At 56.8% G+C, this 57,671-nt stretch carries 43 protein-coding genes and 1 pseudogene (2 of these 44 only partly in view); 19 read left to right on the plus strand and 25 right to left on the minus strand.

Annotated features, from left to right (window positions below; all coding sequences use genetic code 11):
* Both GSQ91_RS08470 and GSQ91_RS08475 read right to left on the minus strand, forming a co-directional pair.
* A protein-coding gene (locus tag GSQ91_RS08470; protein ID WP_158821071.1) for an ABC transporter permease crosses the window boundary here: on the minus strand, positions 1-288 show its 5' portion. Its footprint begins 2,460 nt before the window's first position; 288 of the gene's 2,748 nt are visible here — the first part of the coding sequence; its start codon is at positions 286-288; its stop codon lies beyond the left edge, outside the window.
* Complete coding sequence (locus GSQ91_RS08475; protein WP_158821073.1) at positions 285-626, minus strand: PadR family transcriptional regulator; 342 nt, start codon at positions 624-626, stop codon at positions 285-287. The genes GSQ91_RS08470 and GSQ91_RS08475 overlap by 4 nt, the downstream gene beginning before the upstream one ends.
* A 749-nt stretch (positions 627-1,375) precedes the next feature.
* Between GSQ91_RS08475 and GSQ91_RS08480 the strand changes: the two genes are divergently transcribed.
* Positions 1,376-1,735, plus strand: a complete 360-nt coding sequence (locus GSQ91_RS08480) for a PadR family transcriptional regulator (RefSeq protein ID WP_158821075.1) — start codon at positions 1,376-1,378, stop codon at positions 1,733-1,735.
* 10 nt (positions 1,736-1,745) lie between these two features.
* Positions 1,746-4,418: an ABC transporter permease gene (locus GSQ91_RS08485; protein ID WP_158821077.1), complete on the plus strand. Its 2,673-nt coding sequence runs from the start codon at positions 1,746-1,748 to the stop codon at positions 4,416-4,418.
* 33 nt (positions 4,419-4,451) lie between these two features.
* On the opposite strand, the gene GSQ91_RS08490 is transcribed toward GSQ91_RS08485, so the two are convergent.
* Both GSQ91_RS08490 and ftrA read right to left on the minus strand, forming a co-directional pair.
* Entirely contained in the window at positions 4,452-5,333 is an 882-nt protein-coding gene (locus GSQ91_RS08490; protein ID WP_158821079.1) for a haloalkane dehalogenase, read from the minus strand.
* An 88-nt stretch (positions 5,334-5,421) separates the two neighbouring features.
* The gene (ftrA, locus tag GSQ91_RS08495) at positions 5,422-6,423 is read right to left on the minus strand and encodes a transcriptional regulator FtrA (protein ID WP_216845142.1); all 1,002 of its coding nucleotides are present in this window, start codon (positions 6,421-6,423) and stop codon (positions 5,422-5,424) included.
* Between the two features lie 106 nt (positions 6,424-6,529).
* On the opposite strand from ftrA, the gene GSQ91_RS08500 reads away from it, so the two are divergent.
* Positions 6,530-6,985, plus strand: a complete 456-nt coding sequence (locus GSQ91_RS08500; protein WP_158821083.1) for a rhodanese-like domain-containing protein — start codon at positions 6,530-6,532, stop codon at positions 6,983-6,985.
* Between the two features lie 11 nt (positions 6,986-6,996).
* Entirely contained in the window at positions 6,997-7,455 is a 459-nt protein-coding gene (locus tag GSQ91_RS08505; RefSeq protein WP_158821085.1) for a GNAT family N-acetyltransferase, read from the plus strand.
* A gap of 103 nt (positions 7,456-7,558) precedes the next feature.
* Here GSQ91_RS08505 and GSQ91_RS08510 read toward each other — a convergent pair whose 3' ends face one another.
* Positions 7,559-8,998, minus strand: coding sequence for an ATP-binding protein (locus tag GSQ91_RS08510; protein WP_158821087.1), 1,440 nt, complete (start codon positions 8,996-8,998; stop codon positions 7,559-7,561).
* Positions 8,995-9,729 (minus strand): response regulator transcription factor, encoded by a 735-nt coding sequence (locus GSQ91_RS08515; RefSeq protein ID WP_216845144.1) that lies wholly within the window; start codon positions 9,727-9,729, stop codon positions 8,995-8,997. The genes GSQ91_RS08510 and GSQ91_RS08515 overlap by 4 nt, the downstream gene beginning before the upstream one ends.
* A gap of 229 nt (positions 9,730-9,958) precedes the next feature.
* Here GSQ91_RS08515 and GSQ91_RS08520 point away from each other — a divergent pair, with 229 nt between their 5' ends.
* Together GSQ91_RS08520 and GSQ91_RS08525 are read left to right on the plus strand one after the other, a co-directional pair.
* On the plus strand, positions 9,959-13,003 hold the full coding sequence (locus tag GSQ91_RS08520; protein ID WP_158821091.1) for a TonB-dependent receptor: 3,045 nt from the start codon (positions 9,959-9,961) through the stop codon (positions 13,001-13,003).
* A 56-nt stretch (positions 13,004-13,059) separates the two neighbouring features.
* Positions 13,060-14,373, plus strand: a complete 1,314-nt coding sequence (locus GSQ91_RS08525; RefSeq protein ID WP_158821093.1) for a histidine-type phosphatase — start codon at positions 13,060-13,062, stop codon at positions 14,371-14,373.
* A 200-nt stretch (positions 14,374-14,573) separates the two neighbouring features.
* Here the strand turns inward: GSQ91_RS08525 and GSQ91_RS08530 are convergent, their stop codons facing one another.
* From GSQ91_RS08530 to GSQ91_RS08550, 5 genes are all read right to left on the minus strand, one after another.
* Complete coding sequence (locus GSQ91_RS08530) at positions 14,574-16,427, minus strand: right-handed parallel beta-helix repeat-containing protein (protein ID WP_158821095.1); 1,854 nt, start codon at positions 16,425-16,427, stop codon at positions 14,574-14,576.
* A 136-nt stretch (positions 16,428-16,563) separates the two neighbouring features.
* Positions 16,564-17,535 (minus strand): S9 family peptidase, encoded by a 972-nt coding sequence (locus GSQ91_RS08535; RefSeq protein ID WP_158821097.1) that lies wholly within the window; start codon positions 17,533-17,535, stop codon positions 16,564-16,566.
* Between the two features lie 182 nt (positions 17,536-17,717).
* Positions 17,718-19,010, minus strand: a complete 1,293-nt coding sequence (locus GSQ91_RS08540; RefSeq protein WP_254064426.1) for an MFS transporter — start codon at positions 19,008-19,010, stop codon at positions 17,718-17,720.
* A 157-nt stretch (positions 19,011-19,167) separates the two neighbouring features.
* Positions 19,168-20,517, minus strand: coding sequence for an alkaline phosphatase family protein (locus GSQ91_RS08545; protein WP_254064428.1), 1,350 nt, complete (start codon positions 20,515-20,517; stop codon positions 19,168-19,170).
* Between the two features lie 164 nt (positions 20,518-20,681).
* Positions 20,682-24,113: a TonB-dependent receptor gene (locus tag GSQ91_RS08550; RefSeq protein ID WP_254064430.1), complete on the minus strand. Its 3,432-nt coding sequence runs from the start codon at positions 24,111-24,113 to the stop codon at positions 20,682-20,684.
* A 279-nt stretch (positions 24,114-24,392) separates the two neighbouring features.
* On the opposite strand from GSQ91_RS08550, the gene GSQ91_RS08555 reads away from it, so the two are divergent.
* The 3 genes from GSQ91_RS08555 to GSQ91_RS08565 are packed head-to-tail and all read left to right on the plus strand — an operon-like array spanning position 24,393 to position 26,786.
* Complete coding sequence (locus tag GSQ91_RS08555; protein ID WP_158821101.1) at positions 24,393-25,796, plus strand: hypothetical protein; 1,404 nt, start codon at positions 24,393-24,395, stop codon at positions 25,794-25,796.
* Positions 25,797-25,824: 28 nt separating this feature from the next.
* The gene (locus GSQ91_RS08560) at positions 25,825-26,172 is read left to right on the plus strand and encodes a DUF488 domain-containing protein (protein ID WP_158821103.1); all 348 of its coding nucleotides are present in this window, start codon (positions 25,825-25,827) and stop codon (positions 26,170-26,172) included.
* Entirely contained in the window at positions 26,169-26,786 is a 618-nt protein-coding gene (locus tag GSQ91_RS08565) for a DNA-3-methyladenine glycosylase (RefSeq protein ID WP_158821105.1), read from the plus strand. The genes GSQ91_RS08560 and GSQ91_RS08565 overlap by 4 nt, the downstream gene beginning before the upstream one ends.
* Before the next feature lie 47 nt (positions 26,787-26,833).
* Here the strand turns inward: GSQ91_RS08565 and GSQ91_RS08570 are convergent, their stop codons facing one another.
* Positions 26,834-27,295: a MarR family winged helix-turn-helix transcriptional regulator gene (locus tag GSQ91_RS08570; protein ID WP_158821107.1), complete on the minus strand. Its 462-nt coding sequence runs from the start codon at positions 27,293-27,295 to the stop codon at positions 26,834-26,836.
* Positions 27,296-27,360: 65 nt separating this feature from the next.
* Here GSQ91_RS08570 and GSQ91_RS08575 point away from each other — a divergent pair, with 65 nt between their 5' ends.
* Entirely contained in the window at positions 27,361-28,506 is a 1,146-nt protein-coding gene (locus GSQ91_RS08575) for an NAD(P)/FAD-dependent oxidoreductase (RefSeq protein ID WP_158821109.1), read from the plus strand.
* A gap of 50 nt (positions 28,507-28,556) precedes the next feature.
* On the opposite strand, the gene GSQ91_RS08580 is transcribed toward GSQ91_RS08575, so the two are convergent.
* Positions 28,557-30,257 (minus strand): 30S ribosomal protein S1, encoded by a 1,701-nt coding sequence (locus GSQ91_RS08580; RefSeq protein ID WP_158821111.1) that lies wholly within the window; start codon positions 30,255-30,257, stop codon positions 28,557-28,559.
* Between the two features lie 192 nt (positions 30,258-30,449).
* On the opposite strand from GSQ91_RS08580, the gene GSQ91_RS08585 reads away from it, so the two are divergent.
* Both GSQ91_RS08585 and GSQ91_RS08590 read left to right on the plus strand, forming a co-directional pair.
* A complete protein-coding gene (locus GSQ91_RS08585; protein ID WP_158821113.1) occupies positions 30,450-31,244 on the plus strand; it encodes a TIGR03435 family protein in 795 nt (264 codons plus the stop codon).
* A 610-nt stretch (positions 31,245-31,854) separates the two neighbouring features.
* The gene (locus tag GSQ91_RS08590; protein WP_158821115.1) at positions 31,855-33,207 is read left to right on the plus strand and encodes a hypothetical protein; all 1,353 of its coding nucleotides are present in this window, start codon (positions 31,855-31,857) and stop codon (positions 33,205-33,207) included.
* A 76-nt stretch (positions 33,208-33,283) separates the two neighbouring features.
* Here GSQ91_RS08590 and GSQ91_RS08595 read toward each other — a convergent pair whose 3' ends face one another.
* From GSQ91_RS08595 to GSQ91_RS08610, 4 genes are read right to left on the minus strand one after another with little or no spacing between them, the layout of a single operon-like run.
* Complete coding sequence (locus tag GSQ91_RS08595; RefSeq protein WP_158821117.1) at positions 33,284-33,838, minus strand: cysteine hydrolase family protein; 555 nt, start codon at positions 33,836-33,838, stop codon at positions 33,284-33,286.
* Between the two features lie 37 nt (positions 33,839-33,875).
* Complete coding sequence (locus GSQ91_RS08600) at positions 33,876-34,184, minus strand: hypothetical protein (protein ID WP_158821119.1); 309 nt, start codon at positions 34,182-34,184, stop codon at positions 33,876-33,878.
* Positions 34,185-34,219: 35 nt separating this feature from the next.
* A complete protein-coding gene (locus GSQ91_RS08605) occupies positions 34,220-35,566 on the minus strand; it encodes an MFS transporter (protein ID WP_254064432.1) in 1,347 nt (448 codons plus the stop codon).
* A gap of 16 nt (positions 35,567-35,582) precedes the next feature.
* Positions 35,583-36,020 carry a MarR family winged helix-turn-helix transcriptional regulator gene (locus GSQ91_RS08610; RefSeq protein WP_158821121.1) on the minus strand — a complete coding sequence of 146 codons (438 nt, stop codon included), beginning with the start codon at positions 36,018-36,020 and terminating at the stop codon, positions 35,583-35,585.
* A 231-nt stretch (positions 36,021-36,251) separates the two neighbouring features.
* Between GSQ91_RS08610 and GSQ91_RS08615 the strand changes: the two genes are divergently transcribed.
* Together GSQ91_RS08615 and GSQ91_RS08620 are read left to right on the plus strand one after the other, a co-directional pair.
* A complete protein-coding gene (locus GSQ91_RS08615) occupies positions 36,252-36,578 on the plus strand; it encodes a PadR family transcriptional regulator (protein WP_158821123.1) in 327 nt (108 codons plus the stop codon).
* A gap of 9 nt (positions 36,579-36,587) precedes the next feature.
* Positions 36,588-39,236, plus strand: coding sequence for an ABC transporter permease (locus GSQ91_RS08620; RefSeq protein ID WP_158821125.1), 2,649 nt, complete (start codon positions 36,588-36,590; stop codon positions 39,234-39,236).
* 78 nt (positions 39,237-39,314) lie between these two features.
* Here GSQ91_RS08620 and GSQ91_RS08625 read toward each other — a convergent pair whose 3' ends face one another.
* On the minus strand, positions 39,315-42,206 hold the full coding sequence (locus GSQ91_RS08625; RefSeq protein ID WP_158821127.1) for a glycoside hydrolase family 38 C-terminal domain-containing protein: 2,892 nt from the start codon (positions 42,204-42,206) through the stop codon (positions 39,315-39,317).
* Positions 42,207-42,421: 215 nt separating this feature from the next.
* Positions 42,422-43,072 (minus strand): response regulator transcription factor, encoded by a 651-nt coding sequence (locus GSQ91_RS08630; RefSeq protein ID WP_254064434.1) that lies wholly within the window; start codon positions 43,070-43,072, stop codon positions 42,422-42,424.
* 222 nt (positions 43,073-43,294) lie between these two features.
* On the opposite strand from GSQ91_RS08630, the gene GSQ91_RS08635 reads away from it, so the two are divergent.
* Positions 43,295-43,762, plus strand: a complete 468-nt coding sequence (locus GSQ91_RS08635; RefSeq protein ID WP_158821129.1) for a hypothetical protein — start codon at positions 43,295-43,297, stop codon at positions 43,760-43,762.
* Positions 43,763-43,835: 73 nt separating this feature from the next.
* Here GSQ91_RS08635 and GSQ91_RS08640 read toward each other — a convergent pair.
* Positions 43,836-44,020: pseudogene (locus GSQ91_RS08640) on the minus strand (Tn3 family transposase); the annotation flags it as partial.
* Between the two features lie 109 nt (positions 44,021-44,129).
* On the opposite strand from GSQ91_RS08640, the gene GSQ91_RS08645 reads away from it, so the two are divergent.
* Together GSQ91_RS08645 and GSQ91_RS08650 are read left to right on the plus strand one after the other, a co-directional pair.
* A complete protein-coding gene (locus GSQ91_RS08645) occupies positions 44,130-47,750 on the plus strand; it encodes a carboxypeptidase regulatory-like domain-containing protein (RefSeq protein ID WP_158821131.1) in 3,621 nt (1,206 codons plus the stop codon).
* A gap of 153 nt (positions 47,751-47,903) precedes the next feature.
* Complete coding sequence (locus GSQ91_RS08650; protein ID WP_158821133.1) at positions 47,904-49,028, plus strand: sialidase family protein; 1,125 nt, start codon at positions 47,904-47,906, stop codon at positions 49,026-49,028.
* Between the two features lie 25 nt (positions 49,029-49,053).
* Here the strand turns inward: GSQ91_RS08650 and GSQ91_RS08655 are convergent, their stop codons facing one another.
* Together GSQ91_RS08655 and GSQ91_RS08660 are read right to left on the minus strand one after the other, a co-directional pair.
* Positions 49,054-51,102: an ATP-binding protein gene (locus GSQ91_RS08655; RefSeq protein WP_158821135.1), complete on the minus strand. Its 2,049-nt coding sequence runs from the start codon at positions 51,100-51,102 to the stop codon at positions 49,054-49,056.
* 116 nt (positions 51,103-51,218) lie between these two features.
* Entirely contained in the window at positions 51,219-52,199 is a 981-nt protein-coding gene (locus GSQ91_RS08660; protein WP_158821137.1) for a substrate-binding domain-containing protein, read from the minus strand.
* 253 nt (positions 52,200-52,452) lie between these two features.
* Between GSQ91_RS08660 and GSQ91_RS08665 the strand changes: the two genes are divergently transcribed.
* Positions 52,453-53,556 carry a cellulase family glycosylhydrolase gene (locus GSQ91_RS08665; RefSeq protein WP_254064435.1) on the plus strand — a complete coding sequence of 368 codons (1,104 nt, stop codon included), beginning with the start codon at positions 52,453-52,455 and terminating at the stop codon, positions 53,554-53,556.
* Positions 53,557-53,636: 80 nt separating this feature from the next.
* Here the strand turns inward: GSQ91_RS08665 and GSQ91_RS08670 are convergent, their stop codons facing one another.
* From GSQ91_RS08670 to GSQ91_RS08680, 3 genes are all read right to left on the minus strand, one after another.
* Positions 53,637-54,545, minus strand: coding sequence for a sugar phosphate isomerase/epimerase (locus tag GSQ91_RS08670; RefSeq protein ID WP_158821140.1), 909 nt, complete (start codon positions 54,543-54,545; stop codon positions 53,637-53,639).
* 42 nt (positions 54,546-54,587) lie between these two features.
* Complete coding sequence (locus tag GSQ91_RS08675) at positions 54,588-56,159, minus strand: GMC oxidoreductase (protein WP_158821142.1); 1,572 nt, start codon at positions 56,157-56,159, stop codon at positions 54,588-54,590.
* Between the two features lie 65 nt (positions 56,160-56,224).
* Complete coding sequence (locus GSQ91_RS08680; RefSeq protein WP_158821144.1) at positions 56,225-56,905, minus strand: gluconate 2-dehydrogenase subunit 3 family protein; 681 nt, start codon at positions 56,903-56,905, stop codon at positions 56,225-56,227.
* A 395-nt stretch (positions 56,906-57,300) separates the two neighbouring features.
* Here GSQ91_RS08680 and GSQ91_RS08685 point away from each other — a divergent pair, with 395 nt between their 5' ends.
* On the plus strand, positions 57,301-57,671 hold the 5' portion of the coding sequence (locus tag GSQ91_RS08685; protein ID WP_254064436.1) for a carbohydrate-binding family 9-like protein. Its footprint extends 301 nt past the window's final position; the window shows 371 of its 672 coding nt (coding positions 1-371); the start codon lies at positions 57,301-57,303; its stop codon lies beyond the right edge, outside the window.

Raw genomic sequence — 57,671 nt, forward strand, 5'->3', positions numbered from 1 at the left:
AAAGCCGGGGTTTTTGATCAGCATGCGGCAGCCATAGCGAAGATCGGAACGCAGTTCGTCCCATGCGCGTGTTCCCCAGGCAGAGCGGCAATTCTCTTTTTGCGCAGAGAGGCCCCCCAGCTCAACGCGTGCCTGCCGGAGAGCCTCTTTCCGCGATAGTCCATTGCGTGTCAGGTCTTCGACGCGGCTCTCAATGTGAAAGGCACGCTCATCCTCGATTTCACTGTCGAGTTGACTCGCGCGTGTGACGGCCTTCCACCATGTCGAGAAACGGCTGGATAGACTCATATCTCCTCCGGAGTGGCGCGGAGAATCGCTCCAATGGCGTCCGACATGTGATTCCATTTCTCGGTTTCGGCATGGAGGCGCCGCCGGCCGGATGCGGAGAGACGATAGTATTTCGCTTTGCGATTGTTCTCGCTCTGGCCCCACTCACCCGTAATCCAGCCTTCATGTTCAAGCCTATAGAGCGCGGGATAGAGCGACCCTTGCTGAATCTCGAGCCGGTCCCCGGAGATCTGCTGAATACGTTGTAGTACGCCGTAGCCGTGCAGCGGTCCGAGCGAGACAGCTTTCAGTACCATCATGTCCAGCGTTCCCTGTAAGAGATCGTTTTGCCTTCCCATCTATCTCCTCCTAGTATGACTAGGAGAGTAATCACCTTCTCCTAGAATGTCAAAGGGGCGCAGCATAATCCATGTACGGATTGGTCTATGGTCAGCTTGCGATGTGAGGTCGCCAATGCGCCTATCTTGATCGTTGTTCTCAAGATAGATGGTGCCACTCGTACCTCGAATCCTTTGGGTGGCGTATGAGTTGCTGCGCGTTCATGCGCAAAGAACGCGCATGAATGAGGCACGCGGCAGGGTGCAACGAGGGAATTGCCTTCATTGATCGCGGTGAGACGGATGGCCGTGTCCGCGAATATATCCTCAGTATTCCCTGAGAGACCTGGGCTACACGAAGGAAAGCAATTCAGTCGTTGCGGCTGCGCCTTCACTCCGGCCTTCGGCAGAGCGGTACGGGCCTTCGGCCTGACATTTTCCTGGGGCTTAGACGCAAAGCGCGCCACAAACATTCGCATCGCGCTCTGCGGCAGGGGCTTGCGCCCCAGGCTGGGATATGACGCGCCTTCAGCGCTTTAAAGGCATGTTCTCAGGGAGAGTTGAGTTTTTTCGCAGACTGTGAAGCCATGCCCGTCCGGTTTTTGCCACAGCGCAGTGTTTGCACGCTGCCAGCCTATGTTTGATGACGTCTTCCAGGTTGTCGGGGGGGGGCCCTTTTGCGTATCGAACCCTCTGAAAACATTTTTTTCTTTCCCATAGAACGTCTACTGGTGTATTGTCGTCTCCAATAGACGTTCTATGGGGGATGGATGGTCAAGTCGAAAAAGGAGCAGGAGTTGCTGCTCGGAACACTGGACATGCTTGTGCTGCAAACGCTGGTGCTGGGACCGGCGCACGGGCACACGATCGCGCATGTGATTGAGCAGAGGTCGGATGAGGTACTGCAGATCGAGCAGGGGTCGCTTTATCCGGCGCTTCATCGCCTGGAGGATCGGGGATGGGTCTCCTCCTATTGGGGAGTCAGCGAGAACAATCGGAAGGCGCGCTTTTACCGGCTCACAGCAGCCGGCCGCAAACAGCTTACGGTAGAGGCCAACCGGTGGCAGTCCATGGTGAAGGCCATTGGAAGCGTGATGCAAAACGTTACCCGGACTGCTGAACAGAAATGAGGAGGTACCGATGAGCTTGCGCCGCTTTCTGCACCGCCGCTACTGGGATGAGGAACGCGTGCGCGAAGTCGAGGCGCATCTGGCGGAAGAGATCGATCACAACAGCGCGCGTGGCATGACACCGCAGGAGGCGCGGCGGCAAGCCTACATCAAATTCGGCAATCCAACGGTAGTTCGCGAGGAGATTAGGCAGATGAACAGCTTTGTTCTGATGGAGAATCTGGGCCGGGACCTTCGTTATGGCGTGCGGCAACTGTTCCGCAGTCGTGGTTTTGCCGCCATTGCTATTCTCACCCTCGCGTTGGGGATAGGGGTCAACACAGCCATCTTCAGTATTACCAACGGCCTCTTCTTCAGTTCTCTACACATACGGGACGAAGGTAGAGTTGTCGAAATGGGATTCGAGCAGAAGGGCGATTCCTGGCAACCGAGCCTGTCGATGCCCGAGTATCGAGAGGTGCGGGATGGGACGTTGAATGTCTTCTCCGAAGTCATCGCCGAACGCATTTATTTAGATGGCTTGAGTGCACAGGGGAACAAGCCCGACCGGGTGCTTAGCAGTTATGTGACGGGCAACTACTTTCAGATGCTTGGCGTAGAGCCATTTCTGGGACGACTCTTTCGTCCTTCGGAGGGTGCTACCCCCGGCTCCGATCCGGTGATGGTGTTGAGCTACCAGTATTGGAAGGAGCATTTCGCGGGAGATCCGAATATCATCGGGCGGCAGGTTGCAGTGAACAGTTATCCGGTGACGGTCATTGGTGTAGCGCCGCGCAACTTTCGCGGGCTCGTGACTGCTCCCCAGGTGCAGGTCTATCTGCCGGCGGCGATGATTATGCCCATCGACCATGAACCGCTTGCCACCTTCAACAAAGAAGACAGCCGTAGCAAGCATCTCTTTGGCCGCTTGCGACCTGGTGTCACGCGACAGCAGGCGGACGCAGCGCTTGCGCTCGTTGCGCGACGGCTGGCGGTCGAGCACCCCGACAGCGAAAAGGACGCGGCGTTACGATCATTTCCACTCTATGCGGGAAGACTCGGCGACCTGGATTCGCAGAGCATCTATATGACGGTGTCCGCATTTTTCCTAGGGCTTGCCGGTCTGGTTCTGCTACTGGCCTGCGTGAATGTTGCCAATCTCCTGCTGGTGCGTGCGAGCGTGCGCGAACGCGAGATGGTGATTCGTTCTGCGCTGGGCGCACAACGCTCTCGGCTGATTCGCCAGATGATGACAGAGAGCCTTCTACTGGCACTGCTGGGCGGCATAGCCGGCGTTGGCCTGGGTGCATGGGGTAGTTCGATGCTGAGCTCTATGAACCTGAACATCGATCTGCCGGTGCACTTCGATTTCGGTTTCGACTCGCACGTCCTCCTCTTCTCGGTGACGATTGCTCTGCTGGCCGGCACCGTGGTCGGGATTGTTCCGGCAATTCGACTGGGGCACGCCAACCTGAATCTGATCCTGCGGGAAGGCGGCCGTGGCGTTGCCGGAGGCAGGAGCAGATTCCGCGACGCGCTGGTTGTTTTGCAGGTGGGCAGCGCGCTGATGCTCTTAATCATCGCCGCCCTTTTTACACGCAGCCTGGCGGAGAGCGCACACGCGAATCTGGGTTTCAATTCTGCGAATGTGCTGCTGCTCACCATGGACCCCAGCGAGATCGGCTATAAGGATGTGCAGACTCGCGACTTCTATCAGGGACTCCTCGAGCACGTTCGCGCGCTCCCGGGCGTTGACTCTGCGACCATAGCCGGTTCGACACCGATGGGGTATGTCAACAGTGGTTTCGATACGGTCACCGTCAGTGGCGATCAGCCTTCGGCTGGGCATGCCGCACCCAGTCTGAACTACAACGTGATCGGTCCGGATTATTTCCGCACCATGCAGATCTCGTTGGACGAGGGGCGTGGGTTCACGGATGTGGACAAGGAGAGCAGCCCCAATGTGGGCATCGTCAGCGCGGCTATGGCAAAGAAGTATTGGCCGAATCAGGATCCGATCGGGAGACAATTCTCCATGAGCAGGGATCCGACGCATCCGATAGAGGTGATCGGTGTGGCGCACGATGTCCGTTACCAGGGATTTTCCGGGCCCATAGACCCCTATTTCTACCTGCCTTTCCAGCAGCACTATGCCACGAATTCTTTGAACACGCTCGAGATACGCACCGCAGGAGATCCTGTAGAGCTCATCTCCGAGGTCGAACGTTCCATCCACAATATCGCGCCGATGCTGCCTGTGTTTGAGGTAAAGACTCTGCATGAATCTCTCTATTCTCCTAACGGCCTGCTTATCTTTCAGGTGGCAGCTGGCCTGGCTGGGATCATGGGAACACTGGGGCTTATCCTCGCCGTTGTAGGTGTTTACGGTGTGCTTTCGTATGTTGTTAGCCGGAGAACTGCCGAGATCGGTATCCGGATGGCGCTGGGAGCGCGGCGTGGGGATATCCTGAGGAGCGTTTACAGGCAGGGTCTCTGGATCGTCGGGATTGGACTGGTGTTTGGTCTGGCGGGAGCGTTCGCTATCGCTCATCTTCTGGGCAGCATGATCGTAGTCAGTGCGACTGATCCAGCGACGTATTTGAGTGTCTCCGCCATCCTCGCAGCGATTGCGATGCTGGCCTGCTACATCCCGGCGCGCCGCGCTATGCATGTCGATCCTATGAAGGCGTTGCGAACTGAGTAGAAGGTGGCGGGTCGGTGCCTATAGCCTTGACGATTACGATATCTGCCCTGCGAGCACCTTTGCTACAAAACGGGCTATAGCTTCACCGACTTCACGGGGAGAGTCTTCCTGCAAGAAGTGCGCGCCCTTCACTGTGACTTCATATTGATTGGGCCACGCCCGACAGAATTCCCGCTGGGCCCCGATCAGAAAACCGGCTGGGTCTGCATCGATGAATAACTTCGGGATGGGGCTGCTGGCGAGCCAGCGCGAGTAGGAATCGACGATACGAGTGACATCTTCAGGCTGGCCCTCGATCGGCAGCTCTCTCGTCCATGTCAGCATAGGCTGGCGTGAAGGACCGGGATTTCTATAGTAGCGGCGATAGACTTCAATCGCTTCTTCGGATATGCCTCGAAGGGGTAACAGGTATTCGATGAAGAGATTTTTCTCAAGGATCAACTCTTCCCCGGCTTGTGTGCGCTGCGCTTTGAAGAATTCACGCGTCGAAGCTGGCCATTCGTCCCAGGAAAGAAACGGCCGGACAATCGATTCCATGTAAACGATCGCCTTGATGCGCTCGGGATAGCGCTGTGCCCATGCAAATCCAAGTGCCGATCCCCAGTCGTGGACCACCAGAATGATCTGGTCTTTCAGCGCCATCGTCTCGAACCAGGCGTCGAGATAGCGTTGATGGTCTACAAACCGATAATTCCCGTCAGGCGCAGCGCCAGAGTTGCCCATTCCGACAAAGTCGGGGGCGAGGCAACGTCCCAAGGGAAGGAGGTAGGGAATGATGTTTCGCCAAAGGTAAGAAGGGGTTGGGTTGCCATGCAGAAAGACAATCGGGAGCCCCTCTCCCACATCGACGTAGGCCATATTGGTATCGAGTACGGAGACGTGCTTTCGATAGGAAGCATCTTCCGTCGAAATCATAGGATGTGTGATGTTAGGGACCCCTCAGCAAACTTCGCTGCTTGTGAGATGCCTACTTCTCGTTCCATGACGGGATGTCGCGAAAGTGTTATCTATCTACTCGGTCTGGACCTCTCTGAAAGCGGGCACGATAGCCGTTTGGAGTAAGCCTGACTCGAGTGCGAAAGTGATGGCGAAGCGTAGGCGCAGATCCAAATCCGCAACGATCCGCAACCTCCTCTACCGAAAGCGCTGTTGTCTCGAGCAGATCCTTCGCTCGTCTTATACGCAAGGACGTGACCCACTCGAGTGGGCTGCTCCCTGTTGAGGCAGCGAAGCGGCGAGTCAATGTCCGCTTGCTCATTCGAGCGTGGTCGGCAAGTTCCTCGACGGTGATGTTGTCGTGCAGCCTCTTCTGAATCCACTCCAGCAGGTTCGAAAGCCAGGGGCTCGATGGTTCGCCGACTGGTGTATCGATAAACTGCGCTTGCCCGCCCTCGCGATGGGGAGAGACGACCAACCTTCGGGCGACCTTATTGGCTATCAGCGTGCCAAAGTCTTTACGGATGATGTGCAGGCAAAGATCGATTCCGGCTGCGCTGCCTGCAGAGGTGAGGATGTCTCCTTCATCCACATACAGTACGTCGGGTTGAAGCTGAATGGAGGGGAAAGCTGATGACAACTTTTCGACATACTTCCAATGGGTTGTTGCGCGCCTGCCGTCCAGAAGCCCCGTGGCGGCCAACACAAAGATGCCTGAACAAATGGAGACAAGCCGCGCTCCCCGTTTATGCGCTGCGAGAAGCGTGCGGATAAGGCGAGGTGGCGGTGGCTCATCCGGGTTGCGCCATCCGGGGATCAGGATGGTGTCGGCACGGAGCAGGCCGCTGAGACCTATCCGCGGCATGACACTGACGCCTCCCGTGGCACGCAAGGGGCCTTTTTCCAACCCACAGACCTCAAAGGCATACCAGCGTTCGAGTTCAGGACGCGGCAGTCCGAAGAGCTCAACGGCGATGCCGAATTCAAAGGTGCAAAGACCTTTGTACGCGAGCACCGCTATTTTGTGGGGCGCGGGAGTGGACTTTTTAGCATTTCGGAGCTTTGTCACATTTTTTACGGTAATTGGCATTTGAGCCACTGGCAAGATTTTCGTGCGCACCGCATTCTCGAGATGTAACAACTCTTCACCACTCCATGCAGAGAGGAAACATAGAATGCCTGTTACCCATGATGCGCCAGCAGAAGTTGTCGTAACCACGAAGCCAATAGCAAGGCAGATCAGTCGTGTGCTGGAAGTTGCTCCCGCACCGGCGGAGGCGGCTTTCGATCATTTTGCAAGAAGGCTCACCTTCGAGACAGATTGCTCGGACGTGTACTCTTCCTTCGCCACCGATAGGGTCGACTTCGCCCTTCTCGATGTGCGCGGACGGCAGGCTTACAGCAAAGGACACGTTCCTGGAGCGATCAATATTCCACTGCTCACCATTACCGAAGACAGCCTCAGGGGTTATTCGCCTGAGACGGTTTTTGTCGTCTACTGTGCAGGCCCGCATTGCAACGGGGCAAATAAAGCTGCCATTCGTCTCTCGCGGCTAGGCCGGCCGGTAAAGGAGATGATTGGAGGCGTCACAGGTTGGGTGGATGAAGGGTTCAGCCTGGTTGAGGGATGAGAGAAAAACCTATGATTCTCATTCGCGATGCTCGTCCCAGCGATGGGCCGGCGATCATGGCAATGCTTGCAGAGCTGGCTGCCTTTGAAGGTGCGAACCACGCTCCGCGCCTGAACGGCGTCACGCTGGCAAGGGATGTCTTCGGTCCCGCACCGCGATTGAATATCGCGGTGGCAGAGATTGCAAACCATCCACGAGCGCAACTGGCCGGCTTCATCTCCTGGTTCGAGAACTATTCGAGCTGGGAGGGCCGAGTTGGTGTTCACATCGGCGATCTCTGGGTCTGCCCTGAGTTTCGTGGACAGGGCGTAGCCGCAGAACTACTTCGGCAGGTTCTCTCCCGGAACAGGGGAAGGCGTATCGATGTATTCGTGATTCGAGACAATGCAGGGGCGCGTGGCTTCTATGAACATCTCGGGTTCAGAGAGAAGAGAGAGTGGTGTCTGTATAGGATCGAAGCCGAGGAATAGTTCGGTGGTGGCGTGGGCGAAATGCGGGGGTCCTTCGTTCGCTACGCTCTCTCAAGGATGACGACGAGAAACAAGCAACGGCAAAAGAGTATCGGGGAGCTGCTTATACAGCTTCTCTTTGCACTATCTTCTTCACGTTATGGATCGCTGCATATCTTGGCAGACTGAAAGAAAAGCAGCTCCCTTGCAGCTGGGTGCTCTGTACCTGAATGGTCGTGCCATGCCGTTCCGCCAGGGCTTCGGCGAGTGCGAGTCCAAGCCCCGCTCCGCCTGGAGCGATCGGCGAAGAGTTGGTGGCGCGATAAAACCTCTTGAAGACGGAAGGCAGTGCCTCTGCGGCGATGCCAATGCCGGTGTCGCTGACAGAGAAGACGACCGCATCGTCTTTGAGGTGGGTTCGCAGAACGACGTGACCACCTGCTGGTGTGTATTTGCAGGCGTTGTCCAGCAGGATCGTCAGCAGGCGCCGCAGGCTGGGCAGATCGCCGAAGACAGAGACTCCGGCTGCATCGGGCTCTCCCTCGAATGAGATTCCGTGCTGCTCCATCAGCATGGTCCACTTGCCGCCGAGTTCTTTCACCAGCTTGTTGGGATCGAGTGCTTCAAACTGCAGCACGTCGGCCTTTGCATCCGCACGTGCGAGCGAGAGCAGGTTGTCGATCAGCGTGCTCATGCGGACGGACTCGGCCTGTATGCGCTCGCAGACCTCTTTGTACTGGTCGGCAGTGCGTGGAAAGGCGAGGGCGACCTCGGCCTCGGCGCGGACGAGCGAGATGGGCGAGCGCAGTTCGTGTGCGGCGTTGGCGGTAAACTCACGCACGCTCTTATAGCCGGCTTCGATGCGGTCGAGCATCTGGTTAAGTGTCTGGGTGAGGTTGGCGAGTTCGTCGCGCGTCTCTAATACAGGGAGACGCCAGTTCAGGCTCTTGTCGTTGATATGCCGCGCTTCTAACTCAATCGCCGCGACGGGATTCAAGGCCTGGCGGCTCATCCACCATCCTCCGAGCAGAGCGATCAGCAGAACGGTAGGTGTGAGGATCATCAGCTGGCGGCGAAAGTCGTTGTAGACGATGAGCTTGCTGTTCAGCGAGGTGCCGGTCTGTACGGTATAGCTGCGCCCTTTAACGGTGATCGGCTTGATCAGTGCCCAGACGGGAACCGACTCGGCGCTGAACTCGAAGTATGTGCCGTCTGCTGGGACAGCACTGGGCAAGGCAAGATGAGGATAGAGTTCTGTGATGGCTTTGGAACGATAGATCCAATCGCCGTCCTGCCCGATGACCTGCAGCCACTTGCTGCCATGCGTAACGTCGTAGGTAGAGACCATGTTCTCGCGCAGTGTGCCGATCGGTTCGTCTGGTGGCTGAGCTTCGAGAAAGCGCTGGATGCTGCGGACGCGCTGTTGCAGTTCGGTGGTCTCGATGGTCAGGATGCAGCGATGCACCATCCACAGGCACGTTGCAGAGAGCGTGAACATGGCGACAGCGAAGATAAGGAAGAACCAGAGCGAGAGGCGCAGCCGGATGGAGAGAGGACGTATCACGCGCCGGCGCCTTTTTGCAGCGGAGTCGAAGGCTCGATGGAGAGGAAGTAGCCTGTGCCGCGAACCGTGCCTATCAGACTGCGCTGTTCCGCATGGCCGAGTTTGCCGCGCAGCGAGTTAATGAAGGTGTCCAGCGCTCCTGGGCTTACTTCCGCATTGGGTCCCCAGACTTTTTCGAGGAGCTGTTTTCTGGTAACGACGCTGCCGGACTCTTCCATGAGCCGCTCCAGCAGGAGGAACTCTGTGCGGGTAAGAGATAAGGGAGTGCCGGCGAGCGAGATGGTGTGCTTTAGCTTGTCGAGAACGAGGTCGCCAATCTGCAGCAGGCCACTGGGAGCGGAAGGGCGGCGGCGGGTGATGGCGCCGATGCGGGCCAGCAGCTCTGGGAAAGAGAACGGCTTGGTCATGTAGTCGTCGGCTCCGAGGTCGAGCCCGCGAATGATGTCGTCCTCCAGATCGTAGGCTGTCAGCATCAATATGACTGCATGATTTTGCTGCGTGCGCAGGCTCGCTGCCACCTCATATCCATTGCGTGTGGGCAGACCGATATCGAGCAGCACGATGTCGTACTCGTAGCTTTGCGCGAGGGCCAGCCCTTCAGCTCCATCGGATGCCGTCATCACAGTGTGCCCGTGTTCCCACAGGCCCCGGCGCAGCACATCCAGCATGCGCGGGTCGTCCTCGACAATCAGAATTCGAAAGGTGCCAGCGGCTTCCATGGCGTGATGCATCCCTGCTGGGTATAAGACTTCAACGTTATCGCTCGTGTGTTACGGCTGCGTGAATCGGGATCTGCTCGTTCACCTCTACGATAGGTGTACCCCCAACCTCAGGACTTTTTTACAGGATGGTGAAACCTCATTCACTGCCGCTCGTCATCATCGGCCTATACGAATTTGAATTTCGATGCTCTGTCGCGAGTCAAACGCTGACGGATGCGTCATTTTTTCGAGGATTGTGATGCGGCTGCCGAAAGTGATCGACATAAGAAATTGGAAGAGTGTAGGCGTGGTCTGTCTGCTGGGGTTGACGTTCTTCTCTTCAACAAGCTTTGCCGCGCGAGGCACGGACCCTGCTGTTGAATCCTCCGTTCAGCCGGGCAAAGGCGCCATCTCCGGCACTGTTACAGATAGCTCTGGCGGAGTTGTGCCTGGGGCGCAGGTTAAATTGGCTCCCCTCAACCTCACCGTAGTCACCAATGAGCAGGGTGCGTTCATTCTGCCCGAGGTGCCGTCCGGCAAGTACGTCTTGAGGGTCTCCTATATAGGCTTTAAGCAGCAGGACACCGACGTTGATCTGGCATCGGGGCAGGTGCTCAGCCTGAACCTCAAGCTTGCCGTTGCCTCCAACAGCGAGGAGATCCTCGTCACCGCGCCGCGTCCGCACGGGGAAGCCGAAGCCATCAACGAGACACGCACCGCCGACAATATCTTGCAGGTGCTGCCCGCCGAGGTCATTACCAGCCTGCCAAATGCCAACGTAGCCGATGCCATCGGACGTCTGCCCTCTGTGTCGCTCTATCGCATCGAAGGCGAGGGCGTTTATATCCAGGTGCGTGGCACAGAGCCTCGACTGACCAATGTCACGGTCGACGGTATCACCATCCCCGCACCCGAGCCGACAGTCCGTCAGGTGCGCCTCGATGTTATCCCCTCGGACATGGTCGAAGCCGTTGAGCTGAATAAGACGCTCTCTGCGAATCAGGATGCGGACGGTATCGGCGGCTCGGTGAACCTGCGCACCAAAGAGGCTACCGAGCAGCCGACGATCAACTTCTACGGCAACGGAGGCTACACCAACATCCTCAATGGCCGCAGTTCTGCCGCGACGGGTGGCACGATTGGAAAGCGCTTCGGAACGACGAAGCGCTTCGGGCTGCTTGGCAATGCGGCCTATGACTATAACGGCCGCGGCATCGACAACATTCAGCCTGCACTCGATCCACTCTCCACTTTCGCAGAGCCTTTCTACGACAACAATACGATTCGTGAATACCGTTACTACCGTTACCGCTACGGCTTTGCGGGCAGCGCCGACTATCGGCTCAGCGAGAACGCAAGCATCTATGCCCACGGTTTCTACTCCGACCTGAAGGACTGGGGCGATAAGTGGTACTACGAGCCTGTTTCGACCGCGATCAGTTCTTCAGGAGCACTGCCTAGTCCTACGGCTGCCTCTCCGTCGCCGAAGTTCTACACCTCCAGCAAGCGCCCCAATGCCTCTGTAGGAACTGTGATTCTGGGGGGAAGAGATGTCCAGGCGAAACAATGGATGTCCTGGCAGGTATCGGCTTCGCGTTCGTACGAGGTGGATTCTGCAGGAAACCCCAAGGCTGATTTTTCATGGGTAGGCCCGGCTGTGTACTGCAACTATGCGCCCACGGGTACTACGAACCTGTACCATCCGCACTTCGGCACCTGCGATACTACGCCGACCTCTCCGTTGTTGAACTCTGCGAACTGGATCTTCAAAGACATCACCATATCGAAGGGCTTGAACGCACAGCTCGACCTCACGGCCCAGGCTTCCTATGCCCGGAACTACACCTCGCATGGGCACTTTGGAAACTTCGAGATGGGCTTCAAGTTCAACAATGGACACCAGTCCCAGGATTCTACGGAGACTGTCTACGACGGCTGGTCTACCAAGGCTGGTTCGTCGACTCCACTGATGAGCGGGCTGCAAAGCAACTTTCATAACTCCGACTACTTCAATGGCACGTACTTCGGTGGAAACTTCGGGCCGGTCTCGGACTTCAATCAGGTGGCGGCTTACACGCTCACGAACTTCTCCGGGTATGTAGACAACTATAAGACGGTCGCCGATATCTATCCGAACCTCTTCCACACTATCGAGCGCATCACCGCCGGCTATGCGATGAACACCATCGACTTCGGCAAGCTGCACCTCCAGACCGGCCTGCGCTTCGAGGCCACGCAGATGGATACGTTCGGCTATAACCTGACGTTCTACGCTCCCAGTTCAGCTACGATGATGCCGTGCGCTACACCGCTCCCTGCGACGCCTACCGGTTGCTATGTGGTCGCAGGTGTCAACAACAACCCCGCATACCTGGACGTACTTCCCAGCATCCAGATGCGCTATGCCCTCACGTCCAACTCCGCCTTGCGCGCGGTCTATGCGCGCGGCGTCGCGCGGCCCGACCCCTATCAGCTTGTGCCCTATGCTACGGAAGACTCGACGGCCAGCCCAACAACTGTCGCCATCGGCAATCCCGCGCTTCGTCCTGAGCACGCCAACAACTACGACCTGCTATACGAGGACTACCTCAACCCACTCGGCCTTATCCAGGCGGGCTTCTTCTTCAAGCAGCTTACCGCCCCGCAGATCGAAACCGTCCTTCCGGGTGGCCTCAGCCTCTCCAACTTCCCCGCAGGGTATTTTCCGCCGGCGCTGCAAACCGTACTCGCGGAGTATCCCGGCGACTCGATTACGCAGTATGTGAACGGCCAGAACGCATGGCTCTATGGCCTGGAACTGAGCTATCAGCAGCACCTGAATTTTCTTCCGGGCGTGCTCAGTGGTCTGGGGATCTCCGCGAACTATAGCTATACCGCTTCACGAGAAAAAGGTGTTCCGCTGCGCACCGATCATCCAACGCTGATCGACCAGTCTCCCAACACCTGGAACCTCAGCCCGACGTACGACACGAAGCGTCTTTCGGTGCGTGCTGGTCTGGCTTATAACCAGGCGAGTCTCTTCTCCTATAACTACACCTCTCCTGCGTTGGTCAGCGGCTCCGATCCGAGCGGCCTCGGATCCAAGGGACCATCCGGCGATATCTTCACCCTGACTCACTATCAAGTCGACGCGCAGGCCAGCTACCGGTTCTATAAGGGCTTCAGCGCAGTGGTCTCGGGTTTGAACCTCAACAACGAGGTCTTTGGCTACTACCAGGGCAGCACACAGTTTGTGAACCAGCGAGAGTTTTACAAGCCAACGTATACCGGTGGTATCCGCTACAACTTCGTGCGCCACGAATAGGCAGGCATCGATAGATCTCCGCTCGAAGGAAAGTAGCAAAGATTTTGGAGAAGTACATGAAGTTGGTTCCCCTCAATATCGCCTTGTTGTCTGTTTTGCTCCTCGGCCCTGTTCGAATGCCGGCACAGTCTGAAAAGCCCTCTGCCGGTTCAGGCGATACCTTGAAACTCGTCGTCATCCTCAGCAGGCATGGCGTACGCTCGCCGACGCAGGCGAACACACAGCTTGATCGGCTCTCCGTAAAACCATGGCCTCAGTGGACTGTCGCACCTGGAGAGCTCACGCCGCGCGGTGCGTTGCTGCTGAGGCAGTTTGCAGGCTGGCAGCGAACCCGACTCGCTGCACAAGGCTTGCTGCAGCCGCAGGGGTGCGCCGATGCTGCACAGGTTACCGTCTACGCTGACTCCGATCAGCGCACCGTCGCTAGTGGGCACGCGCTGGCCGAGGGTCTGATGTCGGGCTGCAAGATTCGCATCGACTCATTGCCTCAAGGTACCGAGGATGCACTCTTTCATCCGCTGGCTGCGAAGGCGATCGAAGCCGATCGCCAGCTCGCGGCGGACGCTCTCCGTGAGCGCGTGCATGGAGACCCTGCCGCGCCTGCCCGAGATCATCAAACTGTTTTGGAGGAGTTGCAGCGCATCCTGAATGATTGCGCAGCGCAGCCTTCTTCCTGCTCGAAGGTTCCTGCTGAGAAGGCAACGTCCGTGACTGGCATCGTACCGGCGATCCTGCCAGGGAAGAGCGATCATCTTGCGGACCTACGAGGCCCGCTGGCCGTGGGTTCCAGCATGTCCGAGAACTTGTTGCTGGAGTATGCGGAAGGCTTGCCCGCGGATCAGGTCGGCTGGGGACAGGTGCAGGAACAGCAGTTGCAGAAACTGCTGCCTCTGCATAGCGCCTACTTCGATCTCGTGCATCGCACGCCTTACTTTGCGCAGGTAGAAGCCTCCAACCTGCTTGACCATATTCGCCGCACTCTTGAACAGGGTGCGACCGGCAAGAGCATCGATGGCGCGATCGGTCCAAAGGGAGAGAAGGTGGTGATCCTTACGGGGCACGACACGAACCTTGCAGGCGTGGCCTCACTGCTTGGTATCCATTGGGATCTCGATGGGCGCCGCGACGATACACCGCCGGGGGCAGAGATGGCCTTCGAGCTATGGCAGCATGGCGATACCTACTCCGTACGGCTTCGCTACTCCTTGCAGACGCTTGCGCAGTTGCGCGCAGCTAAGCCACTCTCGGAGCAAAATCAGCCCGCATCGGAGCTGCCTGAGATGTCTTGCAAGGATGCAACAGGGCGATGCAGCCTTGCGGGCTTCAAGGAACTTGTAAAGCAGGCGGTGCGTCCGGAGTTTATTCGTTAGAGCATTTCCCCTCCCGGTGTAGATCAGCGGGAGAAAGCGATGTGTGGGCTGGAACGTTGGAGACATGTCACACATGGGCAGGAGCGGTCGGGCGTTCGCCCGATACCCACCTTAGGCGCAAAAAACGCGCCGAAGATGGGGCACCCGGATCGTGGCTCGCCCTACACCTATAGAGGAAATGCTCTAACGCGTGCTCTCATCTATCTGGCGTTCAGTGGGTGGAAGCTGTCGATACAACTTGTGGCATCAAAAGGGGCACCTGGTGCTTTGATGTTCAATAACGCGGGGTCTGGAGTGCTTGCGCGGTCGTTATTCTGCAACACATTTTGAGATACGTCTACGCATCGCGTGTGGCTCATGGAGAAGACCGGTGCGTCTGCGGGTGAGCTCGTGGGGTAATCGTGATTGAACAGAATGCGATTATGCGTGAAGCTCAGGCCGTCCACCGAGGTGGCATATAGGAGCGGATGCTGGAATTGCTCGAACGAATTGTCCTCAATGCGTATGTTGCGAGCGTTGAAGTAATCTCCGCCTTTTGCTTCGTCGGCGGGGAAGTCGATCAAGATGGAACCCTCGCCATAATGCCCCATATTGGTATCGAGAAATCTGTTATGTCTCACCAGCACGTTATGAGCGGGAGCATTTTCAAACCAGTTGGAGGCATCGCTGTTAAAGAGAATTGCGGGACCTGAAAGATGATCGAAGAAGTTGTCTTCGACAACCGTCGAGGCCTGGCTTCCGAACAAGGCTCCTCGTGCGCGGTTATGGCGAATGTGATTATTGCGATAGATTACGTTGGGCTGCCACGCCAGATTCTCCACCGCGTCCTTGACTGCCACGGAGGAAGGGAGTGCTTCTGTGAAGCGCACCCGGAGGTGCTTGTCATCCAGTGAATGTACCTCAGCGACCTTTGCCGTAGCATAGGGTTCAAGGGCTTTGGGATGAACCAAACGGAGGATGTCGCCAGAAGACGCAAAGGGCAGGCCAAAGGTCTGTGGATGGCCGAACTCAAGAATCAGGGTATCGGGCGCCGGCTCTGCAGCTATTCGAAGGTATGAGCCATGCACGTTGATTGCGTCATCGAGCATGTTTTCGAAGAGCCCGTTCTCAACGAGGAGCTGTCCTCGGCAGTTCGAAAAATGCACCGCGTCGCCGGTCGTTGAGACGTAACGATTGCTTCCTGGTTTCAGGATGACATTGAATCTATCGAGATGAATGTCGTCGCTGTACTGAGCGATGAAGCCCATTCCCATTGCGCTATACACTTGCGCACTGGAAACGGCGATGTGGCTGCTTTGACTGACCAGAATAGCTGGATTGGGGCGATCGCCATTCCAAAGCATGAGCACGTCACCCGGCCGGGTTTGCTGTGTCAGACCAGATAGACGCACATCATCTCGATCGATTCTTTTAGCCGTTGTCTTATCAATCTCCCAATTGTCGCCTGTTCCGGCGACAAGCCACTTTCCCTCGGGATCAAAGACGACGCTTCCCCGCGCGAGCTGTTCTGATCCAAGGGGAGCGTCCTCGGCCCGAATGAAGATGTGATCGTCTTTGACGCTGTAGGAAAGGGGACTATCTATATGGAGGTCGACAAACCCGTCGTGCTTGCTCACAACTTTTGCCTGCACAAGGTGCGGGTTTGCATAATCTATCGAAAAATTACGCAGAGTCACCCGGTCGGAGTCCGAAATAACGATAGGCAGCATGGAATCATGAAAGACAAATTCCGACCCGTTGCCATCCAGTTCGAGGCCGCTGGCGTGTTCGATGGAGATACCAACCGCACGCTCCGCCACTCCATCATGATTTGAGACAAAGAGGTGGCGCATCACCGCGCCTTGAGGCCAGAAGTCATACCGTCCGTGTTGGAACACTATCTTCGAGCGATGATGGCGCAATGCAAAATCGATTGCTTTTGCGACGGCCGGACTGCTGTTCTGGCCGGAGTCAGGCTTTGCTCCGTACGTCGATATGTCAACAATCTGGCCGATTGCCTCCGTGTGCATGAGTAGTGTCGACGAGACGATGATTGCGGTGTAAATCCAGCGCATGGGGGTTCCTATTTGCGAGAGTCTCGAAAATTTGAGCAATGGTTAATCGATGCAGCTCAGGTCTAGATTATTTCAACGAGGGCGGGTCCCTCATGCGCAGTGAACGTGCCCATGAGTGGGGCACGCTGGATTCCAATTACTTGGTATCCGGGATACTCTCTATTGTTCCTGGTGGCAGGGGAGGAAGAGCCAGGTGTTGCTGCAGGAACTTGATGCGGTCGAGGCGCGCCTGCGCGTTGAGCGCATGACCGCTTTCGTAGAACTTGACCTCCTTAGGCCCGGAGCTCATCGCGAAATAATCCTTGGCATCTTTGAGCGGAACCCAGTCCTCGTCCTGAAGGCCATATTGAAAGAGGGCTGGTGCTGGTCCGAGATGCGTGGCGTAGGATCCTGGATCGGCCCACGCACTGGCTTGCATTGCCTGCTCGACCTTTGCCATGTCCTTTCCCTGACGAGCCGCAATCATGCGTGGAGAGTCGGAGTCGAGGAAGTATTGCCGGTTTGACTGTGGCCCGCTCATGAAGACGAAGGCGGAGATACGTTTGTCGACTGCATCCAGGATGGCGCCGGTGCCGGCGTCCCAGCTGTGTCCAACGTAGGCGATGCGTTTGGGGTCGACATCGGGACGTGACAGCAGCAAATCTACTCCGCGGCGCAGATCGATGACCTGCTGCGCAGTCACCACGGGATTGGGAGCCGGTTTGAAGCCAGGACGGGCCGAAGGAGCATCGATCAGGAGGGATACCACTCCGGTGGGCGCGAGAGCGATCGCTTCGTTAAGGAACTCCTCACGGCTTGAAGTGGAGGACTTCGGCATCAGCCAGTGGCCCCAGAGGATGGCTGCAAATTTGCCCGGCTGCTTTGGTACTACCAGATAGGCTGGCACTGTCCCGCCGTTGGGACTGATGTATGTGATGTCGTGAATGCTTACGCCATCGCGCTGCTGTACGGATACTTCTTTGACTTCCAACGCTGCCGAGGTGCTGTAGTCAAAGTGCCCGGCGTCAGGGGTGGCGGCATCCTGAGCAGATGCATTCCGAAACAGGAACATTACGAAGGTAACTGCGACAAGGATCTTCGATGGGGTTCCGACGGAGGAAATTCGCATAGTTGATTTTAGATGCGAGAACGCTCAGGCGTAGATGGCTGTTGGGCATTGGGAAGAGGCTCGCTGCCTGAAATTCAGCGAAGATCGTGGCGGTATGCGAAGTCTGCTCGACGGGCAACCGTCGAGCTCAACTGAGACTTAGACTGACTATTTTTAAGTTAGATAGTAATAGCCTTGAAGGTTTAGCTTTCGCTGCGCTCTTTGAGGCTAGTATGGCCGTCTTGACCTTTGCGCGGAGTGGAAGCCGCGAATATTGCGATGAGGCCCAGCGCGGAGACGACTGCTACATAATGAGCTGGAGCAAATCGGCTCAGGTGAGCCAGCCAAGATACCAACAGCGGAGTGATGCCGCCGAAGATAGCGTACGCGATGTTGTAGGAAAAAGAGACGCCGCTGAAACGTACCGGTGGTGGAAATGCCTGAATCATGAGAATGGGTGTCAGGACGACGACTCCGCCAGCACCGATCCCCGCAAGGGCATACAGCGGCAGCAGTGCCGATGGCATGGAGGCTGCGCCAATGTAGAGGCCATACGTCGCGGCGATGAGCAACAGCGAAGCCGGAAACGCGATGCGCCTGATACCGAACCGATCTATCGCGGCGCCTATGAGCACGGTTGAGATGCATAACGTTGCTGTTCCAGCGAGGTTTGCCATCTGCGCATCACGCGGCACGATATGGAACAGCTTCTGTAACAGCGATGGGGTCATCAGGATCACCACTACGATTGCCGCAGTGAGTGTCCAGGTACTGAGAATCGAGGTTGTAATAGCCCGTCTGTAATCGCGAAGAACGATACGCAGGGGCAGCTCTCTGGACACAGCCGCTCGCAGACGTAACTCTTCGAACACGGGCGTCTCCTCCAGCCAGCGCCGTAGAAACATCGCGATAAAGCCGAAGATACCGCCGAGCACAAAGGGGATACGCCAAAGGCCGCCGGAGATCTGAGTGGGAGTGCAGGCGATGTTGAGGACCGTTGCAACCAGCGAGCCGAGCAGTATGCCAAAACTCAGGCCACCGGTGAGCAAGCCAACTGCGAATCCGACCCGTCCGCGCCGTGCGTGTTCGGCGACAAACACCCAGCCGCCTGGAGCCTCACCTCCGATAGCGATTCCCTGCATGATTCGCAACGCGAGCAATAGTAGAGGTGCGGCGATGCCGATGGATTGGTATGTGGGCAGAAACCCGATGAGCAAAGTGGGAATGGCCATCAGCAGAACGCTCAGCGTGAACATGCGCTTGCGGCCACGGATATCGCCGAAGTGCGCCATGACAATTCCACCTAATGGCCGAGCCAGATAACCGGCGGCAAAGATGCCAAAGGTCTGGGTCTGTCGTACCCAGTCCGGCAGGCTGGCGGCGAAGAATAACTTGCCAATCACGGTGGTGAAGAAAACAAAGATGACGAAGTCGTAAAACTCGAGTGCTCCTCCGAGGGAGGCAAGCGAGAGTGTACGAATCTCTGTGCGTGTCATGGGGCGGTCTGATTGGCCGTAAGTCGTTTGCATAGGGGATGACTGTTGCATGTCTATGTTAATGGCTTTCTACGGGCAGCCGAGTTGCAAATAAAGAAGGGATGACGGCTGGCAGTAAGCCAGTTTCGTCATCCCCTCGTCTGTTGCAGGCTAATGTTTAGCGCAGGATCTGGTTCAGCGGAGGCTGCTTCGCATCGGGCAGTTGCAGGTCGAGTATTTTGGCGATCGTTGGAGCGACCTGCAGGTTGGTGATCGAACCCAGGTCGACGCCGGGCTTGATCGCTGCGCCCGAGGCTACGAACAGGGCCTGCATGTCGGACATCGTGTTGAGGTAGCCGTGCTGGCCACGCGGTGGATTGGTGCGGGTCAGTGCGCCGCTTACGTCGTCGCCGAAGGCGTAGTCAGGTGCGGCTGCGAGATAGAGTTGGGGAGCCTGATCGGTGTCGGCGTCGGAGGGTATGCCGAGCGCGCGGGCCTCTTCGTTGGTGTAGACGTGCTCGATCCCGGGGACAGCAGCGAAGTAGGCTTTCAGTTTGGGGATCAGCTCCGCGCGGCGGCTGGCATCGCGGATATAGAGCGAGGCTGCGCCACCTTCGGCCTTGACCCACACACTGCCTGCATAGGTATTGCCTTGTTTGTGCAGCAAGCCTTGCTCGATGAGGGCGACGTTTGGGTTGATGGTATGGGTGTAGGTCGCAAAGCCGTGATCGGAGAGGATGAAGTAGGTAGTGCGGTCCTGAAGGCCTGCCTTGTGTACAGCCTCCACAACGCGCGCCAGGCACTGATCGGCGTAGGCATAAGCCGCATACGCAGCCGGTGTGAGCGGCCCGTAGGCGTGCTGGATGGAGTCCGTCTCCAGAAGGTGGAACAGCAGAAGATCCGGCGTGTGTTTTTGGAGGATATCGATGGCGGCGTCGGTCCATATCTCATCGCGCCACGCGGGGCTGCTCTTGTCTCCGAAGTGCTCGACCTGGTGGCGCGTCACGAGGCCTTGAGCGACTAGCTCCTGTGGTATCTCGTCCTGGATATCGGGCTTTTCGCCGAACTTCCAGCGGACTCCCTTGGCGCCATAGATGGCGACCCAGTCGACCTGGCCGGTGGTCAGGCCCTTTTCCGCAGCGGCGTCGTAGAGGGTGCGTGCATGGACTAACTTGTCCTTATCGGTCCAGGGCTCGATCTGGGGAGCGGTTCCATCGGCGGGCAGTACGATCAAGCCGTTTGCCATAACAAAGTGTTGGCTGGCATTGACTCCAGTGATCATCGCCGTGTGGTTGGGCCAGGTGACTGTGGGGTTGATGGGCTTCATGCCCGTCGCAACTGCGCCAGAGGCCGCAAGGGCGCGCAGAGTCGGCATGGGGAGCTGCGGATCCTGCAGCGCGCGGGCAGGGAAGCCGTCGACCGTAATGACGATCACGATGGGCTTTTGCGTCGATTGTGCGGAGATGCAGCCCGTTACTCCGGCGAAGAGGAGCCCGTATAGCGTGAAGCGAGTGAGAGTCTTGATCAAACTAGTCCTGTCCTTTTGGTTATTGAAGGTCCCTGTGTAAGACGATACAGCGGTGATGTAGGTCTCTCCACTAGGGCTACGGCGGCAAAAAACGCCGCCTCCGGTCAAGATGACAAGATAGCGGGGTGGTCAAAAAACCACATCCCGCTACCTTTAGAAACCCCTTAGAACATCAGCTTCAAACCGAACTGAAGCTGTCTTGGCGAGTTGTTCTGCGCGGTGATCTGGCCGAATGTTGCATCGTTCACGCCGGTGTCGGGAGAACCGAACTGGACGTGGTTGAAGGCGTTGAACAGCTCGGTGCGGAACTGTACCTTCAGCTTCTCGAAAGGATCGAAATCTTTCAGGAGCGAAAGGTCGGTGCTGTTCAGTCCGGGCGAGCGCAGGTTGTTGTAGTACGCCGGACCGTCGCCGAGCGCGAAGGGGTTCGCGCTGGTTCCAGGCTGGCTGAAGTCGGCGGTATTGAAGTACTTGCTCAGACGCTGATGAATATCACCGTGGTATGCCGCGTTCTGGAAGTTGGTGTTGGCGTACAGGGTCTGATAGTTGAAGTTGGAGAGATTGTTGGTTGCCGATATCTGGAGCGGAGTGCCTCCCTGAAGCGTAGTGATGCCGTTCACCTGCCAGCCGCCGGCGATAGCATCTTCCCAGCGCGACATGTTGGCGCCGAAGGTCTTGCCGCGTCCGAAGGGTGCTGCGTAGATATAGCTGATGATGAAGCGTTGATGGACGTCCTGCGAGCTGATCGCATAGTCCGCCATCGGATTGAAGCTGTCCTGATGGGTGGTTCCGTTGTCGAAGTTCTTCGCCCATACGTAGGAGCCCTGAAGCTGGAGTCCGGAGGCGAAGCGCTTGTTCACGCGGAGTTGCATGCCGTCGTACTGGTCGTTGCCTCCGGCGAGGAAGAGCGGTAGAACGCTGGTGAACTGCGAGTACTTCTTCAATAGCTGGGCCTTCGTGGTTGTCGCAGTGTTCAATGCTCCGGTCGTGATGGAGCCAAAGTAAGGGTTGGCCACCACGGCATTCAACTGCGAGCCAAGAGCGAGGTCTTCCTTGGGAAGCTGGTCGAAGTCGATGCCACCCTCGCGGCTCTGCTGCTGTTTGCGCCCGCGATTGCCGACGTACGCGAGGTCCATGGTTGTGCCCCAGGGAAGCGTCTGCTGGATATCGAGGTCCCACTGAACGACGTAGGGTGTGGGTGTGTTCTGGAGAACGCCTTCGATCTGACCGCCGTCACCGGTGAGCAGTCCCTGCGAAGAGCCGGGAGGTGTCTGAAAGCCCTGAGGGAAGGGGTTGTCCAGCGTGTTCGAAGGTGTGATGCCGTTGCTGTTGAGCGTGCTGATCCAGTTATTCTGCACGCGGAAGCCGTACGGTCCGACCGTACCGGCCGCAGCCTGTGCCGAAGGTCCATAGACGATGGCCGCTCCGCCGTGGATGACGGTACTCTCCTGTGCCGCATAGGCAAAGCCGAAGCGAGGCGCGAAGTTGTTGGCGTCGATGTGGTACTGGTGACGGCTGTTGCCATCGACTCCGACGAAGACCAGGCCGCCCTGCAGGCCGGGGACCGCGGAGGAGAGTGGCGACGTAATCGTCGGGTTGAAATAGTTCATGCGATTGAAGCGTTCGGTGCGCGGTGTGTCGAGGTCATAGCGCAGGCCGAGGTTGAGCGTTAGCTTTTTGCTGACGCGCCAGTCGTCCTGTACGTACTCGGCCAGATAGTAGCTCTGCGAAGCATCGTCTTTGTAAGCCTGGATGAGGTCGCCGGTGCCGGTACCGAGCAGCATGGAGGCGAGACCGTTGCCGGTATTGGCGCTGGCCGAGTTTGGATTCGGGCCCGAGGTGAAGGTGGTGCCGAAGCTGAAGTTGCCTGAGCTGTCTGCGCTCTCATGATCGTTCACGCGGATCAAACGCCCGTCGAAGCCGGCCTTGATCGTATGCTGTCCGCGCACCATGGTGATGGAGGAGAGCAGGCTGTAGGTCATGAACGCGTTGTGCCGGTTGCCGTTGTTGCCGAGTCCCACATAGCCGGCCGGGGAGAAGACGGGGAAGAGGTCCGTTCCGCCAGCTGCGTTCAGGCTGGCAGGAAGACCCAGCGTCGCCGCCTGGAAGCCGAGGCTGTTGTTCAAATAGTTGTAGAGCGTTCGGGAGAAGCCGAGCCGGGCATCCACGATGGTGCGAGCATTTGGCGTTGCAGTGTAGCCCAGGGTGACTCCACGGTCGAAGTCTTCGCCATTGATCAGGCCTTCGGCGACGGCGTCCGCAGCGGGAAAGAGCGGGTTGGGGCTGCTGCTGTAGAAGCGGTTGGAGTAGCGTCCGAAGATCTTCTGCTTGTCGCTGATGGTGTGGTCGATACGAACATCCCACGCGGTGGTCTGGTTGATGGTGGTGCCGGTCGCAAAGTAGTTGTTCGCGTTCGTTACCGGATTGCCGGCTGCGTTGGGCAGGGGATAGTACGACAATGCCTTCTGGGCTACCGCGCTCATCAGGTTGGTTGGGATCTTGTTGCCTGCAAAAGGATCGCGAACATAGCTGGACCCGTTGAGACGCGTGGAGAAGGGGTTATAGATCGAGATGAGCTGTCCGTTGGCGCCGAAGGTCTGTGAGAAGTCTCCACCGCGCTGAGCGAGCGTGGGAACGGTTGCGGTCACAGAGTTGAAGTCGCCTTCGCGCAGCAGTTCGGTCGAGAGCAGGAAGAAGGTGCGATTCTTGAAGATCGGTCCGGTCAGGACGCCACCGAACTGGTTGCGGCGAAAGGGCGGGAGCGGCGTTCCATGCTGCTTGTTGAAATAGCTGTTGGCGTCCAGGTCGGAGTTGCGGATGAACTCAAACGCCGTTCCATGGAACTCATTGGTGCCCGACTTGAAGACTACGTTGAGGATGCCATCCAGACTGCGGCCAAATTCGGCGGGATAGTTCTGGGCAAGCAGCCGGAACTCGCCGATGGCGTCGACGGAAGGGAAGATACCGATGCCGGAGTTTCCGTTGACCGTGGGGAATCCGGCCGGGGTGCCGTCGACCAGAACATCGGTGTAACCCTGGCGTCCACCGTTCACGGAGAAGCTGACGGAGTTGTAGTCGTTGCCGACCGAACCTGCAAAACCAGGAGCCAGCTCCAGCAGGTCATAGGGGTTGCGGGTATTGAGCGGCAGGCTGCGAATCGAGGTGCCATTGACCTCGTCGCTGACCACAGACGAGACCGTATCCAGGTCCGTAACGTCTGCGTTTACGGTCACGGTCTGCTGTACCTGTCCCACGCGAAGGGCCACATCCAGACTGGCATGTTGTCCGAGATCAAGCCGGATGCCGGCCTGGTCGTATCCCTGAAACCCGGCCGCCTTGACGCTGAGCGAATAGGTTCCGGGTGCGAGGTTCAGGAGGGAGTATTCACCCTTCTGGTTCGAGGTCTCGACCGTGCGCGCGTTGGTCTCCGCGTTGGTCGCTGCTACCGTAGCGCCGCTGACCGTCGAGCCACCACTATCCCGCACCACGCCGAGCAGACTTGCGCCGGTGTCCTGGGTAAACCCGGTCCGGCAGAGTGCCAGCAACAAAACCATGCCCAGGTATCGGACACCTCTAAGAACTCCACGCTGTATCATCGATCTCCTCCACTAGCCAAAGCCACGTTCAGTGATTTCAATTTGGGAAAAATGGACTTAGGGAGATATTTCCCTTTCGTCTTGCTGAACCTATTCGAAGCGTGCCGGAGAAGTTCAGTGATTTCTCGGAGATTCCTCATACGTTCATGCTGAAGTGATGAAAGCAAAGGACTAAGAGGCCTGGAGCAGGGCAGCGATCAGTGGGGTGAAACGCAGGTGATTCACGGATTTGTAATGCGGCGGAAGGTACAGTTAAGCTGAGAAACGCAAAGGATTGCTATGACGAGGGGTACGGCGGCCGAGTATCTCGACGTGGATGCCGACGAACAAAAAAATCGGGACGAGGACCCTCGCTACCAGCTGCTCCAGCGAATCCTTGCGACTCCTGATTTTGTTCGTTCCCCCCAGCTCTCCAAATTTCTCTTCTATATCTGCACGGCCACCTTCGAGGATCGTGGCCAGACACTCAGTGAACAGCATGTGGGCGTCGCGGTCTTTGGGCGAGAGCCTGACTACGACTCGGCAGCCGACACGATTGTGCGTTCCCATGCGCTGCGCCTTCGCCGGCGGCTGGAGCAGTATTTTCAGCGTGCCGGTCGTAACGAACCTGTGCACCTGGTCATTCCGCGTGGAGGCTATGCTCCGGTATTTCTACCGGCACCGGCTTTCGGGCAGATGGAAGGGTCTCCTCTTGGAGCGCCGCAGGATGATTTTGAGGAACAGAGTTCTTCGCTGGAACTGCCTGTTGTTCCTGGGACTGGGGGCAAAGCTCGCGCCTTATCCGGTGAAATCTCCCTCGATCGGACTGTGCCTGATCCTCTAACTTTCGTGCTGTGGCGCTATCGTGCTCTAACTGCGGTTCTCGCGTTGCTCGTTATCGGTCTGGCCGTCGCCTTTGGGATGCACCTGCGTACCCACTTCCTGACGAATCGCCATCATGTTCTCTGGGGGCGGCTCTTTACCGACGATGAACCGACTCACATTGTCCTCGGCGATTCCGGGCTGGTCCTCTTCCATAAGGAGACGCACCAGTATGTCAGCCTGCATGATTTTCTCAGCGATGATGTAAGCAAGCAGCTGCCTTTCGCCGAACATACAGATCCAAAGTTCGCGGAATTTCTTCTACATCGCCGCTATACGTCGATGGTCGATGCTGCCACACTTGCCCGGCTGCTGCGTCTGCCGGAGGCCATTCCCGAACGAACTTTGGTGCACTATAGCCGGGACATGCACCTGAACGATTTTAAGTCCGGAAATGTCATCCTGATTGGAGCTCAGGAGGCAAACCCATGGGTTGAACTATTTGAATCCCATATGGATTTCGTTTTCAGTATCGATCCCACTGACAAACACACATTTTTTCTCAATCGGCGTCCCCTTCCAGGAGAAGCCATCGAATATAGCTCGCACACGCCGCAGACCTCCACGAAAGTCCATGCCGTGATCGCGTTTTTGCCCAATCTGAGTGCGACAGGAAATGTCCTGATTCTCGAAGGAATTTCCATGGCCGGAACCGAGGCGGCTGTTGACCTTGTTATGGATGATGACAGGCTGCTTCCCATTCTTAACAAAATCCGGAAGCCGAATGGATCGCTTCCGCACTTCGAGATGCTGCTGGAAAGCGATACGCTCGGTGAAAGCGCAGGACCTGCTCGCGTCGTTGCCATTCATTTGCACGATTGAACGCGAAGGCCTGAGCCTAGAGGCTGAGATGAAAGTCAGAACGAAGCGTGTCTATCTCGATCCAGGCGATGAGGATGGAACGCGTATCCTCGTCGATCGGCTTTGGCCACGAGGCTTAACCAAAGAGAAGGCCAAGGCCGATATCTGGTTGAAGGAGATCGCGCCAAGTACAGAGCTTCGCAAATGGTTTGGCCACGACCTGGAAAGGTGGACGGAGTTCCAGACAAGGTATGCCGAGGAGTTGAAGTTGCATAGTGAACAACTTGCACTCCTGAAACTGGAGGCAGATCGAGGGCCGATCACCTTAGTGTTCGGGGCGCGAGATGAGGAGCACAATCAAGCTGTCGTCCTGCAAAGAGTGCTCCAACACAAATGACCCGTACCTTGCCGAAGCCGACCGTCCTTCCCCGCAGCTTTTATCTGAGTTCGCCAGAAGTTGTTGCGCGCGCGTTGCTGGGCAAGCTGCTCACTCATCATCGGGATGGCGAGCGTCTCACTGGCCGCATCACGGAGGTGGAAGCGTATCTTGGATTGTCTGATCCTGCCTCTCATACTTTTCGTGGGCTCACCGCCTACAACTCGGTACTTTTCGGGCCGCCAGGATTTTCGTATGTGTATTTCATCTATGGCATGTACTACTGCGTGAATGTCTCTTGTTTGCCCGATGGTGAACCCGGCGGTGTGCTCATTCGAGCGCTCGAGCCCGTCGAAGGGATTGAGACCATGGCTCGGCTTCGTGGTCTTCCGAGCGGGGCATCGCCGAAGTTGCTTACCGGCGGCCCCGGGCGGCTCTGTCAAGCATTGGGTATTACACGTGCGACGCACAATGGCCTCGACGTGACAAGCAAGAAGTCCGTTCTTCAGATACTCGACGACGGCTATCAGGCGGAAGACATTGAAGTCACACCGCGAATCGGAATCAGTAAAGCTGCGGATCTACCCTTGCGATTCTTAATAGGCGGGGTCGCAGCAAAGCGCCGACCTCGTTGAAGCCATCAGGCTTATTACGATTAAGCTTCCCATAAAACGGGAATAGCTTATTTCAGGCGATCGAAGTCGATACCCGTTGCCTGAGGGTCGAGGTTTTTCACGATCCGCAGCAGGAATATGCTCAGAGCTTCGATCTCTCGCTCGGTGAACCCTCGTAGCGCCTCCTGGCTGCCTTCCAGCAAAACTTGATTGGCACGGGGAAGCTTCTTTAAGGCTTTGGGTGTCAGAGAGACCAGAGTGCTGCGTTTGTCGTGCGGATTGGGTGTCCGTCGAATTAATTTATCTCGCTCCATCCGGTCCAATAGCTGCGCCATCGTGGGCTGCTCGATTCGAGCGAGACTGGCTAGCTCCTTCTGTGTCAGGGCAGCGCCATCCTTCAAGGCATACAGAACGGGCATCTGGGCTATCGCAAGGCCCAAAGGTTGAAAGCGTTCCTCTCCCAATCGAACGAGCAGACGAGCCGTCCGATTGATGAGATGACCAGGCCTGCGAAATATCCCTGTGTCCATAGGCGCCTCCATTTAGATAGTATCCTATACAATTTACATAGCTACCTATCTAAGGAGGATAGTTTATGGGCAAACCAAGTATCGCGATTGTCGGAGCCGGCCCTGGCGGCTTGACGCTCGCACGCATTCTGCACCTCCATGGCGTCCATGCTTCGGTCTTCGAGCGAGAGGCGTTTTCTTCGGTTCGGCCTCAGGGCGGGTCGCTCGATATGCATGCGGACTCCGGTCAGTTTGCGATTCAGTGCGCGGGATTGACTGCTGAATTTAAACGCATCGCCCGTTATGAAGATCAGGAGTCACGGATCTATGACAAACACGGCAAGCTGTTGTTCGTCGATGCTGCGATCGCGGGTAAAGATCGCCCAGAGGTGGATCGCGGGCACCTTCGGCAGATGCTGTTGGACTCGCTGCCGTCAGGCGTTGTTCGCTGGGACCATGAGCTGACCACAGTTGCGCAACAGGATGATGGAACGGTCGAGCTTGCGTTTCGGAATGGAACGAGCGAGAGGTTCGACCTGGTCGTTGGCGCCGATGGCGCGTGGTCTCGCATACGGCCATTGGTGTCGGATGCTCGGCCTATTTATAGCGGTGTGATGTTCGTTGAGCTCGGTATCGACGATGCCGACACGCGGTATCCGGAGTTGGCACGACTCGTAGGGCGTGGCTTGATGTTTGCTCTCGGGGACTCCAAAGGGCTTCTCGGTCATCGGGATGCAAACGCCCACCTCGGTGTCTACGCGGCCATGCGGGTGCCGGAAGACTGGGTCGAGACCAGCGGGCTCGATTGGTCGTCAGGGGATGCTATTAGAACTAGCCTGACGTCCTACTTCAACGGTTGGTCGGAGGAACTGCTGCAACTCATCTCCCAATCCGGCGGATATGGTGAAAGGATTGCGCCGCGCCCGATCTATGCTCTGCCGGTTGGCCACCGCTGGGAGTATCGCCAGGGAGTGACACTGATTGGCGATGCTGCGCATCTGATGTCTCCTTTTGGCGGAGACGGGGCAAATCTTGCTATGCGAGACGCGGCTGATCTGGCCCTTGCAGTGGTGGAAGAAGAGGATTGGAGAGTAGCTGTTCAGAAAACCGAGACAGCGATGTTTGCGCGGGCAGAAGAGGCTGCGGCAGGGGCAAAGGAGGCCATTGAGGATGTCTTCTCCCCGGATGGGCTGGCCCACACCCTTCAGGTGATGGAAGAGCATCGCGGGTGACCGATGAGATCAGAGATCTATCAGTCACCCGCGAATGATGCGCAGTAAGATCAGGCCAGTGCCAGTTCGATCTTTTGCGTCTCCTGATCGAGCTTCACAAGTTTAAAGCTGCGAACCTGGCCGACACTGAGGGGCTCCGGCTGGCTGCCGGCAGGTGCTGCACCACTCTTCCAGCGAGCGTTCAGCATCGATGTCAGTTGAGAGAGGTCCAGGCTGGCGCTACTGTTGTCCTTTGCGGCTGCGGGAGTGTTTTTCGTGATCGGGCAGGCCGCGCGAATTCCTTCGCCGAGCTCGATGAGGGCGGATTCGGGCGACTGTTCGACGACGCGACCAGAGACCACGTCACCCTCTTTGTGCTCCAGCAGGAACTCGCTGAGACCCGTGGGGACTAGCTGTTTCATGCTGAGCTTGATCTGCCGCTTCTCCGCATCGATGGCCAGCACCTGCGCTTTGACGACCTGACCGGTTCTCAGCACATCCTGCGGATGATGAAGATGCCGTTCGGCAGTGATCTCGCTGATGTGGATCAGCCCTTCAATACCTTCGGTAAGTTCCACGAAGGCGCCGAACTTCATCATGCGTGTAACTGGTCCCTCGATGGTCGAGCCTACTGGGAACTTCTGCGGAACGTCTGTCCACGGGTCTCCGAGCGCCTGTTTGAGTCCAAGAGAGATCCGGCGCTCTGCCGAATTTACGGACAACACCAGCGCATCTACCCTGTCGCCTGTCTTAAGCAGGTCGCTGGGTTTGTGAACCTTCTTCACCCACGACATCTCCGAAACATGAATGAGGCCTTCGATCCCTGGCTCCAGCTCCACGAAGGCTCCGAAGTCGGCCAGGCGCGTAACGGTGCCGGTGATGCGCTGGCCCTCTTTGTACGTCTCTGCGGCGGAATCCCAGGGCTCTGCCTGGAGCTGTTTGAGTCCGAGCGAGATACGCTTGCTCTCGGGTTCGACCTTGAGGATCTTAAGCTGAAGCTGCTGGCCGACGGACAGAATGTCTTCCGCGGCATTCACGCGGCTCCAGGCGATATCGCTGATATGCAGCAGGCCATCGATCCCGCCGAGATCGACAAAGGCGCCGTAGCTGGCAAGGCTGCGAACCTGCCCGCTGACGATATCGCCCTCCTTGAGTTCGGCGTACCGGCTCTGTTCGAGCGACCGCGCCTGCTCTTCGACGATGACGCGACGGTCGACGACCACGTCCTCTTCTGTTGTGTCGAGCTTGATGATGAGGCAGGTGATCTCCTGGCCTACGAGCTTCTCCATCTCGGCGGCATCGCGCACGCCGCTGCGGGAAGCCGGCATAAAGGCACGCACGCCGACATCGACAGTGAGGCCTCCCTTTACAACTCCCGTCACGATTCCCGAGACCGCCGCTTTTTGCGTGAAGGCCTCCGAGAGCGAGGACCAGTCTTTGGGCTGCGCTACGTGAATACGTGAAAGCTCGTAGTAGCCCTCTGGATTGCGGCCCTTCACGGAGACCGGGAACTTGCTCCCTGGGGTCAGGCCTTCGGCATTGTTTTCAAAGGCGGTACGTGGCAGGATTCCCTCGGTTTTGAAGCCGATGTCCAGATACACCGATTCCGCGTCGACGGTAACAACGGTGCCTTCCAGCTGTTTCGTGTCGCCGTCTGTTTTGTGGGAATGGGTGCGCTCAAATTGGGCAAACAAATCGCCAAACGATTCAGTAGGGGATTCATCTGTGTTTTCAACCGGGGGCAGGGGGGTAGGGAGGGTCTCGTCGGGCATGATGGTCTGCCTATCATTTTGTCACGACTACTAACAGGTCTGCCAAATAACCGAGTCCCGTAAAGAGAGGGGTGACCTGGAAAGAGATCGAGAGAAGAGCCTTTGCCGGTACTAATCTATTATCGGGACTCGCAGCTAGCGCATTGGGATGCATGAGTACGGGAGATAAGTATGGTGATTCGCAGGATGTGCATGCTTGGACTGATGATGACCGTCTTACAGGGCGCTTATGCACAAAATGCTGCCCCTCTAACTTTTGAGGTTGCGACGATTAGAGATACCGATCCCAGTAGCCCTATACCCCCCTCGATCCGCGACCTGGGCAACCGTTTGCTGGTCAGAAACATGACCCTCCAGGAGATAATTTCTATCGCTTACGATCTCAACTTTGCGTCTGAGCAGCAGGTTATTGGAGGGCCGTCCTGGATGAGCACAGAGCGGTTCGACGTGACGGCGAAGGAAGATGAAGGTGTGGCAAAGCACATTCAGGATCTTCCGGCCGAAAAACAGGGGGATGCCAATCGCGCGTTGATGCAGTCCCTGTTGGCAGAACGATTTGGACTGAAGGTGCATCAGGAGCAGAGAACGCTGACCACGTACACCTTAGAGATAGCGAAAGGCGGTCCAAAGCTGTCGCATGGTGTTTTGGACGCCCACCTGCCCTCTGATATTCCGCAGAACAGGGTCAATGTGAGGGGAGTTGGCTGGCTAGAGGCGCACAACACAGATATGACGCTCTTCGCAAAAACTTTGAGCTCGCAAGCGGAATTGACTGGCCGTATGGTGATGGATCGAACGGGCCTGAAAGGCAGATATAACTTCACACTCAGATGGACACCTGCAACGCTGACTGGTGACGAAGACGCTGACGCGTCGCCGTCATTGCTCAGCGCATTGCAGGAGCAGCTGGGGCTGAAGCTGACTACAAGGAAGAATCCGGTAAATGTTCTTTTAGTCGATTCTGTCGAGAGGCCATCAGCGAACTAGCTTCGACCAGAAAGCTGAGGCTGACAGCGTTTTCGCGGTTAGTTCTAGCCTTGGCAGTACCACAGCTTCATCATGTTCTATGACGGTACAGACGCCAATGGGCACCCGGAAGCCGGCTTGTGATTACACAAAGATTGCTGGACACTTAGTAACAAGTTCGTTTTGCAGGTGAACGCGAAGTGGACTGAATACTCGGTCTGTAGGTCGCAATAATTCGGCTTACCTCATGGACAGATGCATCTCTCCGCACGGGTGCCTTTCAGCTATGCAACAGCTTTACGCGTTCTCAGTTGTGTCCGTCTCGCCCAACCGGGAGTGAGCCTTCTGTTTCATGGTCTTTGACTCTCCCGTGCCACCAACCCACGATCCGACGCCCCCCTTTCTGTTTTGTCCCGTTTGCTCGTAATGCGCCCAACATTCTTTTCCGGCCGGTGCGTTCTGCCCCCGGATTCAAGCAAGATTACCTGTGCGTAAATCTACGCCATTGTTTGCGATAATAAACGTGACAACAAGAGCTGCTGCGTACGCACCAGCGGCTCGACTGCCTGCCTGTGTCACTCGCCCTTTCGGCATTTTGGCCTTATCCCACTCCCCACGCAGGACCTGATATATGCAGCTATGGACCGACTATGAAGGCGTCACCATCGACGGCGCTTTCCTCTTGAAAAAACTTCTGATGCCCGAGGGCCGCAGTGCGTTCTACAGCACCACCGGGACCACGGGCGAGCCAACGGTGCTGCGCCTTATCGAGTGCCACTTCGATGAGGAGGAGATTCTTGCCCGCTGGCGTTGCGTGGAGGCGTTGAACCATCCGAACTTCCTCAAGTTCGAGAGCTTCGGACAGACCGAGATCGATGGCCGCCCAGTCGTCTATGCCGTCCTGGAGAAGGTGGACACGAATCTTGCCGAGGTCCTTGACCAAGGCCACCTGACGGTCGAGGATGTGGCGCAGTTGGCATCCAGCCTGGTGGCAGCGCTCGATGTGCTGCACACCCATGGCTTCATTCACGAGCACATCGAGCCGCGCAATATCTTTGCCTTGAGCAGCGTAGTCAAACTGCGCAGTGACTGCATCCGCGAAGCGCCGGAGGGCGAGGAAGGCCGCGTCGCGAAGCAGCGCGACGTGCGCGATCTCGCAACCGTGCTCCTCCAGGCACTTACGCAACAGGCATCGGTTGAGGGCATTCCCGATTCCGCTATGCCTCCGCCGTTCGGCCAGATCATCCGCAATGGACTCGATGGCACATGGGGACTGGAGAACATAAAAGCCGCTCTCGGACGCCAGTTTGGTTCGAATCAACCTACAGCGCCGAAATCGGAGAAGGCGGCTCCGGCAACGACAGCCGTGGCCGAGCAGAAGACTTCGGGTGCTGCCCCCAAGCAGTCTATGCAGCCGGAGGCGCAGCTTCCTCTCCCTCTCCTCAAGGAGGACCGGAACGCGGGATCTGCTCGCGCAACCGCGCACAAGGATACCTGGGGCGAAGAGCAGAGCTTCTCGCTGAACTCCCGCTGGCTCGGCATCGGTCTTGTTGCTGTTCTCCTGCTTCTTTCCGTATGGGGACTTGCGCACGTATGGAATGCGCGTCAGCACCCAGCCCAGCAGGCTGCCGCCGTTTCGCAACCAGCCGCTCAATCGGCGGAACAGACCGCGGCTAGCACTGCTCCCAAGCCCGTCACTGCGGATCTGCCGCGCGAAAGCCTCCCCGCATCGGCTGACTCCCGCGCCGGTTGGCGCGTGATCACCTTCACCTACAACCGCAGCACGGACGCGGAGAAGAAGGTCTCCGAACTCGCACATAGCCATCCTGAATTGGAGCCGGCGGTCTTCAGCCCCAGCGGGCACGCTCCGTACCTGGTTTCCATCGGCGGTGTCATGGACCGGGATGCGGCCTATGCTCTTGCGCACCGCTCTCGTTCCCTGAGGTTGCCGCACGACACGTTTGCGCAGAATTACAGCCATTAGCTAGCTTTTTCTTGCGATGTCCGGAAAATGAAGTTTGCTGGAAACGGTGTTTTCGGCAAACTGGAGAGTTGCGTCTTTAGCTGCGCAACAGCTTCAACACGTTTTCAGTTGTGTCTGTCTCTCCCAGCCGAGGGAAGACCTTCTCGATGCTATGACGATGCACTTCAGCGTCCCGGTCCGTCATCGCATCCACGACAAGCACAACGTTGTAGCCATGATCGAAGGCGCTGCGTCCTGTCGCTTCCACGCCGCTACCGGTTGCTATGCCCGTCAAGAAAACCTGGCTTACACCGCGCCCGCGCAGGTACTCATCCAGCCCGGTCCCGATGAATGCGCCTGGCCGCTGCTTGCTGACGAGGTAATCGTCGGGATGCTGCTCCAACTCGGGGACAAGCTCAGCCCAATTATCTGGAAATGAAAAGTTGCGAGGTCCGGCGTCGGTGCGGCCAGGAGCAGGCGCCGTCACGTTGACCAGAACGACGGGCAGACCGCGCTCGCGAAAGGCGCGGGCGAGCTGGGCAGACCGATCGACGATCTCAGCGGTGGAGTGCACGGTCGGCATGGCGACGATGCCTTTCTGCAGGTCGATCACGATCAGGGCCGCGGTGGTATCGAGTGTTGTGAGAGGCATGGTTGTTCCTTTCGAGGGTGGAGCGCTTGCGCGGGGGTTACTGGGCGTGTTTCTTGGTGAAGGAGACGCTCGCCATGATGCTGATGACAGCGATACCTGTGAAGAAAATAAGAAGTGCCAGGGTGTTTCCGCTCGAAACTTTTCCGAGCCGAAACAGGAGGAAGCCGGCGACTAAATTAGCGAGAGCCCAGACAACGTTCACCGTTGCCGATGACAGTCCTCTTCCGGGAGGTTTCGCAAAGGGGGTTGGGAATCGGTTGCCAGAGATGCCGTGCACGTAATGAGGCACGACGTTGGCGAGAAACATTCCGGCGAAGAAGCAAGCGATGTAGCTGTGCCAGTTCATGGTGGTCTTTTCCTTTCGTGCGGCTCACTGGAGAGCTATTTAGCGGGTTCCAGTATGTCGGGGTTTATGGTGATGTCGGGCATGGGCAGCAGCCCCTTCTCCTGGTAGATCGGTCGCATGATCTTTCGGATCTTGGGCAGTTCGAGCGTGAACCAAAGCGATCCGGCGATGCAGAACGTGCCGGTCACGAGGACGGTGTGCGGTGCTCCTATCCGGTCAGCCAGCGCGCCCGCGAACAAGCTGCCGAACGGCGCTGAACCAAAGAAGGCCATGGTGTAGTAGCTCATCGCGCGAGCACGCTTATCTTCCGGCACCAGCGATTGAATGATCGTGTTGCTGGCGGACGCGGTCTGCAGCATGCCGAAACCGACGAAGACCATGAGGACGAGCGATAGCCATAACGTATGCGAGAGGCCGAAGAGAATTAGTGCTATTCCGAGCATCGCAGCAGCAATCTGGATCATGCGCGTGAGCCCGACAACCGACTTCCGGGCTGCCAGCGAAAGTCCCGATGCGAGCGCGCCGACACCGGCGGCTCCCGTAAGCCAGCCGAGAGTGGTTGCACCGCCGTGCAGTACCCTGGCGGCAAAGACTGGCAGGAGCACGGACCAGGAGTAGCCCATAAGACTGACCAGCGAGAAGAGCAAGAGGATAGTTCGGATAGGCCGGAAGGTACGGACGTAGTCCCAACCCTCGCGCATCTGTTCGAACATGCTGGCTGTGCTGCGGCGCAGGTCTAACGGTTTGATGTGCATCAGCAGAAGCGATGCGATCACGGCAATATAGCTGAGGCCATCGATCAGGAAGCACCAGCCTTCACCGAAGGCTGCGACCACCAGGCCGGCGATGGCCGGGCCGATCAGCCGGGCACCGTTCGCCATCGACGAGTTGATGGCGATGGCATTGCTGAGGTCATTGCGATCCTCGACCATCTGTACGAGGAAGCTCTGGCGTCCCGGCATGTCGAGCGAATTGATCAAACCCTGCAAGGCGGTGAGAGCGATGATCTCCCAAAGAGTGATGACGTGGGCCAAGGTCAGCGCTGCCAGGGCAAGTGATTGAGCTGCGGCAGCCGCTTGTGTCCAGACCAGCAGCTTGCGGCGGTCGAGCCGCTCGACCCAGACCCCTGCAAACGGCCCCAGTGCGAAGGAGATAAATTGCCCTGAAAAGCTGACAATGCCAAGCATCAGCGCCGAATGGGTCAGGTGGTAGACCAGCCATGTTGTAGCCAGCCGGGTCATCCAGGTGCCGATCACGGAGATGCTTTGGCCGAAGAAGAAGAGTTTGAAGTTGCGGTGCCGCAAGGCTCGCCAGGCATGCGACAACGAACTTCCCGAGAGAACTTTTTTCTGTGGATCGGAACTGGTGGTGGGCTTCTTCACAGGCTATGTTCATTTCTCACTGGGGGTCGCTTTCGACCATGCGCTTGATGATCCTGCCGGCCTCGAACAGCGTCTCGCGTTCCTGCTCATTGAGTTGGGCGAAGGCTTGTGCCATCCACGTTCGTTTTGCGTCGGTGGCGCTCTTTTCCTCGGCGGAACCCTTAGGTGTCAGCTCAAGATTTACCTGGCGGCCGTCGGTGGCATGCGGCTTGCGCGCGATCATGCCCATCTCCTCAAGCGACGCGACGATGGTTCGCATCGACTGCGGCCGCATGCCTTGTGAGCGTGCCAGGTCGGCGGTAGTGGCAGCGCCGTCTTTGGCGAGGCGCTTCAGAACGGCAGTTTCGGTCCAGGAGAGCTCGTGCGAAGCGCTGGCCGCGCGGGCACGCCGCACCAGTAGCCCAATAGCCTGTCCAAAGTCGGTGATAGCGGTTTCGTTGGTCTTTCGTGGCATGACAGAGTCAGTGTATGCAAAGAACAGTCAAACTTGCAAGTTTGACTTGCAAGTTTTGCTGTTAGTAGGCGCTATTGTGCTTGCCGTCACCGACGGAATGGAACCGTCCGCGTGTCTGAGCTGGAGAAATCGAATCAACCTCTTGCCCGCTAAGTGCAACTGGTTCTCACGTTGACATGCCAAGACGTCTATGGGTAGGATGAGCTATCCTAAGATGTCTAGGTGTCAAGTATGGCAAAAAACGATCTTCAGGGAACACTCGATCTATTGGTCCTCAAAACACTGTCACAGTCGCGGGAGTTGCACGGCTATGGGATTGTGCTGCATATCCAGCGAGCTTCGGATGAATTGCTGCGCGTAGAAGAAGGATCGCTTTACCCCGCGCTTCACCGCATGGAACAGAGCGGATGGATTAGCTCGGAATGGGCGATGACAGAGACCAATCGCAAGGCGAAGTATTACAAGTTGACTCCTGCTGGGCGAAAGCAGTTGCAGGACGCTGAAAAGAGCTTTGAACAATTGGTCAAGGGTGTCCGCGCTATGCTGCGGTACGCGTGAGGTGATCGTATGTCGCTTGTTCGCCGTATTGCGAATCTGCTGATTCGCTCCAGAATAGATCGGGAGATCGACGAAGAACTGCGGTCGCATCTGGAGATGCGGGTTGAAGACAACTGCGCGGCTGGGATGTCACGAGAGGAGGCCCGCCGGGATGCGTTGCTTCGCTTTGGAAACCCGATCGTCATCAAGGAAGAGGTTGCAGAGGCTGACGCCGCGTTGGGTCTGGACAGCTTTGGAGTTGACGTTCGCTATGCGGTGCGCCAGCTGCGGCGTTCGCCAGGTTTTGCCTGGACTTCCATTGCGATTCTGGCGCTGGGAATTGGCGCTTGTACGGCAATCTTCAGCACGATAAAACCTATCCTGCTTGATTCATTACCGTACCCACACGCCAAACAGATCATGATGATCTGGGAGATGAGGGGCGACGGTGGCCCAATGGGCGTAAGCTTTGGCACGTTTCATGGGTTGGCAGAGCGGAGCCAATCTTTCACTGCGATGGCAGTGATGAAGCCGTGGCAGCCAACGTTCGTTGCGACCGACCGGGCAGAACGATTTGAAGGTCAACGTGTCAGCGCGAACTACTTCCGAACGTTGGGCATATCGCCCTTGCTAGGCCGAGACTTCAATGCGTCGGACGACAGGTTCCATGGCGCCAATCTAGTGATCCTCAGCGAGAGGTTATGGCGTCGGCGCTTTGCGGGAGACAAGGCCATCGTGGGACAACAGGTGCGGCTCGACGATGATAGCTACACCGTAGTCGGCGTGATGCCCCCACAGTTTGAGAACGTGTTGGCCCCCTCGGCAGAGCTCTGGGCACCGCTGCAATATGACCCATCCCTGCCGTCGGACGGCAGGGAATGGGGACATCATTTACGCATGGTAGGACGGCTTAGACCCGGCATCAGCAGGGAACAAGCCAGAAGCGAATTGGATGTGATCCTGCCGGCGCTTGTACAGGCGAATCCAAAGGGCTATGACAGCTCGGGCGGTGCTTCGGCCGGAATGATTGTGAATGAGCTGCAGAGCGATCTCACCAACAGTGTTCGGCCCGCTCTGCTGGCGGTCCTCGGAGCGGTCTTCCTGGTCCTGTTGATTGTCTGCGTCAATGTGACGAATCTTCTGCTGGCACGCGGAGCGCAGCGGGAGGCAGAGTTTGCGATGCGCACCGCTCTAGGGGCCACACAAACTCGGCTCATCCGCCAGATGGTTACGGAGAGCCTCTTGCTGGCAAGTCTTGGCGCGGTCTTCGGGATGGCGGTAGCATTCACTGGGGTACGAGCGCTGATCGCGCTCAGTCCACCAGCGTTGCCACGGGTAAGTGCGATCCGTGTCGACGTCACAGTATTTCTGTTTGGTCTCGGTATCACTACATTGATCGGTGTCGTGGTTGGGTTGGTTCCGGCGTGGCAGGCCTCTCGCAAAGACCTGCACACCGCGTTGCGGCAGAACTCGCGACGTACTGCTGGCGGCCGCCATTGGATGCGCAGCATTCTTGTCATAGCGGAGGTGTCTCTGGCTGCGGTACTGCTGGTCAGCACGGGACTGTTGTTGCGCAGTATGCAGCATCTCTTCTCCGTTGATCCTGGCTTCGATACTTCGCATCTGCTGACGATGCAGGTGCAAGAGTCAGGTCATCGATTTGATAAGGATGCAGCTAGACTCCAGTTTTTTACGGAGGCGCTCGAACAGGTACGTCAGGTACCCGGCGTACTCTCGGCGGGTTTTAGCACCCAGTTGCCGTTGAGTGGAGACGCTGATACGTATGGTGTCGAGTTTGAAGGAAAGAACAATGAGGTCGGGGATCCCGCGCTTCGCTATGCGGTCACGCCGGGGTACATCGAGGCGATGCACATTCCGCTCCGTCGCGGACGCTTGCTCAGTGAGCACGACGAAGCCGGTGCTCCTGCTGTGGTGCTCATCAGCGAATCGCTGGCGACTCGGGAGTTTCCCGGACAAGACCCCATTGGCCGGCGGGTTCGTGTGGGGCCTGACGCTGGCCATGCGGACAAACCATGGGCCACCATTGTTGGCGTGGTGGGCAATGTGAAGCAAGAGTCGCTGGCGATGGGCGACGAAGATGCTTTTTATATCTCCACGAAGCAATGGGCATGGGCAGACAGCGCGCAGTCTTTGGTGGTGCGGACACGCGGCGATGCGGCTGCGCTTGCTCCTGCTATCCGCGATGCCATATGGTCCGTAGACAAGGATCAGCCCATCGTACGGCTTGCTACCATGGACAACCTCCTGACAGCTTCCGAGGCAGAGCGGCATTTCGTTCTCCTGCTGTTTGAAGCCTTTGCGATGCTGGGATTAGTGCTGGCAGCAACTGGCATCTATGGCTTGCTCGCTGGGAGCGTCAGTGAGCGAACCCGTGAGATCGGAGTTCGTGCCGCCCTGGGAGCTTCGCGTGGCAGCATCCTTGCGCTGGTGATTCGCCAGGGCATGACGCTTACTGTGTTTGGATTGTTCGCTGGATTGCTGGGGGCAGTTGCTGCGAGCTCTGGCATCGCAGCGCTGTTGTTTGGCGTGTCCCGATTCGACCCGGTCACATATGTTGGCGTAACGGCTCTGCTGATCTTTGTATCTGGTGTTGCGTGCTTCGTTCCCGCGCGCCGGGCCGCATCCGTCAATCCAGTCGAAGCCTTAAGAGCTGAATGAAAACATGTCGGGTAATGCGGGAACAGCATACGCATTACCCGACATGTCACTCTCGAACTCCTGCGTGTGAAGCTAACGTCACGCACGATCGTCGCGCAGCGTTACAAGATCCCAACCTGCAACCGTGACCTCGTGCTCCAGCCGTTGCAACCGCTGTTCGCTAACATCGCTCAGCCACATCTGCGGAGCTTCAGCTGACCACGTTACTTTCGCTTTTCGCTCTTCGCCGGAGGCGCCGAACAACCGGAGCACCCAAGCCTGGCCATCTTCACTCGTCTTAAGTGCCTGTGCCAACACATCCTGAGGTTCAACCTTTAGCAGCGGTGCTTTTAGCGCCCCCGCACTCGCCACCGTCGTCACAAGTGGCTGCGAGAGCCCAATGGCGAACCGGCTGGAAGCCGCAGCATCGTACCCCTCATGTGGTCGCAAGGCATATCGAAACTCAACTACGCCCTCCTGGTACGCGCGATAGTTAGTCCCCCAGTGATTGTTCATCACCCACGAATAGAACCGCTGCGTCGGCGCAATCTGCTTCCGCCAGGCATTCGGATCCCGCTGAGACCCGAGCATATTCGCTGTGATTCCACCTACCTCTACCAGTGGCGCATCCAGGGTTACCCATGTCACGCCATGCTCGGTGTTGGACACGTCCACCCATCGTCCTACAGGCAGCCAGTTTTTGCACGAGCCCGGCAGTTGATCGAGTTCCGTCCGCATCACGGCCAGCGGCACATCGATTCGCATTGTGCCCTCGCGCACCGCGAAAGGGAATGCAAACTGCACGCTCTCCTTTGCCTCGCGCTGCGCAAAGTCATCCCCGGGCCCACCCTTGCCCGGATGAGGGTTCAGCGGAGCCCGCTTCTTGTCGACGACATTCGTCAGTTCCACATGATCCTCGCCCGCAACCAACCGAACTCTCCGCACCAGACTGTTACATCCCGGCGCACTCGACTCGACTCGCACCGAAACTACCAGTGGTCCTATCTCTTCGACATGTACGGTAGCCGCTCCACTCTGCTGCACCTTCGATACATCGCTACCCTCGAGGAAGAGATACTCGTTGGCGCCCTCTCCCTTACTGCGATCGACGAGGTTTTCCGTTTTCCCGTGCAACGTTAGCTCCACGAGGTTGCCACTCACCGGATCGATCTTCACGCGCACGATACCGTTCTCGAGCACGCCTTCCGTGAACGTCACATGCTTCGCTGGAACTTGCGCCTTTGCCTTTGACAGATGAAACCGTGCACTGCCAAAGCCCGGGACATTCTGCGCCACAAATGCCAGCTCTCCTGTAGAGAGTCTTTGTGAAGGCACCGAAGCGCCATGTTCAGTCTTCACGTGGTCCCCCGCTGTGGACAGGGCCGCCGCCAACACTACCAACTCACTTCGTGTCCACGATGTCGAATTATGTACATCGATCGCCGCGGTGTCCGCGCCAGCCGCAGGCAGTACATCAGCGAGCAGCGCCCTCGATAAATTCTCTGCATCCACTGCAAACTGTCGTTTCACATCCCATTGTTTCTTCGTAAACGGGTTCTCGGAGTCCGACACGCTGCACCACGCGCCCCACGTGTGTTCCGAGTAAAGCAGAATGTTCCTCCACGCCTCGTTTACTTTCGCGTTACGCAACACGGTCGGCGAGAACATCGCACCCAGCGCCTCGGACTGAGTCAGCCTGTCCGCCGCCACGCGACTCATCTTCGTCTCCAGCGACGACGACGCTGCGCCGTCCTCCCAGTAGGGCGTCAGGTCTCCATGCTTCTCCGGTATCTCCGCTCCATGCCGCTTCTCAAACGCCGCAAAGGCCTCGCTCGTCGATGAGATATGAAACTTCGGCCACTCGTACTCTTCGTTCCATCCCTTGATGAACTCGCTCAACTCTGGATCAGGCACTGCATTATCCCCATGCCCCGACCAGCGAATGTAGGAGATGTCGTACTTGAAGCCCACCGTGTCCAGGCGGTCCTGATAGGCCCCTACCCACTCTGAGCCCAGTTTCATCACGTGTGACATCGCATACCCTGTCCACGGAATCCACACCAACACCTTTTCTTTACCCGAAGGTGAAACCGCCCAGAACGGCTTGTCCTGCCACTCCACCATCAGGCTCCCGATGCGGTCAAAATAATTCGGTGCGGCCGAAAAATACCGTATTCCCGCCTCAGCCATTGCGCTCACGGTACCCCACGTAAAGCCCGGCACATCGCTCAGCATCGCCGAGTCCACACGCACCCCACACGTCTTTCCCAGCTCTGTGCCATAACGAAACAACTGCACCAGCTCCTCCGGCCGGCATAGCCCTGTCAACTCATTCGCATACATCCCGTTCAGGCTCACCCAGCCATTCTTCACTGCAGCGATAAACGCATCCTTCTCAGCTTGAGACCGCCGCCGCATAAACTGGTCTGCCCCCCACAGCACTTCCAGGTTCCACACAAACCTCGAACCCTCTGGATAGCCTGCGGTCTTGCGCGCGAGCTCCATCCCCAGCGTGATGTTCTGCGTCTGCTTCTCTTCCACATCGGCCTGCAGGTCCGTATATCCAAGGTCATGATGCGAGTGCGGCAGCACATACACCAGCACCTTGCGAACAGGTTGTAGCTTCACGACTGCCGAACTTGTGGTGTCTCCCACCGTCACCGTTACCGCGCCATCTCGAGCCTCCGCCACCGCAGCAATCAACACCTGGAACGTGTGATGCCCCGCAGACAGTGTTCTCCGGTCAATCTCCATTCCATCAAGCGTCGTCACCACCTCAGCGTCTCTGCCAGCAGGCTGCACAGAAATCTGAATCGGTTGCATCGGCTTTCTGTCCTTCCGCACAAGCCCACGAATCCCGACCGCCAGCGGAAGCTTGGCTGCCTTGTTCTCATCTTCGATCGCAAGTGCCTGCAAGGAGGACGGCCCCATGCACAATGCACCCCCCGTCACAATCGAAAGCCCCTTCAATACATCCCTGCGCTTCATCATGAATCACTCCCTGTTACAAATTGTTCGGACACCCGCTATTACTTCTCCAGCAGTAGCTTGCACCGCAGGGTATGCAGGATGCAAGACCTTCGCCAGCTCAGTCGTGGGGTTGATGGGTGGACCTGATTGTGATTGAACCGACGACTTCTTCCATTCCATCACCAAAGGTGAATGAATATGGGCAGGGACCTGCCAAAGTCGCTGATGAATCTTATTCACTCGGACATGCGCAAAAGGCCGCGGTTGATCGCTCGTGTGACTGCTTCGGTTCTGTCGTTTGCGCCTAGCTTCACAAGGCAGTTCGTGACATGATTTCTGGCCGTCTTGTCGCTGATATAGAGCTTTTCTGCGACCTGCTTGTTGGTTAAACCTTCTGCGACAAGAGCAAGCACTTCCAGCTCCCGCTGCGTCAGCTCTTCATGGGCGACGGCCTCGGAGAGCCGCACCGCAATACGTGGTGGAATATATCGCTTATTCTGATGGACCATCTCCACGGCATGAACGATCTCTTCCTGAGGGGTACTCTTCAGCAGGTATCCCATGGCGCCCGCCTGGAGAGCCCGCAGGATGTACTCATCCTGCTCGTAGTTTGTGAGTACAAGAATTCGTAGGCTTGGCTGTAGACGGCGCAGCTGAAGGATCGCTTCGACCCCCTCCACCTGCGGCATACGCAGATCCATCAGGACGACATCCGGAACACAACGGGTCACTTCCTCGATGGCCTCTTCTGCTGAACTGGCCATGCCGCTGACGATGAAGCGCCTGTTACTTTCCAGCAGCGTTTTTAAGCCGACACGAACAACGGGATGATCGTCGACGATGAGTACGCGGAGTTGATCTACATAGTTGGGGGATTCCGAAGACACGTTGCACCTGAGTCGAGAGCATACGTGAACTACCTCACGTATGTCATTTTGCCCATATGCCCGGCGTGCAGCATGACGTACGCCCTCTCGCTGTCTAGTTCATATGACCCATGCAAGGTTGGGTGTTCTATCGCATTGTGCGAACACCTCCAAAGACACTATTGTTGTGCCCGGCGACAAGAAGACCATTTCAGCTTCTATGCCTTGTAAGGGAGGTTCAACGTGAAAGTCTTGAAAAAGCTATTACTCTCAGGGGCTGCGCTTCTAGTCTGGACGAGCGTAGCCATGGCTCAACATAATGGTAGTTATAGAGATTTTGATAGCAAGAGCGGTCTTGCCAACGCAGTGGATACGACAGCGAATACATCCAGTGTAGGAGGCTGGAACATCCTTGCTGTTGCCTCAGATTCTGTCTGGGAGACCCAAACAACCAATGAGGTGACTAGTTGTAACGTAGCGCCGGATGATTCTTGCACTCTTACGGTTTATTGGCCAGTTTCATTTGCGAATTTGTCTTACAGTGCTGCATGTACGATAAGTGGAACTGAAGGATCTAATTTCACGGTTTCTTACACGCTGTATACAGGAAAGACGGAAAGCTCCCAGACAGTTATATTCTATATTTCCGATCAGTTCCTTAACGAACAAGCCTTTGTGAATTTCAGTTGCACCGCTACCGGCGATGTTTAGTAACCCAACCTCAAATTGATCTTATTGGATCCACTCCCAATAAGGACCGACTCAGCAAACGGAAAGCCGTCCGCTAAGCCGGTTGCAGCGGCCTGAACTTGTCAGCGCCGATCTCGGCGCTGTTGCGCCACAGGTAATCTTCGGCCAGGTTGATCTGTTCCCAATTGAGCGGCGACAGATATTGCGACAACGCGTCACATCGACAGCATGGCCGTGGTCACGCACGGCGGTCGCCGCCCTCTCCAGATAGACCGTATTTGGGGTATGGCAACGATTCGCGACAAAATCGGCCACAAGAAGACAATTTCAGCTCTGTCCAAAGGATTCTTCTCATGCCATGCAAGGTTTTATTGTCTTAGGAGGCAAGATGAAAGTTTTACGAGGCACACCGGGAGCCATAGCCCGTACCTGCGTCACTGCCATTGCGATTATGATGATCTTCGGCAGGAATGCCGATGCACAGGATTACAGGGCCAAGCTGACGGTTGCCGTCACTGACTCGACAGGGGCCGCCGTTCCGGGAGCCTCTTTGAAGCTTGAACGCAGCAGCACAAAGCAGGTGACACCCGCAACCACAGATGCGACGGGTTCATTCACCTTTCAGTTCCTTGAGCCGGACACCTACCAGGTCACCGCGACGGCGCCCACGATGAGCACGTCTATTACAACGGGTATCGTTGTGCAGGCCTATGCCTCGTCCAGCATCGTAGCGGCGCTCAAGCCGGCTACCATAACTGCGGATGTGACTGTCACGGCGGAAGGCGCGCTCCTGCAGACGGAGTCTGCGACGCGAGCCTGGGATATCGAACACGCAGATGTCACGGACCTCCCCGTCATCAACGGAAACCCCGTGATGTTGGGTGAAGACATCCCCGGGGTATATATGCGGCCGCTTGGAATCTATACCGATCCCTGGACTATCACGTCACAGTATCTGATCAACGGCGGTCTCATGTACCTCAACGAGTTCGAGATCGACGGCAGTCCCAACGATGCTGAACTCGGACTTAATACCTACGCCTACACGCCTCCGGTCTATGCGGTAAAGACCTTTACCGTAAGCGCGAACAATTATGACGCGGAGTACGGTCATACAAGCGGTGGGGTGATTAACCTCACCACGCTCTCTGGTGGAGCGAAGCTGCATGGCATGGGATGGATGTCCCTTCGGCGTACAAGTTGGAACGCGAATACCTATCAGAATAAGTATGAGAACGCGATCAACAATACGAACGCCAACACGACGCCCTTCAACACTCAAACACAACTGGGCTTCCAGGTGGGCGGACCCATTGTGGCGCCACATGTGATTCCTTCGTCACAGACATACAAGCCGTACTTCTTCTTTGCCTTCGACCACTACTCAGAACTATTGCCGAGGGGCCTGTTGTTGTCCTACCCCACGGCCAAGATGAAAACGGGTGACTTCTCCGAACTACTGCCGTTCGGCGTGCAGATCGATGATCCCGCGACTGGACACGCAGGTGCTAACGGCGATTGGGTCCGCGATCCATTTCCGAACAATGTCATCCCGGCGAACCGTATGAATCCGGTTGCCATGAATATTGCGAAGGTATTTCCAACGGTAGGCACGACGCCTGCGGGGCAGCGGCCCGGTACGGAAAATCTCAATATTCCAAACAACTACTTCAATTGGCACTTCCACAACTTGTTGGGCCGTTTCGATTTTGACATCGGTGACAAATACAAGTTCTTTGTACGTCCCTTCTATGCGAACTTTACCGAGGTCAGCAACGCGGGCGGCATCGTGGGGCCTGGTGAATATGGTGGCCAGTTTTCACGCACAAGTAAGGGCTTCCTCGTCGACTTTATCGACGCAGTGAATCCCAAGACTGTGCTCAACGTCCGCTACGGCTATAGCTTCTTCCGAGTGTTATGGAAGAGCCCATCCAACCAGAATGTAGATCTCGCCTCGTTGGGCTATCCGGCAAGCTATGGAAGCAGTCTGCAGCAACCGAACTTCTTCGGCGACTACAATTTCCAGAACTATAGCCCTGTTGGCTGGTTTGATAACACCGAGGACACAGGCACCTATTCCACCGAAGGGAATATCTCCCGCACCATGGGAAGACACAATGTCCGCGTAGGCTGGGACGTACGGTTGGTGCATTTCACATTTATCAATCCGGGCTATCCCACGTTTACCAGCAACAGCGACTTCACGAGCGCCGACTTCAACAATACTGGTTCCGAGACGTACAGCGGCGATAGCTTTGCGACTTTCCTGCTAGGAACACCGTCCAACGGCAACACGGCGTACAACGCCACGGAGACGATCTCTACCTGGTATCTTGCACCATGGCTCCAGGATGACTGGAAGATCACGAAGAACCTTACGCTCAATCTGGGATTCCGTTACGACGTGTTGACGGCGCCCGTCGATAAATACAATTCCCTTGATATAGGATTCAATCCCAACGTGCCGAATGCGGTGCAGGCACAACTGCCGCCGAGTGCGATCGGTATCCTGCCGCAGACGTCGAACCTTACAGGGGGCCTCGAATTTGCCAACGTGAATGGGAATCCGAGGTCTCCATTCCCGACCGTGTATCACAATATCCAGCCGCGCCTGGGTTTTGCATGGCAGCCCCTCGATCGGCTGGTGGTCCGTGGTGGCTATGGCCTCTTCTATACCAACTTCCAAAGCAACGGGATGATCCAACAACTTGGCTTCTCCTCAAATACCCCGTTGGTGACATCGAATGACGGCGGTCGAACACCCATCTCCAATGTCCTCACCAATCCGTATCCAGGCGGACTCATTCAGCCTACTGGGTCCACGTTGGGCACCCTCACAGGTGTCGGTCAGACTCTCACGACGTACAGCCAGAATTACAAGATCCCGAGCTCCAATGAATTCTCGCTCGGTCTTCAGTACCGCTTATTCAAAAACGGTGTAGTGGATGCCTCCTATGTAGGAAACCGCGTCATAGGCTACGACATGACGTACGATGCGAACCTGCCGTCGTGGGGCTTCCAGCAACAGTGCGATGAGATCTATGCACAAGGGAATAACAGCCTCTGCACGGCTCAAAAGGCAAATCCATTTACCGGAGTATCGGCCTTCCAGAGCACGAGCTACTACACGGCATCTACCTTCGATGCGTATGACCTCAATCGTCCGCATCCAGAGTTCCAGGCGGTCAATACCAGCGGCCTCAACCAGGGTCATAACTGGTACAACGGGCTTCAAGTCGATTACACGCAGAAGCTGGAACATGGCATCTCCTTCAACACCAGCTATGCATGGTCGAAGCAGATCGAGCAGTGGGGATGGATGAACCAGGCGTTGAATCTGCGCCAGCGCAGTCCATACTCTGAAGGGCTGCCCCATGTGTTCAAGGTCTTTGGAGTCTTCCAGCTTCCAATTGGCCGCGACAAACTGGTCAGGGTGCAAAATCGCGTACTCGATGCCTTCGTTGGTGGCTGGGAGGTCTCCCCGGACTTCACGGTTCAGAGTGGTGAACCCGCGTCGTTGCCGACGAATGCCATTCCGCTTCCGCACAATCGGTTCTATAACCATCAGAACTGGCACCAGCAGCAGGTACGCGCATGGAACGGTTGCGTACTAGACTATAACCCCGGTGGCTCTCCAACTATCCCGGGTGGTAACACCGGAGTAGAGGCGCAGCAATGCGGCACGAACCCTGCGAACTATGACTGGCTTGAAGTAACGGATCTGCCCTATGAACAGACTCTACCTACCAGCTCCAGCTTCGTTCGCATGAAACCGATGATTCTTTCTGATGCCGCTCTTCAGAAGTCCTTCAAAATCCGTGAAGGCGTCAATGTAGTGGCGCGGTTGCAGGCATCGAATGTATTGAACCACTTCAACCTTCTTACGGCACGGTTCGATACAAATCCCAATGATCCGCCCAATCTGTTTGGAACCGTCATCCAGGGACAGACTCCTTCGGCGGATTCGCCGCCGCGCAACCTGAACGTGCAAATCCATGTGAACTTCTAACTGGCCGCAGGTGAGTTCAAGGACGACTGGGCTCACCTGCATCTTTTCAACGACCCCACCAGCACAGAATGACTCGAGGTTAACATGGGCCGTCAGCCAGCAATTCTTCGTTCTAACGCGAGACCCGGCTTTACAGTATGCACACTGTTGGCGATGGTTCTGGTTTCCTTTTTCAGCTTCGGCAAAGCACTTGCTCAATCTGACACACCTCTCAGCGAGAGCACAGCGCTGTATGCAAGAGTGGTGCGCACCGCTCATAGTCCTGACCACGCCAGGAACGATCGAATCATCATTAGCGTTACGGCGCCTCACGGCGGCGAATCCGAAGAAGACCTTTATTCGGGCGATGTCAGGACAGGATTTCATCTTGCAGGCTCAATCAAAGATGCCTCCTTCAAGGAGGGCCTATGCTGTGGCACGCTCTATGAGCTTCCGCAAAAGGTTGGAGCGCTCGAAGCGGGTACGCTGCTTTGGGCAGGCTCCATCGGAGGAACGTCGAAAACCGTCGCTATGCACATCGGCATCTATAGCAGCACGGATGGAGCTGCCTCATGGCATTACCTCTCCGATTGTGCGGTCGCACGGGGTCCGCGAGCGAGTGCGGGCGGTCTTTGGGAGCCAGAGTTTACGATCGCATCGGATGGCGCATTGGTCTGCTTCTACTCGGATGAGACACAGCCACATCACAGCCAACTGCTCAATCAGGTGCGCTCCTATGACGGTGTGCACTGGAGCGCTCCTGAACATACGGTGGCAGTGGTAGACCCCGCTGCGCGGCCCGGTATGCCGGTTGTTACGAGACTTAAGCCAAACCTTTACTTTATGACCTACGAGGTTTGTGGCACCGCCGGCTGCTCCGCTTTTTCCAGGACCTCTACCGATGGCTGGAACTGGGGAGACGCGGCGGATGCCGGCAGGAAGATTGTGAGCCAGACGGGCCAATACTTTGAGCATGCACCGACGAACACAAAGATTGTGTTGTCCGACGGTAAGACGGAACTTGTGGCCGTAGGACAGATGTTGATCGAGGCCGACGGCTCTATTTCAAAGCAGAATGGGCAAGTGCTGTTTCTGAACGACACGGCTGACGGCAGTGGTCCATGGCGCACGATGAAAGCGCCGGTCGCAGTACCCGAAGCCTACGATAACTACTGTCCAAACTATTCATCGCCGCTATTGCCTCTTCAGCATGGTCAGCAGATCCTTGAGGTAGCTTCGCGGTATGCGGATAAGGTCTGCCGCATGTATTACGGGACGGGGGCCATGCCGGCTCGATAGATCTCTCCGCCGACAAGTAGCCGAATTAAGGATGCTGTTTGACGATACGGCGAGAGAACATCTTTGTGATGGCGCGCAGCAAGCGCGTGCGCACTGCAGGTCTCTCCTGCTGCAGTGGCACGCGCACCGTTGCCTGGGTGCCACTCCCTACGTTGCTTGCGATCACCAGTTGGCCGCCGATCTCTCTTGTCTTCTGTCGCATTCCCTGCATGCCGAGATGAGGCTTCACGCGAGCTTCCTCGAAGCCGCAGCCGTCGTCCGCGATGGTGAGATAGAGTTCATTGCGCTCGAAGCCAAGCACGATCCGTATCTGTGTCGGCGCGCCATGCCGTAGCGAATTTGTAATCGCTTCCTGCCCGATATGCAGCAAGGCCTTGGTTAGGCGAAGGCTCAAAGGCTGCGGCGTACCTTCAATGGCGACAACTGCTTTTACCTGTTCACCGGCAATGCGCACGACTGTGTTTTCGAGTTCGTCGACAAGTCCGCCTGACCCTTCCAGGGACACGCCGAACATGGCGACGGTGCGACTTGCCTCTTCGTGGCAGCGTCGAACGAGTTGATAGGCGACGTCCAATTTATCGGCGACTTCATTCGGGCCGTTGTGGGTGCCTTGGACGATGCTGCTGCGGATGCCCTGTATCTGATAGCCTACGCCCGCGAAACTCTGCGCCATCGTGTCATGAATATCGTGCGCGAGCCGTTCCCGTTCCTGCGTGATCGCCAGCGTCTTCCAGCGCTGAATCCGGAAGTAGATAACCTGGATGAGCAGCGCAAGCACAAGCAGGCCCGCAAAAAGCAGTATTACGTGAAATGGAGTCCACCAGGGCGGGCCAGCCAATACCTGCACATCGTCCTCGGAGCGAAGAAGCAACGCGAATGCGGTTGTTGCCTGGGTGTACTGCCGGTCCAGCACACAGACACCGCGCAATCGCAGATAGCTTCCTGGCTGAAGCTCGCGCAGATATCGCTTTGGAGCATTTTTCAGGATGGCTTTGAAGCTCTGGCTGTCCTCCCTGATCTCGAGTTCCACGTGTCCGGCAGCGTCGGTGACAACATTGCTCAGGTGTCCCTGGACTTCGATGAACCGTGCATCATAGGAACCCGATGCCGCCTGGATTGGCGTAACCGAGATCGGTGGCACTGGTGTTCCGCTCCAGAGAAGCCGTACTGTGTCGTCTTTGAAGATCGCGCTATAGAGAGTCGGCTTTACATAGCCACTCACTTCGACGGTGTCGCCAACGTTGGCGGCTAAACCAGCGCTGTCCTCCACGCGGACGCCTCCGGTTGCATCCTGGATATAGAGTTGAGGACTGGTAATGGTTACAACGCCACGCACCATCGCATGCGTTGGAGTGTCTCGTGACATCTGTTGAAGATCGCTAATGCGCGGCTGTGGGAGCGTTTGCATCGTTTGGCTGCCGGCATCGCGAGAGGCAATATCGTGTGGCGCGGAAAAGCGGAAGAAGCTGTTGTAATCGGCCTCTCGCTTGGGAAACTCAGGCTTCTCAACGCCCGCGGCATACGTAGCCAGCTGTTCGAAGTCCTGTGCGCTCGACGGGGCAACTTCGATGTTTCTCCAACTGCCGCCTGTCGCAAGTGAGCGCAATCCGATACGGCCAGACGTTCGACACTGCTGCTCCGAGAAGACAAGGCCAATCTTCGCGCCTGTCGTTAGATTCTCTGACGTGGCACCTATCTTGCAGCCCTCGGCAATCACGATAAGGCGATACCACGTATCGGCATGGACTCCGCCTGGCATAGGTATCGGCCGCGCCTCCATCCAGCCGTAGTCGGAACGCCCAATGATCAACGTGCCGTCGGTTGTGCGAAGCCCGACATAGTAGCCGTCATACGCGTCAACCCCCTCTTCTTCACGAGACGATCGCAGGATGACTCCCATATCGCCATGATCGCCATCGAATCGCACGTCCGCCTGCAGCCGATAGTCAGTCCACTGGCTCGATCCGGCTAGCAGCTTGGCGCCGCGCTCGTCAGAATGGTTGTGTACGACTCCATTCGACACATCCCACGTTCCACCGTAGCTCTGCCAGTCATCCAGGCTGTTCGATTTCAAGGCGTAGGCCGGATACTGCGTTCGTCCTTGATGGCAGCCGCTGCACCAAAACGTTGCACCAACGCAAAACAGGAGGAGCATCCAGATTCGAGCCGGCAATTTGTAAGCGCCTTTCATCATGGCAATTGCCTCGTCCAGTTCATGTCGAGCAGGTGCTGGACCGGCTCCGAATCTGCATTCTCCCGCGTCACGAGCACAGGCTTTTCCAGGATGCGGGTTGGGGATGATCTGCGGAGCATCTGATCTTGAAGGCTTTGAACGGCGTCCGCGCCCATCTGGAACGTGTTCTCCGCTATGAGTGCGTCGATGTCGCCAGCCCGCAGATGATTCATCAGGTCAAGGTCCTGATCGCAACCGATTAACTTGATGTGGCTCGACGCTCCAGCCTGAGACCAGGCTTGATACGTACCTCTGCTTTGATTCACGTTGAGCATCAAAATCACCCGGAGATTCGGTACAGACTGGATCACTTCCTCCGTAGTCTCTTCCGCTTCCGCAACGCTGAAGGAAGTGCTTCGCTCTTCAACGATCTTCACCTGAGGGTCTTTCTGCCGAATGACTCGCTCGAAAGCATCTGCACGATCGATCGACCCGAGAAAATTAGGATCGACGCCAAGTACCGCTACCGCGTCACCCGGTTTGAGATAGAGTGACGCACGCAGAGCTGCAAGCTTGCCGCCTTCCTGATCGTCATTCAGGATGAAGACCAGCTTCGACGATGAAGGCATCGCCAGTGGAGTTCCGAGGATGACTGTAGGTATGCCCTTTAGCAGCGCTGCGCGGACCGGATCGATCAGTGAAAAGGCATGGTCCGGTGAGAGGATGAGGCCTTGAGCTCCGTTATCGATGGCATGGTCGACAAGCTGGATCTGCCGCGCTATGTCGTCTTCTCGACTAGGGCCGTTCCAGTAGATATCCCAATGCAAAGGCAGCGCAGCTTCTTCGACTCCTGCGTGTTCGGACTCCCATATCTCCTGGGCCGTTGTCTCTGGAATAACTGCGATGCGCGTGGGCCGTTTCCCGGTGCAGCCCGCAGCGCACAGCAGCGCTCCTGTACACACGATGGAGCCGAAGACGTTCGTTAGGTGTCGCATCATCGCATGGTCTCTAATACGGATTACACGATTGTGGGCTCGTGCGGAACATGTCAACTGTACTATTCGAATTGGGTAAAGTCGCACCATAGGAATAGGTTTGCTGCGCGCCTATCATTGACTGGTCTGATGATGTCTGCAGAGGCGTGCTGACATATTTCTTGTGGGGTGGCTATTCGCTCTGTGCGCATGCTGTCGCAAGGATTCAGGGGGGCGAATGTTCAAGGAACGAATTGGTTGGATCGGTTGCCTATGCTTGTGCCTTGTTGCATCCGCACATAGTCAGAACACAGTAGGCCGCTGGACCGCAGAGCGAGCTAACGCCTGGTATGAGCAGCAACCGTGGCTGGTGGGCGCTAACTACGTGCCATCCGACGCGATCAACCAACTTGAGATGTTCCAGGCGGCAACATGGAATCCCCAACTTAACGACAAAGAGCTCGGCCTTGCGGAAGGCATCGGCATGAACACGATGCGGGTGTTCCTGCAGGATCAGCTATGGGCGCAGGACCGGGAGGTTTTCAAGCATCGCCTGGATGAGTTCCTTTCCATCGCTTCAAAGCACCACATCCGTCCTATCTTCGTCCTGTTCGACTCCTGTTGGGATCCGAATCCGCGGCTCGGGCCACAGCATCCGCCGATCCCGGGCGTGCACAACTCAGGATGGGTGCAAAGCCCCGGTGCGCAGGAACTCGCCGATCCGCAGGCGAAGCCCAGGCTTGAAGCCTATGTAAAGGGTGTAGTGGGCGCCTTCGCAAAGGATCCGCGTGTCCTTGCCTGGGACATCTGGAACGAACCTGACAATGGCAACGGAGATTACAAGGCTGGAGAGTTGCGGAATAAAGCTGAGCTTGTCGACGCGCTGCTACCGCAGGCTTTTGCCTGGGCAAGGTCCGTGCATCCGAACCAGCCATTGACAAGTGGTCTGTGGGATGGGGATTGGTCTCATCCCGCACGGGAGAGCGAAACGACGAAGATTCAGCTCGCGGAATCCGACGTCATCTCTTTTCACAACTACGACTGGCCTGAGGGATTCGAAGCGCGCATCCATGAGTTACTGCCATACGGCCGCCCCGTTCTTTGTACCGAATACATGGCCCGCGGCGCGGGCAGCACCTTTGATGGGAGCCTGCCGATTGCAAAGCGTTATCACGTTGCGGCTATTAATTGGGGCCTCGTCGCAGGTAAGACACAAACCTATCTTCCTTGGGACTCTTGGCAGCGGCCCTATGTAATGGTCAAGCCGCCGATCTGGTTTCATGAAGTATTTCGCCAGGACGATACGCCCTATAGGGAACATGAGGTCGCCCTCATTCGCGAACTCACCGGCCGCGGCACTTCAGCCGTCGCGGCGAAGTAGAGCGCGACAAGGAGAAAATGCGGGAATATAGCGGGCGAACAAATCATCCAATTTGTCACTCCGCTGTAATCCCCAAAGACCTATACCTTCAGTCCGCGCATGTAGTCGGCGTCTACCTTCAAGGACTGCATGTAGGGCATATCGAACGCTTCCTGCTCAACGAACATGTGCTTGATCTTCTGAGTTTTTGCGGCCTGTTGGAAGATCGGACGGTAATCGATGCTTCCCAGGCCAAGTTCCGTCACCGTTGGTTCATGCGCGCCGGCTCCTGCTACTGAGCTGCCATTTGCCTTGAAATCTTTCACATGCAGCATAGAAAACCTACCCGGATAATCCCGCAGAAGATCGACCGGCTTAGCCCCAGCGACGGTTGCCCAGCCACAATCCAGTTCCAGCGTTACCTTGGATGGATCAGTTATGCGCAAGAGCTCCATATACGGGACTACACCATCGACAACTGCGAATTCGTGCACATGATTGTGATAGCCGAAATGGATGCCAGCGGCGGCAGCCTTCTCTCCCAGGAGGTTGAATTGCTCCGCATTCCAGCGCCAGTCCTCAAGCGTGAGTACTCGCCCGCGATCTGAGCCTGCATTTGATGCGGGCGTTTTAAAGCCAGGGCTGGAGCAGATCAGATACCCAATGCCAAGTTCCTTGCTGAAGGCGAGGACCTCGTCATACCGCGCGTGCAGGTCAGCAAACGGAAAGTGCGCGCTTACGCACCGGAGGTTCGCCTTCTGCATCGCCTGCTTCACATCCGCTGCGCTTCGTTGATAGAAGCCTGCTGCTTCGACCTCCCGATAGCCAACACTGACAACCTGGGCGAGTGTGCCTTCATAATCCTTCGCGAGTTGCTCGCGTACCGAATACAGCTGAAGGCCAAGCGGTAAACCGAGCGGCTCTGCATAGGACATAGGAGTGCGGAAGGTCACCGCAGTGTACGCAGCAGCGACAGAGACATTACCAAGAAAGCTTCTTCGCGAAATCATACAACCTCTTTTCCGTTGGTTGAACCATGCTTCGATAGACAGCTAGACGTTCTTTTGACGCATCTGTTCCGCAAGATATTCCGAAGCTCTCATCGAAAGCGCAAGGATCGTCAGTGTAGGATTCTGCCATCCCGCACTGGTAAAACCACTACCATCCACGACAAACAGGTTTTTGATGTCGTGGCTCTGATTCCATTTATTCAGGACGCTGTGCTTCGGGTCATTGCCCATCCGGCACGTCCCGACCTCGTGGATACTATATCCCGGCGGATTCGGCTCGGCATTCTTCGAGAGCACCTCAAAACCAGAGGACTCCGCCAGCGCCGCGCAGGTGTCCACGGCATCCCGCGCCATATTGTGCTCGTTGTCCGTGTACTTTGTCTCGATATGCAGCACTGGAATACCCCAGGCGTCGACTACGTCTTTGTTGATTCTGACATGGTTCTCGTAGTGGCCCAGCACCTCACCCATGATCGTCATGTGGAAGGCGCTGCCGTAATACATATCCAGCTTCTTCTGGAGTTCGGCTCCATACGCGGCGAAGTTTCGCGGCTCAAACGCGCCCATGCGGCTGGTGACATTCATCGCATATCCACGTAGAAATTTGTCGGACTTCGTCGTGATGTTGCGGAAACGTGGGATGACTCCGGCGCCACCCATTAACTCCGCTGTGGCTTTTCCGCCTTGCGCCTCAGGCACGGAGCAGGTAACGCCAACACCATAAATCTGATCCATCAGGTAATGACCGAGCACACCGCTGGAGTTTGCGAGATTAGAGTTCATCAGAAGGCGCGTGCTCTCAAGCGTTCCCGCAGCCAGAACAACAACACGGGCCTTCACGCTCATCTCGCGTCGCGTAAGCCGATCGACGAAGTGCGCACCATCCACAAGGCCTGTCTGTTTGTCCGTCGTCAGCTCTCGGACGACAACATTCTCAAGCGCCTCCAACTTGCCAGTGGCGAAGGCATCGGGGAGAAGCAGGTTGACAGAACTGGCGAGGCCATCGCGTCCATGAGCCCGTCTCCCCCGGCACACAGGAACTCCAAGACGCTTCCCTGCCTCCTGGAAACGCAGCATAGAAGACGACCACGGCACATCATCCGGAATGAAATTGCCATCGGGATATTGAGGTATACCCTCAGCGCGCCCCGAAACCTGGAGAATATCCTCCGCACGAGAGTAGTACGGAGCAAGGTCCGCCAGGTTGATGGGCCAGTCCTCGCCGAAACCATCGTGAGACTTTGCTTTAAACTCGTAATCGCTGAGACGAAAGGACTGGCGCGACCAGAAGAGGGACCGGCCTCCGAAGAGCCGGACACGCACCCAGTTATAGGGATTCGCGGGATCATACGTGTAGGGGACCTCTTCCTCGTCGACCCATACGTTCGCGTTGAACTCATTGGATTGAAAAACATGGGCCAACCGGCCAGGTGGTTTGAATCCTCGAAATGGAAGTGCGTAGGCAGGCTCTTGCTTTGCGTCTCGAGCTACGTCCACAACAGGACCTGCATTCAGCATCAGACAGGAGATGCCCTTTTCGGTAAGAATCTTGGCAGCCATTCCACCGGCATGTCCTGAACCGATGATAAGTACGTCAACCGGCTCTTTCGTCATGTCCCTCATAATCCTTGGTGATTGGTTTTCATGTCCCTTTGCAACGCCTTATGTAGGAGCAGAAGCTAGGGAGTTGCTCTGTCAGTGCGAGATGTAAAAGGCATCCGAGTGATCCTATTCGGATAGATATCTGGTTCGATTGGATACCAATACAGGCCTACTGGGGTAGACTCCTGCGCTGGACTTGAAGGAGTGTCACTCCATGCCTTGGAATTTACGGTTGCAGAGCGAATATCCGCATGCGCGATGTTGATGAAGTCGGCATGGGCCTCGATCGGTGGATGATCGGGCATCCAGGCACGCATCCACGGCTGCAGGATGCGGTCGGCTTGTACTGTCTCCAACTGCGCAAAGGGCACTGAAAATTGCTTCCTCGCTTCTGCGTCCAGCCAGTCCAAACCATCCCGATACATCTGCCTACGATCTACTGGAGAACTTCCAATAAGAAAGTCTAGAAAGGCCGGCGTCTCTGCTTGCACTGCGCCGGGTTTGTCCCCGAGAGAAGGAACGAGCACGTCACTCAGACGTTCGAGAGTGGCCATCTGTGCAGGGGTGAAGAAGCGCAAACCAGCCTGGGCTACAGCATCTTCGATTTGCGTATTCGGAATTGGCGTCGCGCCGTTGAGCCCAAGCGTCCAGGGCACGGGTGCAGCCGGAGGAGGGGCAGGACTAACGGCCTGCGCAAGCAACAGCTTCGGTGCTGCTGCCGCTGCAATCATCGCTCTAACAAAATCACGACGTCGCATCCGTCTCCTTTTTGCTCTTAAAAACAATACTCCGCCCCGGCATAGGTAGTCCATGTGTGCCCGATCCCACATGGAAAGAAACACGGGTGTTAACCTTGCCTGAGCATGAGACCATCAGCGTTGGCCACATCAACAACTTTTCCGATCAGTGGGCAAGTCATCGGATAGCTCTAGGAACGAGTGATCTCAGGTTGAACGAATGGAACTCACGGTTTGAGGAAAGGTTCATCATTCATCGAATATGGGTCGAACAGAGCAGTATGAGGAGTAGTCCGAGACGTGGGGAGAAGCTACCGATGATTCGACCGTTTTACGCATTTTGCCACGTGTTCTGTGTGGCAGCACTTACTGCTTTTGTTGCGCCTGTGGCTGCGTCTCCGCAGGAGGCGCATACGATGCCACTGTCCTATGAATGCCACCGCACTACGACGCCGATTCAGATTGACGGGAAGCTGGACGATCCGGCGTGGAAGCAGGCGAAGTGGACGTCGGACTTTGTGGATATTCAAGGCGCGGGTATGCCGGCGCCGCGCTTTCGCACGCGGGTGAAGATGCTGTGGGATGACAAGTATCTCTACATAGCGGCCGAACTGCAGGAGTCGAATGTTACCGCTACATTGCGGAAGCATGACTCCGTGATCTTTCACGACAACGACTTCGAGCTCTTTCTCAAGCCGCTTCCGCAGACGGAGAGCTATTACGAGTTCGAGATGAACGCGTTCAACACCGGATGGGATCTCTTTCTAAGCAGGCCTTATAGCGAAGG

The organism is Granulicella sp. S156 (genome assembly GCF_009766105.1).
In the GTDB taxonomy this organism is placed as follows: Bacteria; Acidobacteriota; Terriglobia; order Terriglobales; family Acidobacteriaceae; genus Granulicella.

Excerpts from the sequence above, each read along its gene's own strand:
- GSQ91_RS08600 (WP_158821119.1), bottom strand. The coding sequence starts at position 34,184 with ATGAACTGGCACAGCTACATCGCTTGCTTCTTCGCCGGAATGTTTCTC.
- GSQ91_RS08555 (WP_158821101.1), top strand. The coding sequence starts at position 24,393 with ATGACGAGGGGTACGGCGGCCGAGTATCTCGACGTGGATGCCGACGAA.
- GSQ91_RS08480 (WP_158821075.1), top strand. The coding sequence starts at position 1,376 with ATGGTCAAGTCGAAAAAGGAGCAGGAGTTGCTGCTCGGAACACTGGAC.
- GSQ91_RS08540 (WP_254064426.1), bottom strand. The coding sequence starts at position 19,010 with ATGACACGCACAGAGATTCGTACACTCTCGCTTGCCTCCCTCGGAGGA.
- GSQ91_RS08620 (WP_158821125.1), top strand. The coding sequence starts at position 36,588 with ATGTCGCTTGTTCGCCGTATTGCGAATCTGCTGATTCGCTCCAGAATA.
- GSQ91_RS08530 (WP_158821095.1), bottom strand. The coding sequence starts at position 16,427 with ATGCGCTGGATTTACACCGCAATCATCGTCTCGTCGACACTACTCATG.
- GSQ91_RS08550 (WP_254064430.1), bottom strand. The coding sequence starts at position 24,113 with ATGATACAGCGTGGAGTTCTTAGAGGTGTCCGATACCTGGGCATGGTT.
- GSQ91_RS08590 (WP_158821115.1), top strand. The coding sequence starts at position 31,855 with ATGCAGCTATGGACCGACTATGAAGGCGTCACCATCGACGGCGCTTTC.
- GSQ91_RS08625 (WP_158821127.1), bottom strand. The coding sequence starts at position 42,206 with ATGATGAAGCGCAGGGATGTATTGAAGGGGCTTTCGATTGTGACGGGG.
- GSQ91_RS08670 (WP_158821140.1), bottom strand. The coding sequence starts at position 54,545 with ATGATTTCGCGAAGAAGCTTTCTTGGTAATGTCTCTGTCGCTGCTGCG.
- GSQ91_RS08560 (WP_158821103.1), top strand. The coding sequence starts at position 25,825 with ATGAAAGTCAGAACGAAGCGTGTCTATCTCGATCCAGGCGATGAGGAT.
- GSQ91_RS08610 (WP_158821121.1), bottom strand. The coding sequence starts at position 36,020 with ATGCCACGAAAGACCAACGAAACCGCTATCACCGACTTTGGACAGGCT.
- GSQ91_RS08525 (WP_158821093.1), top strand. The coding sequence starts at position 13,060 with ATGAAGTTGGTTCCCCTCAATATCGCCTTGTTGTCTGTTTTGCTCCTC.
- GSQ91_RS08580 (WP_158821111.1), bottom strand. The coding sequence starts at position 30,257 with ATGCCCGACGAGACCCTCCCTACCCCCCTGCCCCCGGTTGAAAACACA.
- GSQ91_RS08515 (WP_216845144.1), bottom strand. The coding sequence starts at position 9,729 with ATGCATCACGCCATGGAAGCCGCTGGCACCTTTCGAATTCTGATTGTC.
- GSQ91_RS08680 (WP_158821144.1), bottom strand. The coding sequence starts at position 56,905 with ATGCGACGTCGTGATTTTGTTAGAGCGATGATTGCAGCGGCAGCAGCA.
- GSQ91_RS08485 (WP_158821077.1), top strand. The coding sequence starts at position 1,746 with ATGAGCTTGCGCCGCTTTCTGCACCGCCGCTACTGGGATGAGGAACGC.
- GSQ91_RS08570 (WP_158821107.1), bottom strand. The coding sequence starts at position 27,295 with ATGGACACAGGGATATTTCGCAGGCCTGGTCATCTCATCAATCGGACG.
- GSQ91_RS08475 (WP_158821073.1), bottom strand. The coding sequence starts at position 626 with ATGGGAAGGCAAAACGATCTCTTACAGGGAACGCTGGACATGATGGTA.
- GSQ91_RS08585 (WP_158821113.1), top strand. The coding sequence starts at position 30,450 with ATGCTTGGACTGATGATGACCGTCTTACAGGGCGCTTATGCACAAAAT.
- GSQ91_RS08645 (WP_158821131.1), top strand. The coding sequence starts at position 44,130 with ATGAAAGTTTTACGAGGCACACCGGGAGCCATAGCCCGTACCTGCGTC.
- GSQ91_RS08675 (WP_158821142.1), bottom strand. The coding sequence starts at position 56,159 with ATGACGAAAGAGCCGGTTGACGTACTTATCATCGGTTCAGGACATGCC.
- GSQ91_RS08520 (WP_158821091.1), top strand. The coding sequence starts at position 9,959 with ATGCGGCTGCCGAAAGTGATCGACATAAGAAATTGGAAGAGTGTAGGC.
- GSQ91_RS08565 (WP_158821105.1), top strand. The coding sequence starts at position 26,169 with ATGACCCGTACCTTGCCGAAGCCGACCGTCCTTCCCCGCAGCTTTTAT.
- GSQ91_RS08500 (WP_158821083.1), top strand. The coding sequence starts at position 6,530 with ATGCCTGTTACCCATGATGCGCCAGCAGAAGTTGTCGTAACCACGAAG.
- GSQ91_RS08535 (WP_158821097.1), bottom strand. The coding sequence starts at position 17,535 with ATGCGAATTTCCTCCGTCGGAACCCCATCGAAGATCCTTGTCGCAGTT.
- GSQ91_RS08490 (WP_158821079.1), bottom strand. The coding sequence starts at position 5,333 with ATGATTTCGACGGAAGATGCTTCCTATCGAAAGCACGTCTCCGTACTC.
- GSQ91_RS08615 (WP_158821123.1), top strand. The coding sequence starts at position 36,252 with ATGGCAAAAAACGATCTTCAGGGAACACTCGATCTATTGGTCCTCAAA.
- GSQ91_RS08595 (WP_158821117.1), bottom strand. The coding sequence starts at position 33,838 with ATGCCTCTCACAACACTCGATACCACCGCGGCCCTGATCGTGATCGAC.
- GSQ91_RS08650 (WP_158821133.1), top strand. The coding sequence starts at position 47,904 with ATGGTTCTGGTTTCCTTTTTCAGCTTCGGCAAAGCACTTGCTCAATCT.
- GSQ91_RS08575 (WP_158821109.1), top strand. The coding sequence starts at position 27,361 with ATGGGCAAACCAAGTATCGCGATTGTCGGAGCCGGCCCTGGCGGCTTG.
- GSQ91_RS08505 (WP_158821085.1), top strand. The coding sequence starts at position 6,997 with ATGATTCTCATTCGCGATGCTCGTCCCAGCGATGGGCCGGCGATCATG.
- GSQ91_RS08660 (WP_158821137.1), bottom strand. The coding sequence starts at position 52,199 with ATGATGCGACACCTAACGAACGTCTTCGGCTCCATCGTGTGTACAGGA.